44 protein-coding genes and 2 pseudogenes (1 of these 46 only partly in view) are annotated in these 51350 nt (G+C 42.5%); 30 read left to right on the forward strand and 16 right to left on the reverse strand.

Going from position 1 to position 51350, the window contains the following annotated elements:
- Together ACW6QF_RS10535 and ACW6QF_RS10540 are read left to right on the forward strand one after the other, a co-directional pair.
- Positions 1-1117, forward strand: partial view of a 6-bladed beta-propeller gene (locus ACW6QF_RS10535; protein WP_456087786.1) — the 3' portion only. Its footprint begins 203 nt before the window's first position; only the last 1117 of its 1320 coding nucleotides appear in the window; the start codon falls outside the window, past its left edge; its stop codon occupies positions 1115-1117.
- Between the two features lie 32 nt (positions 1118-1149).
- A complete protein-coding gene (locus ACW6QF_RS10540) occupies positions 1150-2463 on the forward strand; it encodes a DUF4933 domain-containing protein (RefSeq protein ID WP_456087787.1) in 1314 nt (437 codons plus the stop codon).
- A 7-nt stretch (positions 2464-2470) separates the two neighbouring features.
- Here the strand turns inward: ACW6QF_RS10540 and ACW6QF_RS10545 are convergent, their stop codons facing one another.
- Complete coding sequence (locus tag ACW6QF_RS10545; protein WP_456087788.1) at positions 2471-3079, reverse strand: response regulator; 609 nt, start codon at positions 3077-3079, stop codon at positions 2471-2473.
- A 317-nt stretch (positions 3080-3396) separates the two neighbouring features.
- Between ACW6QF_RS10545 and ACW6QF_RS10550 the strand changes: the two genes are divergently transcribed.
- Complete coding sequence (locus ACW6QF_RS10550) at positions 3397-5802, forward strand: ABC transporter permease (protein ID WP_456087789.1); 2406 nt, start codon at positions 3397-3399, stop codon at positions 5800-5802.
- A gap of 8 nt (positions 5803-5810) precedes the next feature.
- Here ACW6QF_RS10550 and fsa read toward each other — a convergent pair whose 3' ends face one another.
- The 3 genes from fsa to ACW6QF_RS10565 form a co-directional block, all read right to left on the reverse strand.
- Positions 5811-6467 carry a fructose-6-phosphate aldolase gene (gene fsa, locus ACW6QF_RS10555; protein ID WP_456087790.1) on the reverse strand — a complete coding sequence of 219 codons (657 nt, stop codon included), beginning with the start codon at positions 6465-6467 and terminating at the stop codon, positions 5811-5813.
- A gap of 76 nt (positions 6468-6543) precedes the next feature.
- A complete protein-coding gene (locus ACW6QF_RS10560) occupies positions 6544-7770 on the reverse strand; it encodes an outer membrane beta-barrel protein (RefSeq protein ID WP_456087791.1) in 1227 nt (408 codons plus the stop codon).
- Positions 7748-8308, reverse strand: coding sequence for an RNA polymerase sigma factor (locus ACW6QF_RS10565; protein ID WP_298551309.1), 561 nt, complete (start codon positions 8306-8308; stop codon positions 7748-7750). Before ACW6QF_RS10565 ends, ACW6QF_RS10560 begins: the two co-directional genes overlap by 23 nt.
- A gap of 124 nt (positions 8309-8432) precedes the next feature.
- Here ACW6QF_RS10565 and ACW6QF_RS10570 point away from each other — a divergent pair, with 124 nt between their 5' ends.
- Positions 8433-9263: a hypothetical protein gene (locus tag ACW6QF_RS10570; protein WP_456087792.1), complete on the forward strand. Its 831-nt coding sequence runs from the start codon at positions 8433-8435 to the stop codon at positions 9261-9263.
- Between the two features lie 73 nt (positions 9264-9336).
- Here the strand turns inward: ACW6QF_RS10570 and ACW6QF_RS10575 are convergent, their stop codons facing one another.
- The 9 genes from ACW6QF_RS10575 to ACW6QF_RS10615 all read right to left on the reverse strand — a co-directional run bounded on the left by ACW6QF_RS10575 (position 9337) and on the right by ACW6QF_RS10615 (position 21361).
- Entirely contained in the window at positions 9337-10395 is a 1059-nt protein-coding gene (locus ACW6QF_RS10575) for a DUF4249 domain-containing protein (RefSeq protein WP_456087793.1), read from the reverse strand.
- A gap of 6 nt (positions 10396-10401) precedes the next feature.
- Positions 10402-13125, reverse strand: a complete 2724-nt coding sequence (locus tag ACW6QF_RS10580; protein ID WP_456087794.1) for a TonB-dependent receptor domain-containing protein — start codon at positions 13123-13125, stop codon at positions 10402-10404.
- A 76-nt stretch (positions 13126-13201) separates the two neighbouring features.
- The gene (locus tag ACW6QF_RS10585) at positions 13202-14224 is read right to left on the reverse strand and encodes a DUF4249 domain-containing protein (protein WP_456087795.1); all 1023 of its coding nucleotides are present in this window, start codon (positions 14222-14224) and stop codon (positions 13202-13204) included.
- A 4-nt stretch (positions 14225-14228) separates the two neighbouring features.
- On the reverse strand, positions 14229-16889 hold the full coding sequence (locus ACW6QF_RS10590) for a TonB-dependent receptor domain-containing protein (RefSeq protein ID WP_456087796.1): 2661 nt from the start codon (positions 16887-16889) through the stop codon (positions 14229-14231).
- Between the two features lie 9 nt (positions 16890-16898).
- Positions 16899-17744, reverse strand: coding sequence for a FecR family protein (locus ACW6QF_RS10595; RefSeq protein ID WP_456087797.1), 846 nt, complete (start codon positions 17742-17744; stop codon positions 16899-16901).
- A 55-nt stretch (positions 17745-17799) separates the two neighbouring features.
- On the reverse strand, positions 17800-18561 hold the full coding sequence (locus ACW6QF_RS10600) for an outer membrane beta-barrel protein (protein WP_456087798.1): 762 nt from the start codon (positions 18559-18561) through the stop codon (positions 17800-17802).
- Between the two features lie 81 nt (positions 18562-18642).
- Entirely contained in the window at positions 18643-19158 is a 516-nt protein-coding gene (locus tag ACW6QF_RS10605) for an RNA polymerase sigma-70 factor (protein WP_298551321.1), read from the reverse strand.
- A 216-nt stretch (positions 19159-19374) separates the two neighbouring features.
- Positions 19375-20427 (reverse strand): tryptophan--tRNA ligase, encoded by a 1053-nt coding sequence (gene trpS, locus ACW6QF_RS10610; RefSeq protein ID WP_298551323.1) that lies wholly within the window; start codon positions 20425-20427, stop codon positions 19375-19377.
- Between the two features lie 67 nt (positions 20428-20494).
- A complete protein-coding gene (locus ACW6QF_RS10615) occupies positions 20495-21361 on the reverse strand; it encodes an ion transporter (protein ID WP_298551325.1) in 867 nt (288 codons plus the stop codon).
- A gap of 240 nt (positions 21362-21601) precedes the next feature.
- Between ACW6QF_RS10615 and ACW6QF_RS10620 the strand changes: the two genes are divergently transcribed.
- The 4 genes from ACW6QF_RS10620 to ACW6QF_RS10635 all read left to right on the forward strand — a co-directional run bounded on the left by ACW6QF_RS10620 (position 21602) and on the right by ACW6QF_RS10635 (position 26807).
- On the forward strand, positions 21602-23155 hold the full coding sequence (locus ACW6QF_RS10620; protein WP_456087799.1) for an ATP-binding protein: 1554 nt from the start codon (positions 21602-21604) through the stop codon (positions 23153-23155).
- 23 nt (positions 23156-23178) lie between these two features.
- The gene (locus ACW6QF_RS10625; protein ID WP_456087800.1) at positions 23179-24732 is read left to right on the forward strand and encodes an ATP-binding protein; all 1554 of its coding nucleotides are present in this window, start codon (positions 23179-23181) and stop codon (positions 24730-24732) included.
- 23 nt (positions 24733-24755) lie between these two features.
- Positions 24756-26309, forward strand: a complete 1554-nt coding sequence (locus ACW6QF_RS10630) for an ATP-binding protein (RefSeq protein ID WP_456087801.1) — start codon at positions 24756-24758, stop codon at positions 26307-26309.
- A 171-nt stretch (positions 26310-26480) separates the two neighbouring features.
- The gene (locus ACW6QF_RS10635) at positions 26481-26807 is read left to right on the forward strand and encodes a 6-bladed beta-propeller (RefSeq protein ID WP_456087825.1); all 327 of its coding nucleotides are present in this window, start codon (positions 26481-26483) and stop codon (positions 26805-26807) included.
- A 16-nt stretch (positions 26808-26823) separates the two neighbouring features.
- Here the strand turns inward: ACW6QF_RS10635 and ACW6QF_RS10640 are convergent.
- Positions 26824-27796, reverse strand: a pseudogene (locus ACW6QF_RS10640) (ATP-binding protein); the annotation flags it as partial.
- Between the two features lie 695 nt (positions 27797-28491).
- On the opposite strand from ACW6QF_RS10640, the gene ACW6QF_RS10645 reads away from it, so the two are divergent.
- From ACW6QF_RS10645 to ACW6QF_RS10665, 5 genes are all read left to right on the forward strand, one after another.
- On the forward strand, positions 28492-29088 hold the full coding sequence (locus ACW6QF_RS10645; RefSeq protein WP_456087802.1) for a hypothetical protein: 597 nt from the start codon (positions 28492-28494) through the stop codon (positions 29086-29088).
- 12 nt (positions 29089-29100) lie between these two features.
- Complete coding sequence (locus ACW6QF_RS10650) at positions 29101-30159, forward strand: BF3164 family lipoprotein (RefSeq protein WP_456087803.1); 1059 nt, start codon at positions 29101-29103, stop codon at positions 30157-30159.
- A 176-nt stretch (positions 30160-30335) separates the two neighbouring features.
- Complete coding sequence (locus ACW6QF_RS10655) at positions 30336-30572, forward strand: NVEALA domain-containing protein (protein ID WP_456087804.1); 237 nt, start codon at positions 30336-30338, stop codon at positions 30570-30572.
- Between the two features lie 57 nt (positions 30573-30629).
- Positions 30630-31685 carry a BF3164 family lipoprotein gene (locus ACW6QF_RS10660; protein WP_456087805.1) on the forward strand — a complete coding sequence of 352 codons (1056 nt, stop codon included), beginning with the start codon at positions 30630-30632 and terminating at the stop codon, positions 31683-31685.
- Positions 31686-31911: 226 nt separating this feature from the next.
- Positions 31912-32130: a hypothetical protein gene (locus ACW6QF_RS10665; protein ID WP_456087806.1), complete on the forward strand. Its 219-nt coding sequence runs from the start codon at positions 31912-31914 to the stop codon at positions 32128-32130.
- 128 nt (positions 32131-32258) lie between these two features.
- Here ACW6QF_RS10665 and ACW6QF_RS10670 read toward each other — a convergent pair whose 3' ends face one another.
- A complete protein-coding gene (locus ACW6QF_RS10670; protein ID WP_456087807.1) occupies positions 32259-33317 on the reverse strand; it encodes a hypothetical protein in 1059 nt (352 codons plus the stop codon).
- 194 nt (positions 33318-33511) lie between these two features.
- Between ACW6QF_RS10670 and ACW6QF_RS10675 the strand changes: the two genes are divergently transcribed.
- The 9 genes from ACW6QF_RS10675 to ACW6QF_RS10715 all read left to right on the forward strand — a co-directional run bounded on the left by ACW6QF_RS10675 (position 33512) and on the right by ACW6QF_RS10715 (position 41709).
- Positions 33512-33706, forward strand: a complete 195-nt coding sequence (locus ACW6QF_RS10675) for an NVEALA domain-containing protein (protein ID WP_456087808.1) — start codon at positions 33512-33514, stop codon at positions 33704-33706.
- Positions 33707-33844: 138 nt separating this feature from the next.
- Positions 33845-34432, forward strand: a complete 588-nt coding sequence (locus ACW6QF_RS10680) for a hypothetical protein (RefSeq protein WP_456087809.1) — start codon at positions 33845-33847, stop codon at positions 34430-34432.
- Complete coding sequence (locus tag ACW6QF_RS10685) at positions 34429-35613, forward strand: BF3164 family lipoprotein (protein ID WP_456087810.1); 1185 nt, start codon at positions 34429-34431, stop codon at positions 35611-35613. The genes ACW6QF_RS10680 and ACW6QF_RS10685 overlap by 4 nt, the downstream gene beginning before the upstream one ends.
- Positions 35614-35637: 24 nt before the next feature.
- Positions 35638-35889: an NVEALA domain-containing protein gene (locus ACW6QF_RS10690; RefSeq protein WP_456087811.1), complete on the forward strand. Its 252-nt coding sequence runs from the start codon at positions 35638-35640 to the stop codon at positions 35887-35889.
- Between the two features lie 245 nt (positions 35890-36134).
- On the forward strand, positions 36135-37019 hold the full coding sequence (locus tag ACW6QF_RS10695) for a 6-bladed beta-propeller (protein ID WP_456087812.1): 885 nt from the start codon (positions 36135-36137) through the stop codon (positions 37017-37019).
- A 3-nt stretch (positions 37020-37022) separates the two neighbouring features.
- Positions 37023-38114: a 6-bladed beta-propeller gene (locus tag ACW6QF_RS10700; protein WP_456087813.1), complete on the forward strand. Its 1092-nt coding sequence runs from the start codon at positions 37023-37025 to the stop codon at positions 38112-38114.
- A 40-nt stretch (positions 38115-38154) separates the two neighbouring features.
- Positions 38155-39351 (forward strand): transglutaminase domain-containing protein, encoded by a 1197-nt coding sequence (locus ACW6QF_RS10705; protein WP_456087814.1) that lies wholly within the window; start codon positions 38155-38157, stop codon positions 39349-39351.
- A complete protein-coding gene (locus ACW6QF_RS10710; protein WP_456087815.1) occupies positions 39314-40729 on the forward strand; it encodes a 6-bladed beta-propeller in 1416 nt (471 codons plus the stop codon). Before ACW6QF_RS10705 ends, ACW6QF_RS10710 begins: the two co-directional genes overlap by 38 nt.
- A 2-nt stretch (positions 40730-40731) precedes the next feature.
- A complete protein-coding gene (locus ACW6QF_RS10715) occupies positions 40732-41709 on the forward strand; it encodes a hypothetical protein (protein ID WP_456087816.1) in 978 nt (325 codons plus the stop codon).
- Positions 41710-41937: 228 nt separating this feature from the next.
- On the opposite strand, the gene ACW6QF_RS10720 is transcribed toward ACW6QF_RS10715, so the two are convergent.
- The gene (locus tag ACW6QF_RS10720; protein ID WP_456087817.1) at positions 41938-42303 is read right to left on the reverse strand and encodes a hypothetical protein; all 366 of its coding nucleotides are present in this window, start codon (positions 42301-42303) and stop codon (positions 41938-41940) included.
- Positions 42304-42487: 184 nt separating this feature from the next.
- Here ACW6QF_RS10720 and ACW6QF_RS10725 point away from each other — a divergent pair, with 184 nt between their 5' ends.
- The 8 genes and pseudogenes from ACW6QF_RS10725 to ACW6QF_RS10760 form a co-directional block, all read left to right on the forward strand.
- Complete coding sequence (locus tag ACW6QF_RS10725; RefSeq protein ID WP_456087818.1) at positions 42488-42718, forward strand: NVEALA domain-containing protein; 231 nt, start codon at positions 42488-42490, stop codon at positions 42716-42718.
- A 2-nt stretch (positions 42719-42720) separates the two neighbouring features.
- Positions 42721-43776, forward strand: coding sequence for a BF3164 family lipoprotein (locus ACW6QF_RS10730; RefSeq protein ID WP_456087819.1), 1056 nt, complete (start codon positions 42721-42723; stop codon positions 43774-43776).
- Between the two features lie 7 nt (positions 43777-43783).
- A pseudogene (locus ACW6QF_RS10735) lies at positions 43784-44311 on the forward strand (hypothetical protein); the annotation flags it as partial.
- Positions 44312-44432: 121 nt separating this feature from the next.
- Complete coding sequence (locus ACW6QF_RS10740) at positions 44433-45518, forward strand: 6-bladed beta-propeller (RefSeq protein WP_456087820.1); 1086 nt, start codon at positions 44433-44435, stop codon at positions 45516-45518.
- 24 nt (positions 45519-45542) lie between these two features.
- The gene (locus ACW6QF_RS10745; protein ID WP_456087821.1) at positions 45543-47573 is read left to right on the forward strand and encodes a discoidin domain-containing protein; all 2031 of its coding nucleotides are present in this window, start codon (positions 45543-45545) and stop codon (positions 47571-47573) included.
- A 21-nt stretch (positions 47574-47594) separates the two neighbouring features.
- Entirely contained in the window at positions 47595-49547 is a 1953-nt protein-coding gene (locus tag ACW6QF_RS10750) for a hypothetical protein (RefSeq protein ID WP_456087822.1), read from the forward strand.
- On the forward strand, positions 49531-50403 hold the full coding sequence (lepB, locus tag ACW6QF_RS10755) for a signal peptidase I (protein ID WP_456087823.1): 873 nt from the start codon (positions 49531-49533) through the stop codon (positions 50401-50403). The genes ACW6QF_RS10750 and lepB overlap by 17 nt, the downstream gene beginning before the upstream one ends.
- Before the next feature lie 13 nt (positions 50404-50416).
- The coding region (locus ACW6QF_RS10760) for an O-antigen ligase family protein (RefSeq protein ID WP_456087824.1) at positions 50417-51350 on the forward strand (934 nt) is incomplete at its 3' end.

The following is a 51350-nucleotide window of genomic DNA, read 5'->3' on the forward strand; positions in this document are numbered from 1 at the left end:
TTTTATCCGGAGGATCGAAGATATCAAAGTAACCGCCCATGATATTTTCGTTTTCGACATAAACGAAGGTGTATTCCGGTTTGACCGGCAAGGCAAGTTTCTGAACAAAGTCGGTAAAAAGGGAGAAGGGCCGGAAGAGATCCTTTCGATATGGCAAATGATGATTAAAGAAGCGGAACAGGAAGTTTATCTCTATTCCATAACCGATAAGAACTGCATCAAAGTCTATAATTTCGACGGTTCTTTCAATAGAGTTGCTCTTCAGGGTCGAATGGAAAATGTATTTTATGGGCCAAGCAATCAGATTTTCTCTTTTAAACATCATTTCTTCCTACAACAGGTACTCCCTGTCCTATTTTTAGAAAACAAACATGAAATATGGTCGTTTGCACTCACCGACAGTTATTTCAATATCCAAAAAAAATTCTATAATCCAAGTCTGGCAGGGAAAGATGAAGAAATTATCGAGAACTGTGCTCCTCACTACGGTTGGAAGAAATACTGGTCGGAAGGCAGGACTGCCATAGACACCTATAACCAGCAACTTGTCATGAAATATGCGGGAGTAGACACCCTCTATCGATACAACGAAAGCAATCAGAATTTCGAACCGCACTACACGCTTTTTTCAGGCGAACAACCTCCTTTCGATATGGCACATGTATGGGTTAAAGATGCGGCATTCTTTAAATATCTATGGGTCTATGACTTCTATGACACCCAAAAGTATTTATATCTCCTTGCCGGTAAGTCCAATGTCATCCACACGTTTCGATATGATAAGGAAAACGGGGAGGTTAGGGTTTCGAAAAAAGAAAGCGCCATCATTGAAAGGCCTTTCCCCGGCTCCCCCAACTTTGTCTTCCGCGAACTAAAGAAGCGGTTCGAATTGCAGAACGACCTTTCCGGCGGAATCGTTTTCACGGTTGACTACAAATCACAAGGCAAGTATTGGATCGATGAATGTAATCCTTCCGATTTGCTGGAGCAGATCGACCCGGACGAACTGAAAAAAGAAGAAGTAAAAGACAAACCGGCACGCGACAAGCTCGTCCAAATGCTAAGCAAAGTTACGGAAGAGGATAATCCGGTCCTCTTCATTGCCACTCTGAAATAAATCATTACATTCGCTACAAATACAGATTCAAGATGAAAAAGCACCTTTTTGCCATAGGCATCCTATCCGTTTTACTGATAACGACCGGATGCAAGCAGACGGAAGAAAAAGCACGGCACATCCCGGCCGCCCCACAGATGGAAGCCCGGATAGACCGTTCCGAACCCGTAAAAATCGTAGATGTGGAACAAGCCTACGAAAATCCCGCCCCGTTGAAGTTGAGCCAGATCGCCTCCTCGATCGAATACTATACCGTCGGAGATGCCCGGTTCACCGTCACCCAGGCGATCGAGTTGCCGGACAGCAATGCCTTTATCACTTTCAACAACCCGCGCATCTATTACCGCAAACAAGGCATTCCGAGCAAACGATACGGTTTCAAGGCGTTGGCCTATAAATGGAACAACGAGATGAACGGACAGAACATGTTCTACGACAAGAAAACCACCCGCATGTATGTCGCCCTCAGCGGGAAGACACAGGAGACGCGGAGAACCGGGACGGACAGCGTCCCCTGCATCAGCGTCTTGCCGCCATTGGACACGATGCTGACGATCCAAAGCTACATCTTCCCCGAAAGTCCCATCGAGAAATATCCGCTCGGCCGGCGCGACGACAAATTGTTGGGTTTCTCCTCCACCGGCTACACCCTGTGCCATTACAGAGATACGTTGGGGGAACCGGACGGGATCACGACGTTCAACCTCCAGGGCGATACGCTCTGCAAGTTCCGGTTGAAAGACGGGGAACCGGCCCCGCGCACGTTGACCGACAACATTCCGTTCTTCCATACGTCCTATTGGAACACCGGGCAGGACCGGATGACCTTCATGATGCCCTATTGCGACACCGTCTACCAGCTGCGTGACCCGCAAACCGTCGCCCCGCTCTACGCCATCCGTTACGGGAAGCAAGGACTTGACCTGAAAGAGATGAAGGAGGCTAACATCCCGAACGGCAAAATATGGTTGAAAACCTTTTATGAGAATCCCAAAGGGCTGTTCATGGGGCTTTACCAAAAAGGAGAACGGAAGATCGCGGATTGGATCGGTTGGGAATACACCTACAAGCCGACCTTGACCCACCAGGCGGTCTACCTGAAAGAAGAAGGACGGACGGTCATGCTTCCGGCCGACAAAAACAGGGGCTTCATCAACGACCTGGACGACGGGCTGCCTTTCTGGCCGGACGGACAGACGGATGATTGCCTGTACATGCTCCGCACCGTCACCGAGATGCGCGAACTGGTGAAACGCACCGGCTCGCCCAAGCAAAAGAAACTGCTCGAACTACTGGACAACCCGAAGGTGCCCGAACGCGATTATGTGATGATCATCGTACGATAGAGCATCGCTACAAACCGTATTTCCGCATCTTGTTATATAGCGTCTGCCGGCTGATATCCAACCGTTGGGCACAAAGAGTCAGGTTGCCGTTATTCTCGCGCAACACTTCCCGGATGAACTGCTTCTCCATCTCCTCCAACGTCACCGGCCGAGATGCGGAAGCCGTTTTTCCGATATGCGGATCGTCCGCCCCGGGCGAAGGCGAGCCGGCCGGCAAGACAGCCTGCCCCTTCCGCCTCCGCCGGAAAGCCTCTTGCAAAACCGCCACCAACTGATCGTTATCCCAAGGTTTGACAACAAAATCGGCCGCTCCCCTTTTCAAGGCGGAAACGGCCAGTTCGATATCCCCGAAAGCCGTGACCAAGACCACCTGAGGCGGGTCGGGGCGGTCGACGATACGCTCCAACCAGAACAACCCTTCGCTTCCATCCTGCCGTCCGATTCCGAAATTCATATCCAACAAGACGATATCGACATCATTTTCACGCAACAGAGCCGGCAAAAGCGTCGGGACGGAAACTCCCACCACCGTTTTGAACTCGCGTGCCAAAATCACCTTCAACGTTTTCAGCACCGCTTCGTTATCATCCACAAGGATTATTTTCCCATCCAGCATAGTTTCATTTTTTTTCTGATTACAAAATTATTATTTTCTGCCAAGAAATCCGCAATCAGATGCAAGTGTAATTTGTTTCCCACAATGTCGCATATCTTTTCGGCAATGCCGTATATATTCTTGACGTTGCCGTGTATATTCTCGACATTGTCGAAAACAAATTACACTTGCATAAAAACAAAAATGCCCTTTCATCCGATGACGATCCCATTGTCCAATAATTAGACAAATTTCCGGTTTCCCCGAAGAAAAAAGAACGATCTTTTGCGGCATCCACAGAAAGGGGATAGCTTTGATCCGTATTAAAAGCAAAAGTCATGAAAGCCGTAGCACTCAAACTGGTCCTCCGTAGTTGGTGGCGTAATAAAACGTTTTCCATCATTTCGATTGTCAGCCTGGCGATCGGGATTGCCTGCACGAATCTGTTGGCCGCCTTCGTCATCTATGAATTCAACATCGAGGCGGATAATCCGAACAAGAAGAAAATCGTCTATATGGCACAGGATTCGCCGTTGAAATCGGGAGAGATCGTTTCGTATGTGGACGGCTCTATCCCTGTCCAGCTAAAAGAAAAATACACGGAAGTGGAAGATTACCTGCGCTTCAGCTCGATCGATTGCAACTCCGTCACCATTGGTGACAAACAATACGAACCGGTTTTGATCACCACCGCAGATACCACTTTTGCCCATTTCTTCAGGTATGAAGTGCTATACGGCGACCTGCATGACGCCCTTTCCGCCCCTGGCAAAGCCGCATTAAGCGAATCGTGCGCCCGGAAACTGTTCGGAAAGACAAACCCCGTAGGAAAGATCGTCCAAATAGACCTGGCGGACGGTGGCATGCGGTATGAGGACGAAACGACACCCCTTTCCCGTCCTTTCCAAATTGCCGCCGTATTGAAAGAATATCCCCAGTCCTACCTCAAGTTCGACATGCTTACCGGTATCGGGCAGGATTATTACGGTGGAGGAGTCACCCTCCTGAAAGTCTCCCCCACGTTCGACAAAGAACAATTCGCCCAAAAGATAAAAGCGGACGGAGTCCCTACCCTGCAACAGGAGAAAGGGCGTTACTATTTCTACACCTTGCAGGAATCCTATTTCCAGCACTACACGCAGGAGTCGATTCCTTATGTCGCCCGTTCCCAACAAACGTTGCTGCTCATCGGGCTGATATCCGCCTTGCTGATCCTGCTGATCGCCTGCTCCAACTATATCAACCTCAGCTTTTCCCGGGTTCTTCAACAGATACGGATCATACACACGCAGAAGCTGATGGGAGCCACGCAAGCGGAGATGAACTACCAATTGTTCCTGGACACATTCCTCACGGTCGGCATCGCCTTCCTGCTCTCGTTGCTGATCGCCCACGACCTGATCCCCGTTTTCAACCGGATCATGTCCGGAAGGATCACCACCGGATTTTTCCTGAACAGGCAGGTGCTACCCGTTATCTGCGGACTGATCCTGATCCTGTCCGTTATCCCCGCTTGCTACATGAGCCGGAAAATCGCGAACCTGACGGATAGCAACTACCGCCTGTTCTTCACCGGAAACAAAAAAAGAAGGATCGTCACCGCCCTCTCCGTCATGCAGTATATCATCTCCATCGGACTGGTGATCGGAACACTCACCATCCATGCGCAATTGAAACTGACGCAAAAGAAAGGGGAATGCTACCGCAACCTGATCGAAATCGGAAGCTGGAAAGGGGGGAACCTGGATGCCAGCACATTCGCGGCAGAGCTGAAGAACAGACCGGAAATAGCTTCGGTCACACGTGCCGGCGGCTCCATCCTCTTCGCCTGGCTCCAACAGATCACGATCGAAAACAAGGACGGATCAGAGTCTTACTACTCGTCCGTCCAATATATGGGTGAAGAAAACCTCCTGCAAACCCTGGGCCTGCAAATACTCCAGGGGGTGACTCCTCAGGAAGCGATGCGGAAATATGACCGGCCGGTCTATATAAACCGGAGATATGCGGACATCCTGATCCCTGCCGGCGAAAACCCTGTCGGGCAACCGGTCAGCCGGTACGACAAGTTTTCCTACGGTGATCAGGCAAACGACCCGCAACAAGCCTGCACGATCTGCGGAATCGTCAGCGATCACTATATCAACACGCTGGAAGAGGAAACGATGCCGTCCCTGGTCTACCTCAACAATGCCGGTGCAAAGAATTACCGGATACTCTATGTCAAGCTGAATGAAAAACAGAAAAAGAAGGGGCTGGAAACGATACGGGAAGTGTGGGAAAAAGTAAATCCGGGCGAATACTTCACCTACATAGATGTATATGACGTATTCATGCAACGCAACCGGAGGACGACCGATATGGGTAACCTGCTCTTGATGTATTCGGTCATCAGCCTCTTACTGACCTGCTTCGGCCTGTTCGGAATGGCTTTGTACGCGACCGAGCAACGGACGAAAGAGATCGGCATCCGGAAGGTGAACGGGGCCAGTACCCGAAGCATCCTGTTCCTGCTGATCCGGCAATTCATCACATGGATAGCGGCAGCATTCGTGATCGCAACGCCGCTTGCCTGGGTGCTGCTGAACCGTTGGCTGGAAAGTTTCGCCAACCGGGTGAGCATCTCCCCGCTCTATTTCTTGCTGGGCGGCGTTATCGTCCTGGCCATCACATTGCTGACGGTAGGCTGGCATAGTTACCGGGCCGCCTCGAACAACCCGGTAAGGAGTCTAAGGAGTGAATAAAGGGGAAATTATCCGTTCACCCGCTTATAGTCGGCCAGGAAAGCCGCCAGGCCGCTATCGGTGAGCGGGTGTTTCAACAAGCCTTTGATGGCGGAGAGCGGGCAGGTCGCCACATCGGCGCCGGCTTCCACGCATTGCATGATATGTTGGGTGGAACGGATGGAAGCCGCCAGGACCTGCGTCTCGTAATCGTAGTAATCGTACATCTCGACGATCTTGCGCACCAGTTCGATCCCGTCACTCGCGATATCGTCCAAACGGCCGACAAAGGGAGAGACATAGGTCGCACCCGCTTTGGCCGCCAGCAATGCCTGTCCCGGAGAAAAGACGAGCGTACAATTCGTGCGGATGCCTTTGCCTGAAAAATACTTGATCGCCTTGATCCCGGCTTCGATGCAAGGGACCTTCACTACGATATGCGGGTTCAGTCCGGCCAGCTCCTCACCTTCCCGGATCATGCCTTCGTAGTCCGTGGCAATCACTTCGGCGCTCACATCGCCGTCTACCATTTCGCAGATCTCGATGTAATGCTTACGCTGGTTTTCCACTCCCTTAATGCCTTCCTTCGCCATCAAAGAGGGGTTGGTGGTAACGCCGTCGAGCACACCCAACTCGTTTGCTTCCCGGATCTGATCCAGATTAGCCGTGTCAATAAAGAATTTCATCGCCTGTTTTTATTTAAGTAATTATTATGGTATAACAAGCGGAACCGCATGATAGTTCAGGCATTTCCATTGACGTTCAGAACTCGAAGCGCACGCCGGCTCCGACGCCTATCAAGGTCGTGTTCTCGGTGCGATAGCTCACCGGCTGGTTGTTGTCGAAATAATAAGAATAACGGGGTTCCAGGTACAAGCTCCAATCCCGGTAGAAACGGTATGCAAGGCCGATAGAAAGGTTCAACGACCATTGCAGGCCGCCAATGCCGGAACGGCAGGTAGCCGATTCAGATCCGTGCAAGCCATACGCTTCCACATGATAAACGGAACGCAGGCCTTTTTCCACCATAAAGCCGCCGGAGAGATACACGTTCCAATCCGGATGGTCCCATAGCTTGACCACCAGGTTGACCGGAATACCCAAATAGTGAAGCCCCAATGTTGCACGGCGGCCGGCCATCCGCCCCTCGTTCATCTTCGAGTACAAATAGGTATAGACCAGACCGCTTTCCAAGCCGATACGGTCGTTCAGATTCTTGCGGACCATTAACCCGAACGACAAGGGCGGCGCACAATCCACATGCGAGAAAGTCTCCGGGCCGCCATTCACATCCGGATCCGGCTTCTCATCTACAGACGGTCCGGGAGGAAGAGGCAAGCCGGGTTGAGGATCATTGACCACTTCGTCTTGAGGACTGTTATCCAACTCCATACCCAACGAAAAATGTCCGCCCGTTCCCATACTGGCCCCGATCTGCCATTTGCCGTCTTTTGCTTTTGGCCGGTCCGCCCTCGCAATCAGATTGCCGGCACGGTGTTTTTCCGGTTCCGGCCCTCGATGCCGTACGCCGGGAGTTTCCACCTCCGGTTGTGCGACCTCCGCCTTATCCGGGAGTTCGACTTCTTCCACCTCGACCCGGATTTCCTCGTAGGCAACCATCCGTCCCCGCGCTTGAGGCGGGATCGCAAAGGAGTTGCCTTTTTCCGGTTGTTGCTTTTCAATATCCTTTTTCTCAGGATTCGTCCTTTCGGCCACCTGTTCGTTCTTTTGCGATCCCGCGTCAAACGCGGGAACAGGATCGGAGTCGGGTTGGTACAAGCGTATCACGAGCAACAAGGCAAGTACCGCGGCAACGGCGCTTATCCAGCCCCCGATCCGCCAGGCGGAAGGACGCGGACGTCCGGCCACCTCCGCCTCGATCCGCTCCCAGCATCCCGCATCGACGGGCAACCGGTGATCTTCCAGCTTCTGCTTGACCTTCAAACTGAACAGGTCTAATTGCTTATTATGTTCTGTTTCTGCTGACATTGTCCTGCGCTATTAAAGATTGAACCATTTCCTGTAATGCTTTCCTTGCCCGCGTAAACTGGGAGCGGGAAGTGATCTCCTGGATATGAAGCATAGCCGCTATTTCCTTATGCGTATATCCTTCGATGGCATACAGGTTGAAGACGGTCCGGTAGCCGTTGGGCAACCGGGAGATGCACTCCAACAGCTCGTCGGCCGACAAGCGGTCCAGCACGGAAGCATCCACATCTTCAACCTGTTCTCCATATTCATCAATCGGGGCACTCGACCGGAGAGCATCGTATTTACGGAGGTATTCGAGCGCCGTCGTCACAAAAATCCTTCGGACCCAGGCACCGAACGGGCCTGTCGCCGAATAGGTCTGTATCTTGGTGAATACTTTGATAAATCCATCCTGGAGCAAGTCGCGGGCCACCTCTCTGTCGCGGACGTAACGGGCGCATACGCTCATCATGGCAGGTGCGTACAACTCGTATAATTCCTTACGAGCCGATGCTTCGCCACGCTTACATCCGTCGATTAACAGTTGTTCTTCCATAAATACTTGCTACTCTCTGATTATATGATGAAACAGGTTTCCGGATAGTTGCACCTATCTTCATTATTTATACACAAATATCTAAATTTATTTTTATCTTCGCAGAAATTAAATGAGTTGTTGTATGAAGCGGGGAATAAGTTTAATCATCTTGTTGTTGTGCGCATTATGTATGCAGGCACAATCCGACCTGACCTGGATCAGAACCAGAGAAGGCAAAATGGTGGCAGTGCCCAAACGGGCGGTTTTCGACTTGAACCTGCCCAAACTCGCATACAAAAGTTACACGCCATCGGACAGGCAACTGATCGAAGCCAAGCTGCGTGAATTCATACCCGACTTTCCGGTCCGATCCGCCTATAAACAGGAGCGCCCGATGGACATGATTATTTCATCCGCCGCCTATCAGCCATTTTTCAATCCGTACACACCGATGCTGAGACGCGTTTCGCCTATGGCATTGGACTTCCACGAAGTCTCGGTCGTTCCCGTCAGCGAACAAGTGGACTTTATCACAAGCGGGCAACAATACACATGGCCCGGCGTCGGCGGCCTTACCCGGATCAATACGGAACTGCTATGGACACACGGCCGGTTCTCCCTGTCGGGAGGCGCTTTCGGCGGACGCTACTTCACTCCGTTCAATCCTTCCCCCCAATTCATGGGCGGGTTCAATGCGATGGCCGGCTACGATGTGACCGATTGGATGACGGTCAAAGGCTGGGGACAATATACGTTTTACGACCACAACGAAAGAAACAACCCGCATATGCTGATGAACCCGTTCTACAACCATACAAACGTAGGCGGAGCATTCGAATTCAAGGTGAACGATAGCGGCTTCAGGGTCGGGGTAGGGATCAACTACGAATACAATCCGATCCGTGGAAAGATGGAACGCCAGTTTATGTTCTACCCGGCAGGCAAGATCGGGACGTTCCGGATCGGTAACTGAACGTAAGGGGTTCGAGGAAGCCGAAAAAGCGGGCATTCCCGTCCGGCTGACAAAAATAAGCGATACGGAAACATTACGGGAACGATCCGATAATCTCTCTTTCGTCCCACTCATAGATACATTCGGTCGCGCTTCCCAGCACTCCCGCTCCCCCTTCTACGTTGGAAGGGAGGCGGATCGGTTCGGCAAAGCCGGATGACGCGAGATCGCCTGTAAAAGAGCCGGTCCGAAGTTCCTGCAATGTCTTCAGATAGTCATAGTAATCCTTCGAGATGGCTTGTAGATAAAAACGGAACGTTTTAGGATAAAGGATCGACAGGTCTTCCTTATTCAGATAAAGAGTATGGCCATACGATCCGAGAGGAAGGTGTATGGTATAAGTCCTTCCGTCTATCAACTCGTCGGAAAAAGCCCCCCAATAGTCGTCCGAAGTAGCTCCCGTACCGAAAATATAATCGAAAGCGGTCACCTCGTTCTTGAACAACGGCTCTTCGGAAAAACGGATGTATGAAGAAGTCCAATAAACGGTATCACCCTCATTTATTTCGATGCCGTCACATCCGCCTCCATATCCATATCTGCCATGCCAGAATTCTTTTCCATAAATCAGATAATAATTGCCGACATCCGGCACATCTTCAATCGTCAGTTCAAACGTATAATCGACATCATACAAACGGACCGAATCATCCTCCATTATAAATGATTTCTGCGCCAGCAACCGACAATTGGCAACCGGCATAGGCGGCGGAAGTTCCGAAACTACGGCTATGTCAGGATAGCCGGGGGCCGAAGCCGTGATACGGATACGGTCACCTGCAGAAGGAGAATAGCCCGCCTCATAAGAACCGGACTGATCCTTTCCGGCAGGAGCGACAAATGCCAACTGTTCATGCAAAACGTCGTTCACATATAATTTCACATCTGCACCCGGGATCGTCAGGTTCGGTTTTCCATCCGTATAAAACCAGGTACGGGAAAGATTTGCACGTACCGGTTCACCGGCTTTTACGACTCCGTTCAGCACTAACTTCGGATCGGGCTTGAGAGAATCGAGGTCAACGATTTGTTCGCAGCCCTGAAAGAAAGCTGCCCCCAAAAGCAGGAACGGGAATATCTTGTTCGTCTTCATCTTCATTTAAAATTTATAGGTATAACTGACAGACGGGATTATCGGTAAAAAACTATATTGCTTAAACACGGGATACGACTTCATTTCAACCGGATCATACTCGTCCGTCTTTTCTATCATAAAAGGGTTCATCCGGCAATAAGCATTGTAGAGGCTGACATTCCAGATCCCCATACGTCCCTTTTTCTTCGGGCGATAAATATTGATTCCCAAATCAAGACGGTGATAGGCCGGAAGCTGGTAATTGTTGCGATCGCCATAAAGGTCGAACTCCTCTTGCCCCGAACTGCTATAATACGGGTCTTTGGACGGCGGGTTCAGCCCCTCGTAGTTTTCGGTCGAGAGCGTGGTATAGTTACCGGACGTAAAGGTCCAGGCGGCCGAAAGTTCCACGCGCTCCGAGAGTTTATGCATGACGACAATATTCAACTTATGCCGGTTGTCGTAGCGGGAAGGGAACCGGCGTCCTTCGTTCAGCTCGTCAAACCGGCGGTCCGACCAGGCAAGGGAATATCCGATCCAGCCGGTCGTACGTCCAGCAGGCTTCCTCACCATCCATTCCACCCCATAGGAACGTCCTTTTCCGGCAGCCAACTTCCGGTCCCAGGCGATCGACGAGGGGACCAGGCTGTGCCCGTCCTTATATTCGAGCAGATTGCGGCTGTCCTTATAATATCCTTCCATCGAAAAATCCAGTTCCTTCCAATTGTAATAGGCGCCCAACGAATACTGGTCGCTGATCAACGGCTTCAGGTTGCGGGTGACAGGCATCCACGAATCGGTCGGCAAATTGAGGAAACTATTGCTGATAAGATGCACATATTGATTCATCCTCGAATAGGAAGCCTTCAAACTAAGGTCTTTGCCAAGCAGCCAGCGCAGAGAGACACGCGGCTCCACACCGGTATAGGTCTTCCGGTCGATATTGAAAAGGCTCAAACGGACTCCGGCGTTCAGGCGGAGCGCAGGCGTCAATGTCCAATCGTCTTCTGCAAACGCCGACAACTCGTGCGCCAGCAATTTCTCGTTGCTGAACACTTTGCCGATCTGCATGGAATCAGGTTGATCGCTCTCCTCCGTCAGGAAACGGTTATATTCGGGACGGAAATCATGCCGGACATAATCGCCTCCGAAACGGATATGATGGTTGGACACCGGCTGATAGTCGAACGACGTGCGGACACCGAAATCATTGATGCCGGAAGCGCTGACCGTTTCATCGAAACTCAAGGAGTAGGCTTCGTTATTATAATCCCACTCCTTCTCTTCTTCGCGGTAGGATATTTTCGCATTATAACGGGTATAGAAACCGGCAATCTTACCGAACAGGCGGTTATTGAACGCATACGTCCAACCGGCGGAAGCGACGAGATTCCCCCAGCGCATGGAAACATGCGTTTTATCCAGATAGCTACTGATAGAACCATCCTTTCCCGGCTTGTCTTCACTTGTGGCCTTCAACACATCGTTACCATTGTAAATGCTGACGAAGAGACGGCTCCGGTCGTTGACACGGTGGTCCACGCGGGCATTCAAATCATGAAAGGCGTAACGAAAATTGATGTCGTAACTCTTATCTTTTTTCACGGCATTGAAGATCGCCAGTGCCGGCGCGGTAATCACATCGAACCAAGTACGGCGCAGAGCGATCGAGAAAGAAGTACGGTCTTTGACGATCGGGCCTTCCAAGCTCAGGTTCCCCGCAATCAACCCGAGCGACGCGCTACCATGATATTCCTTCATATTCCCCTCCTTCGTCTGCACATCGACAACTGACGAAAGGCGGCCGCCGTAACGGGCGGGAAAGCCCGCCTTATAAAAATCCATACTTTTGACCGCTTCGCCGTTAAAAGCGGAAAATATTCCTCCCAAATGATTAAGCTGGTAAACCGGGTTGCCGTCTATCAGAAACAGGTTCTCATCGGCATTTCCCCCGCGCACGTATAAGCCGGAGACGCCTTCTGTCCCCATCGACACACCCGGCGTCAACTGCAATGTCCGGATAATATCCGCCTCGCCCAGCAAGGCGGGAGTGGCGCGGATCGTTGCCTGGTTTACCTCCAAAGCCCCCATCTGCACATTGTGGACGGGCGAACGCAACGAACGCTCATTGCCGGTCACCACCACTTCGCCGATCGAAGCATTCGTCTGTAAGAACAAGGTGAGCATCGTATCGCGTTCCAACGCGGGAAAGCCGAGTTTGCGGTTTTCATACCCGATATAGGATACCGAGATCCGGAGCGAATCATCGGAGGCAGGTATCGTAAGACTGAAAAAACCGAAAGCATTCGTTGCGATCCCTAACCGGCTGCCGATATCATACACAGAAGCCCCGACCAGGGATTCTGCGGAAGTCTTATCCCGCACAAAACCGCTGATCGTGACCTGCCTGGGTTTGCGTTTCAGAACGACGATGTTTCCTGTCCTCTTGTACACGAGCGGATAACCGGCAAAAAGTCGTGCCAGGCAATCGTCCAATGCTGCATCTTCCACTTTGAAACTCGTCTTCCGAAACTCTTTCAACAAAGATGATTCATACGAAAAAGTCACTCCGGCCTGTTTCTCGATCTCTGCCAGGATCTCTTTCAAAGAAACGTCCCGCATGTTCAATGTAACCGTTCGAACCTCATCTCCACCGTTTACCTCTGCCGACAACTTCTCCGATATCAAAAAACAACTCAAACACACAAAAGCACAGGCAAACCATCCTCTCAAAATTAACTTCTTCATCTTATCTTCATTGACTTTTCATCCTTAAGACAGGAAAAACGGAAAAACCCCTATCCTATCCGGGAAAATTTTAAAATCAATCATAAACGACAAACGGATTCCAGTAAGGTTCCTCCTCCCGGCAAGGCATCGTGAAGCGGCGGTGATAAAGCTGGTAACCGGCAACGATACCGAAGCCGTCTTTCACATTCGTATAGGTGGCCGAGGGTTCGACCAGCCCATCCAGATAAGCATCGCCCAACGAGATGGAAAAGTTCTGTACAACCGTCAGGTAATGGTAATAATCTTCCGAAACAGCCAGCAACCGGACATCATAATGTACGGTCGTCACAACCGAATCGCCCGCATACGAATAGTCGACGGGATAAAAAGACGAACGGACGGTATATTCGTTTCCGTCAAACATGTCATCGGTAAACGTGCCCCGGCAGGTCTTCCCGTTCAACTGGTCTATAGCCGGATTCGTAACGGTTGTGCGGAACACCGGGTCTTCATAGACCAAGCCCAGGGAAGAATATAAATCATAATCCGTATGATACATGGAACTGACGACTATCACACTGTCCCCTTTCTGATATTCCGTAATCTTCTCCACCATCAAACGATAATAATTCCGTTTATCCGGCTCATCCCGGAAGCGAATGTATAAACGAAGAGAAGGATATTCATATCCCTGGTAGCCGAACTTGAAAAAGCGGACCGTATCGACCGAAAGTACTTCTATCGGATCAGGAATAAGCGTTTCCCCTTCTATAGGATCGAATCCCGGTGCAGCCGCTTCCAGCCGCAGGCGGTCTCCGGAAGCGACACGGCATCCGGGTAAAGCATATTGCCCCGTATACCGGTCATTTTCTATGGGTTGCATCGTTCCTTGCAGACGGTCGTTCACATAGACCCGGATTGTCCCGTCCGTAATACCGTCGTCCGTAATCGTGTCCAATATAAACCAGCTTTTCGACAGGAAAGCCGTCACATCCTCATCCGGCGAGACAGATGAATTAAGCACCAGGAGCGGAGGCACAGACGGCAGTTCCAACACCACATCGCGGGTACAGGCGGCAAGCAAAAGCAAGTATAACAAAAACAGGCAATTCTTCATGACTTCAGAATTTAAAGGTATAAGAGACGGAAGGGACGAAGAGGAACAACAAGGTCTGCTCCAATACGACCTCACGCCCGCTTTCATTTTGATAAGTCCGGGGACGGACGGTAAACGGATTCGGCTTAAAATAAGCATTGCACAGGCTCAGGTTCCAGATCCCCATACGCCCGTTCTTTTTGTAACGATAGAAATTAGCTCCCAAGTCCAAGCGATGGTAAGGTGACAACTGGTAGTTATTCCGGGAACTGGCACTCGCACCTCCCGTCCATTCGAAAGCCTGTCCGTGCCTGTCATCCGTCAAATCCGGCGATGGACGGTAATTCACATCCTGTATGGTGATATGGTTACCCGATTTATACATCCAGGCGGCCGTCAGCTCTACCTTTTTGGATAAGCGGTAGGAGGCCACAACATCGATCTTATGCCGGTTGTCGTACCTGGAAGGGAAACGTTGCCCTTTATTGACCGTTCCGTCCGGGAACCAGCGGTCGGACCAGGAAAGCGTATAACCGATCCAGCCGTTGAAACGTCCGGCTTTCTTCCGAACCATCAGTTCCATCCCATAGGAACGTCCTTTTCCCACTCCTACCCGGTCTTCCCAACCGGCAAAAGCAGACAAGGCGGGACCGTTATCCTTATATTCCACCAGATTATTCATCCGTTTATAATAACCTTCCGCCGAGAAATCCAAACCTTGATAGTGCCAGGCCAGGCCGCCCGTCACCTGATGGGCATTCATCGGGCGGATATTTCCCGTCACCGGAACCCAGATGTCCGTCGGCTGGCTGATATAACTGTTGGACAACCGGTGGATATACTGGTTCATCTTCGTGTAGGATATTTTAGCCGACACCCTCCGTCCCAACAAATAACGCGCAGAGAAACGGGGTTGAAGGGACTGGTAAGTCTTCCCCTCCACATGGAAAAGCGTAAAACGCAGGCCGGCATTCACCCGGAGCCGGTCGGTGAGCGACATCTCGTCTTCCGCATACGCCGAAACCTCATGTCCATGGATCAGTGAATGCGAAAAGACGGTGTTGTTCATCTGCGTAATGACCGAATCCTTATACCAGGAACTCATATTGCTCTGTTCAGGACGAAAAATATGAAACAGATAATCCCCTCCCATCCGGATACGGTGGTCCACATTCGGACGATAGTCAAAAGAGGCCCGCAGGCTTACATCTTCCATCGCCGAACGGTAATGCCCCTCCTGGAAGTAGAGCTGTCCGCCCAAATCCTGGGATGAGACAAACGTATTCTGTTTCTGGATAATATGAGAGCGATACCGGGTATAGCCGGCCGTAAAAGTGGCAAACATTTTTTTATTGATCAGGTAGTTCCAGCCGGCAGAACCGATCAGGTTCCCCCAACGCCAGCAAAAATCCCAGTCTTGTCCATGCATGTCTTTCGCTTCTTCCCCATTCCGGTAGCTGTCGCTTCCCATATAAAAACTGAGATACGCACGGCTCCGGTCTGTAAAAGAATAATCGACTTTTGCATTCATATCGTAAAAATGATATCCTCCTTTTACCTTCGTATCGGATTTCTTATTGAAAGCAGTCATTATCGGCCAGGTTATCAACTCCATCCAGGTACGGCGCACAGAGACGTTAAACGACGACCGGTCCTTGATGATCGGCCCTTCCAGATTAGCACGTGCTGCCAGCAGACCGACCGAAATATTCCCATGATACTCTTTCCGGTTTCCTTCGTTCGTACGAACGTCTATAACGGAAGAAAGTCTCCCGCCGTACTCCGCCGGAAAACTTCCTTTATAAAAAGTGGCATTCTTTATCGCATCCGGATTGAAAGCCGAAAAGAAGCCTAAGACATGATCCGTATGGTAAATCGGGTTTCCGTCCAGCAGGAACAAGTTATCGTCGCCATCCCCTCCCCGCACGAACAGGCCGCTCATCCCCTCCGTACCGACTGTCGTACCCGGCAGGCGTTGCAAAGTCTTGACAACATCCGCTTCTCCTAATAAAGCCGGCAAGGACTTCACCCGGCTCGCCGAAATATCCGATACGCCGATCCGGCTTTTCAGGACTTCCGACCGGGGAGAAATTCCCCTGACCACCACCTCTCCCAGTGTGCCGGCTTGTTTCAGGGACAGGTCGATCATCGTGTCCCGTGTCAACTCGAAGGTGACGGTACAACGTTCATACCCGACATAAGAGGAAGTCAGCACCACTTTCCCCGGCGGCAACGTTATGCTGTAAAACCCGTAATTGTTGGAAACAGACCCTTTCTTAGAAACCCGGTCTATGACTGTCGCCGAAATCAAGCTCTCGTAGGAAGCGGAATCGCGCACAAAGCCGCTGATCGTATACAACTTGGGCTTTCGTTTCAGGATCACATACTGCCCTGTCATCCGATAGACAACCGACAGAGGATCGAATAACCGTTTGAGGCAATAGGAAAGAGATTCGTCATGCACTTTCAGAGACACTTTTTGGTACTCTTTCAACATAGACGATTCATAAGAAAAAAATATCCCGGTCTGCCTCTCTATTTCCAGCAGGATATCCTGCAACGGAACCTGCCGCATATCCAACGTAACAGTCGGAGTCGGATCAGCCGGAAGAGGCAAAGGCTCTTTTGCACGGATCAGCGGGCAACACAAGCAAATCCCGAAGACAAACAGGTAAACACGATACATATATTATTCTTATTTTTCAGCCTGAGACACCAGCCGGATGTCCAATGTCTGATTGATAACCATCAGTACTTCATCAAGAGGCAGGTCATTGAATGTGGCTGTCAACCGGGAATCCGGCGAACCCGTCTTATTCGTGATCTTCACATGATAATAATCCCCCAGGTCTTCGATCACCTTTTCCAAAGGCGTATCATTGAAACGCAGTTGTTTCGTTTTCCACGAAAGATCATTCGGTTTTTCTTCCGTTCCGATATTTATTTCTTTCTTCTCATCCGAATAAGAAGCAGACATTCCGGCTGTCAGGATAGCCGGTTCCAAAGCTTCTCCAGCAGCAAAACGGACTTTCCCGGTTACGACATTGACCTGCGTAACGCCCGGTTGCTCGTTTACTTGGAAACTGGTTCCCAACACCGTCACTTCCGTCAGAGCCGTATGAACGGAAAAGGGGCGTGCCTCATTCCTCTTCACTTGGAAAAAAACTTTCCCTGTCATTTCCACAACACGCCTTTCCTTTCCATATTTCTTCACATCATACCGGAGTGTCGAATTTCCGGCCATCGAGACCAGCGTACTATCCGGCAGATAAACATCTTTCAACTGTCCCGATGCAGTAACGACAGATACCCATTCGGGATTATTCCGATCTTTCATATAAAAAGTACCGAATCCAATAAGCAAGAGCACAACAGAAGCTGCCGCCATCCAGTAACGGCGGAAAGCGACCTGGCGGCGGATTCCTTGCCGGGCGGCAAACCGCTCCCAGGCCTTATCCTCATCCAGGCTTCCCTCTTTGTAGCGCCGGGCTACAAAACGAAGGCGTTTTTCAAATCTATCATCTTGCTCGTTATTCATCATTCTAATTGACAATTGATAATCGACAACGGACAATCGCTATAAAACCCTCCATTGTCTATTTTCCTAATTTAAATTTATACCCGACAGACAAGCTGAAGGTATGGTATTTCAAGTCGACCGAATCATACTGATACTCTTTGCCCAAAGAGGCATCGTATCCGACGTTCATCACACAGGAACCTATTTCCAATCCTACCTGAAACGATAGTCCCCAGTCGAAAGTGTTATCGTGTGTCCAACTTTCATGGCTAAAGCCTTGCCCCAACCATCCGCCGCCATACACGTTACCACCATAATAATAGGAGCCAGAACCATAACTTCCATAACCATAACCGTCACTATCACCCGGCGTATATTCGTTATACTTGCCTATATTTTTATCCCCCAACGAATAAGCGACATAAGGACCGGCAGCCAGATTCAACCGTACATTATCCGCTAAACGGAATGATAAATTCGCCATCAACGGAACCTGCAAAAAATGCCGATTCGTCTTATAATAACTCTCATTAAAAGTGGGCTTCGATTGATTGTCTGTCATCGGGTAAATACTCCCAAACGAAATCGTATGTCTCGAATATCCCCGCTGGGTGTAATACAAACCCGATTTCAATGAAAAACGATCCGGTTTGACGGCAAACTCCACACCAACTCCCATTTTCCAACGAGCATTCCAAGCCGGTTTCTGTTCGTTGACATAGAAATTTCCACCTCTCTTGACAGCCGTCATCCCAATTTCCGGCGTCAGCGACCATTGCTGCGCACTCACCGATGCCACACTCATCATCAACATCACAAATAATACGAATTTCTTCATTTCCCTTTTTGCATTAGTGATACATAAACATTTTAACCTTTCTATCACTAAGACAGGAAATTTGAAAAAACCCCTATTCACTCAAGAAAAAAAGAAACAATAAATCCGCACGGCAGTTTCCCGCAAAGTCTTTAACGCTTTTCCGATCTGGTTTTCAACTGTTTTAATAGAAATATGCAACTCCTCCGCGATCTCCTGATATTTCAATCCGTCCCGCTTGGAAAGCAGAAATATCTTCTTCCGTTCGGCTGGCAGCTCGTCGATAGCCGCCCAAAGGCGTGCATCCCGTTCCGATTGATATATCTGTTCCTCTTCCGACAGGTCCTCCATATCGGCAATGCATTCTGTCGTTTGTAACGTATCGGAAGATTGGGCGATAAGCGTAAGGGAACGGTTCCGTACCGCCTGATAAAGATAGGATTTAAAGTTCGCAATTACCAGATTATGGCTGTTTTTATCCCACACATCGGCGAAGGCCTGCTGCACGACATCCTCGGCATCTTCCGTTTTTTCGGTAAAACGGAGTGCAAACAGGCACAGGGGTCTATAAAGCTCCTTGAAAATACGTTCAAACTCTCCCGCAGATATTGCCGCCATACATTTGTTACTTGTCTCTATTCACTGCAAAGTAAAGTAGTTTTCCATTTAATAATCCGATTTTCAGGTTCTTTATTATGTTTTTAATAAATTATATCGCACAATATCATCCTCATAGACACATAAAAAAGACACGAATTACACCGACTTCACGATTTTCATTCATCCGTGAGTTCCGTGTAATCCGTGCCCCAAATATAGAAAGCCGGAATATGCTTATCCTCTGAATCCGATAATCTCGCGCACTTCCCGCAATGTTTTTGCAGCGCTCTCGCTTGCTTTTTCGGCACCCATGCGGGCTACTTTCGCCAAATAGTCTTCGTTGGAACGGATATCCAGGATACGTTCGCGAATCGGGGCGCAGAAAGTATTGATGTCTTCCGCCAATTGCTTTTTCAAATCTCCGTAACGGATCTCGCAATTGTTATATTTCTCATTGAAAAAATCGAAAGTATCTTTTGATGATACGATTTCCATCATAGTGAACAAGTTGGCAATCGGTTCGGGCTTCACGCTGTTCGGTTCCGTCGGACCGGCATCCGTCACGGCTTTCATCACCTTCTTCTTGATTGTCTTTTCATCGTCGATCAGGTAGATCGCATTTCCTTCGCTCTTCCCCATCTTGCCGGACCCGTCCAGTCCGGGCACTTTGATCGCCTTACTGGAATAATAGAAAGAAGCGGGTTCCGGGAAACATTCGACTCCGTAAGTGGCATTGAAACGGCGGGCAAAACGGCGGGCCATCTCCATATTCTGTTCCTGGTCTTTTCCTACCGGCACCTTCACCGCCTTATGGATAATGATATCGGCTGCCATCAAGGTCGGATAGGTCAGCAAACCGGCGCTTACGCTATGTTTGTTGCTTTCGTTGAAGATTTCCCTTTCCACATCACCTTCCGTGGTGTTGACACGGTCGATGTGCAACTGCTGACGAGCCTTGTCCTTGAAAGAAGTAGTACGCATCAACTCGCCGATTCCCGCATTCATATTCAGATACAGATACAGTTCGGGAATTTCGCGCACATCACTCTGCAGGTAGATGGTCGCTTTTTCCGGATCGATGCCGCAAGCCAGATATTCGGCCAGGATTGTCTTTACACTGTTACGGATGTTATCGGGATGCGGATGCGTAGTCAACGAGTGCCAGTCTGCAATAAAGAAAAAGCAATTATACTCATTTTGCATTTGCAAAAATCCTTTGACTGCTCCGAAGTAATTCCCCAGATGCAAATTACCCGTTGGGCGAATGCCGCTTACTACTGTTTCCATTTTCTTTCTTAATTATTTATATCAAATGGCGACAAAGATAATAATTATTTTGACAGATTCCGAATCTTTATGTCTCCGGCGAATCCAATTTCGAACCGCAATATTTACAATATCCTGCTTCCTCTTCATGTCCGGTCCGATGGCAATGCGGACATTCCAGCCTGCTTCTTTTACGTTGTTCCCCAACCATTGTGGCAGACACAATGCCCGTCGGGACCGCGATAATCGTATAACCGATCAACATCACGATCGCCGACAGGAAACGTCCGACGGGTGTCACCGGCGTTATGTCTCCGTAGCCGACAGTCGTCATCGTCACGATCGCCCAATAGATGCTGTTCGGAATATTATCGAACTGCGTACCGGGCCGGTTTCCTTCCACCATATACATAACCGTACCGATCGAAGTCACCAGGATCAAGACAAAAAAGAAAAACACGAATATCTTCGGAGCACTGATCCGGAGCGACTTCAATAGCATATTACCTTCTTTCAGGAAGTTAAACAGTTTAAAGACACGGAAAACACGGATCAGCCGGAACGCACGGATCACAAGCAGGTAACGCGTTCCGGCAAAGAAAAAGCCCAGATAGACCGGCAATGTCGACAACAGATCCACAATCCCGAAAAAGCTGAAAATATACTTTTTGGGCTTTGGCGAGCAATAAATACGAACCAGGTACTCAAAAGTAAAGAAAGCCGTAAACACATACTCCAATATCCGTAGCCCCAACGTATAATGGTATGAAAAAGACCGTATGCTCTCCAATACCACCACCAACACGCTTGCGATAATAAACCCGATCAGGCAGGTGTCGAACAGTTTACCCATCGGAGTATCCGATTCGAATATAATGATATACAGCTTCTTCTTCAACTTCTCATCATGAAGAAAAGCATCCACACGCTCCCGTATTTTCGAAAAAAATGCCATAATCCGAATCTTTACTCTACTAAAACAGTAGAAGTTTATTAATGTTACAAAAATAGTAAAAACAAAAATCAATAAAAGGGAGGAACACTCAAAACGAAGCGTCGTCCACATGCCGCAGGCTCTCTATTTAGCGGGCATTCAGTCATTTCAATCGGGCAGGCTTGGCTATACGAAGAAACATTACTATCTTTGTTGTATTACGAACTGAATACACAGTTCAGATAGATAAAAAGAATAGTTATGAGCAATAAAATTTATCCCATAGGCATACAAAACTTCGAAAAACTTCGTACCGGCGGTTATTTCTATATCGATAAAACCGAACTTATCTATCGCATCATTAAAACCGGCAGCTACTATTTCCTGAGCCGCCCGCGCCGCTTCGGGAAAAGCCTGCTCATATCTACCATCGAAGCCTATTTCCAAGGCAAGAAAGAATTGTTCGAAGGACTTGCCATGGAAAAACTGGAAAAAGACTGGATCGAGCACCCGATCCTGCATTTAGACCTGAATGCAAAAAAATTCGATACGGAAGACGACTTGCTCCGGCTGATAGACCGCCAGTTTCTCATCTATGAACAGAAATACGGTTCTGCCCAATCAGACGAAACGATAGATGACCGCTTTGTCACACTCATCCGGAAAGCCTATGAAAAGACAGGCCGCAAAGTGGTAATCCTGATAGACGAATATGATAAACCTTTACTGCAAACCATAGAGGATGACGTTTTACAAAAAGAGTATCGTGAAACCTTAAAAGCATTCTATGGAGTAATGAAATCGATGGACGGCTATATTCAGTTCGCCATGCTGACAGGAGTGACAAAATTTGGAAAAATCAGCGTATTCAGCGATCTGAACAACCTGGACGACATTTCCATGCGCGAACCCTACGTAAACATCTGCGGAATTTCCGAGCAAGAGATACACGACAACTTGGAAGAAGAACTTCATGAGCTGGCAGACATACAGGGCATGACATACGAAGAAACCTGCGCCAAACTCAAAGAGTATTATGACGGTTATCATTTTGCAGAAAATACCATCGGCATATACAACCCGTTCAGCCTGCTCAACACATTTAAATACAACAAGTTCAGCAATTATTGGTTCGAGACCGGAACTCCTTCCTATCTGGTTGAGCTATTAAAGCGAAGCCATTATGATCTGGAGCGCATGGCAAACGAAGAGACCAGTTCGGATGTACTGAATAGCATTTATGCAGATTCGTCAAGCCCCATTCCGGTAATCTATCAAAGCGGGTATCTGACTATCAAAAGTTATGATGAAAGATTCGGGATTTATCAGTTAGGCTTCCCTAACTACGAAGTGGAAGAAGGGTTTGTACGATACCTGATGCCTTTTTATACGAATGTCAATAAGGTAGAATCTCCTTTTGAAATTCAAAAATTTGTCCGTGAAATAGAGTTAGGACAACCCGATGCGTTTCTCCGGCGCCTGCAAAGTTTCTTTGCAGATACGCCATACGAATTGGCTCGCCAACTGGAATTGCATTACCAGAATGTTCTCTTTATCGTTTTCAAACTGGTCGGTTTTTATACGCAAGTCGAATATCATACAAGTATGGGACGTGTCGACTTGGTTTTGAAAACGAAGGATTACATCTACGTGATGGAATTCAAATTGGAAGGCACTGCCGAAGAAGCGCTGAAGCAGATCAACGAAAAGCAGTATGCACTTCCATTCGCTACCGACCCACGAAAATTATTCAAGATCGGAATAAATTTCAGTAACAGGTTGAGGAATATTGAAGAGTGGATTATTGAAGAGTGATTTTTTAATAAAAAAGAATAGTTATGAGCAATAAAATTTATCCGATAGGAGTACAGAACTTCGAAAAGCTTCGGACCGGCGGTTATTTCTATATCGATAAAACCGAACTTATCTATCGTATCATTAAAACCGGTAGCTACTATTTCCTGAGCCGTCCACGCCGCTTCGGGAAAAGCCTGCTCATATCTACTATCGAAGCCTATTTTCAAGGCAAGAAAGAACTGTTTGAAGGACTTGCCATGGAAAAATTGGAAAAGGACTGGATCGAGCACCCGATCCTGCACATGGACCTGAATATCGAGAAATACGATTGCCAGGAAAGTCTCGATAATATGCTTGAAAAAACATTGGCCGGTTGGGAAAGCCTTTATGGGGCCAATCCATCCGAACGTTCTTTTTCTCTCCGTTTTGCAGGAGTCATCGAACGAGCCAACAAGCAGACAGGACAACGCGTCGTTATCCTTGTGGACGAATACGACAAACCGATGTTACAAGCTATTGGCAATGAAGAGCTCCAACAATCATTCCGCAACACCCTGAAACCTTTCTACGGAGTTTTGAAAACGATGGACGGCAACATCAAATTCGGTATGCTGACCGGCGTAACCAAATTCGGAAAGGTAAGCGTGTTCAGCGACTTGAACAACCTGGACGATATTTCCATGCGCGAACCTTATGTCGATCTATGCGGGCTTTCCGAACAAGAGATACATGACAATCTGGAAGAAGAACTTCATGAACTCGCAAAGGCGCAAAAAATAACTTATCAAGAAGCATGCGACAAACTTAAAGATTATTACGATGGCTATCACTTTGTCGAAAACACCATCGGGATTTATAATCCCTTCAGCCTGCTCCACACATTCAAATATAATAAATTCGGAAACTATTGGTTCGAAACCGGCACGCCGTCTTATTTGGTTGAACTGCTGAAGCGAAGCCATTACGATCTGGAGCGCATGGCAAACGAAGAAACCAATGCGGATGTACTGAACAGCATTTATGCAGACTCATTGAACCCTATTCCGGTAATCTATCAAAGCGGGTATCTGACTATCAAAAGTTATGATGAAAGATTCGGGATTTATCAGTTAGGCTTCCCTAACCACGAAGTGGAAGAAGGGTTTGTACGATACCTGATGCCTTTTTATACGAATGTCAATAAGGTAGAATCTCCTTTTGAAATTCAAAAATTTGTCCGTGAAATAGAGTTAGGACAACCCGATGCGTTTCTCCGGCGCCTGCAAAGTTTCTTTGCAGATACGCCATACGAATTGGCTCGCCAACTGGAATTGCATTACCAGAATGTTCTCTTTATCGTTTTCAAACTGGTCGGTTTTTATACGCAAGTCGAATATCATACAAGTATGGGACGTGTCGACTTGGTTTTGAAAACGAAGGATTACATCTACGTGATGGAATTCAAATTGGAAGGCACTGCCGAAGAAGCGCTGAAGCAGATCAACGAAAAGCAGTATGCACTTCCATTCGCTACCGACCCACGAAAATTATTCAAGATCGGAATAAATTTCAGTAACAGGTTGAGGAATATTGAAGAGTGGATTATTGAAGAGTGATTTTTTAATAAAAAAGAATAGTTATGAGCAATAAAATTTATCCGATAGGAGTACAGAACTTCGAAAAGCTTCGGACCGGCGGTTATTTCTATATCGATAAAACCGAACTTATCTATCGTATCATTAAAACCGGTAGCTACTATTTCCTGAGCCGTCCACGCCGCTTCGGGAAAAGCCTGCTCATATCTACTATCGAAGCCTATTTTCAAGGCAAGAAAGAACTGTTTGAAGGACTTGCCATGGAAAAATTGGAAAAGGACTGGATCGAGCACCCGATCCTGCACATGGACCTGAATATCGAGAAATACGATTGCCAGGAAAGTCTCGATAATATGCTTGAAAAAACATTGGCCGGTTGGGAAAGCCTTTATGGGGCCAATCCATCCGAACGTTCTTTTTCTCTCCGTTTTGCAGGAGTCATCGAACGAGCCAACAAGCAGACAGGACAACGCGTCGTTATCCTTGTGGACGAATACGACAAACCGATGTTACAAGCTATTGGCAATGAAGAGCTCCAACAATCATTCCGCAACACCCTGAAACCTTTCTACGGAGTTTTGAAAACGATGGACGGCAACATCAAATTCGGTATGCTGACCGGCGTAACCAAATTCGGAAAGGTAAGCGTGTTCAGCGACTTGAACAACCTGGACGATATTTCCATGCGCGAACCTTATGTCGATCTATGCGGGCTTTCCGAACAAGAGATACATGACAATCTGGAAGAAGAACTTCATGAACTCGCAAAGGCGCAAAAAATAACTTATCAAGAAGCATGCGACAAACTTAAAGATTATTACGATGGCTATCACTTTGTCGAAAACACCATCGGGATTTATAATCCCTTCAGCCTGCTCCACACATTCAAATATAATAAATTCGGAAACTATTGGTTCGAAACCGGCACGCCGTCTTATTTGGTTGAACTGCTGAAGCGAAGCCATTACGATCTGGAGCGCATGGCAAACGAAGAAACCAATGCGGATGTACTGAACAGCATTTATGCAGACTCATTGAACCCTATTCCGGTAATCTATCAAAGCGGGTATCTGACTATCAAAAGTTATGATGAAGAATTCGGTATCTACCGGTTAGGTTTCCCTAATCGGGAAGTGGAAGAAGGATTTGTACGATACCTGATGCCATTCTATACAAGTATAAACAAGATAGAATCTCCCTTCGAAATACAGAAATTCGTCAGTGAAATCCGCAAAGGACAATCCGATGCGTTCCTCAGGCGCCTGCAAAGCTTCTTTGCCGATACGCCATACGAATTGGCTCGCCAACTGGAATTACATTATCAGAATGTCCTCTTTATCGTTTTCAAACTGGCCGGTTTTTATACGCAAGTCGAATATCATACAAGTATGGGACGTGTCGACTTGGTTTTGAAAACGAATGACTACATCTACGTGATGGAATTCAAATTGGAAGGCACCGCTCAGGAAGCATTAAAACAGATCAACGAAAAGCAGTATGCCCTTCCATTCGCTACCGACCCACGGAAATTATTCAAGATCGGAATAAATTTCAGTAACAGGTTGCGGAATATAGAGGAGTGGATTATTGAAGAATAATACGAAACTCCTCGACTACCTCCATTTAATAACAAACAAAAAAGGCTGGAAATCACCTGATGTCAAAGGAAAAGCATCCTACTCAAGGACACGCTGACTAATAAGAATTAAAATACAGACAACAGGATTTCCTCCCTTATTATAAAATAATTGGACTATGAATACTAAAATATTCTCCATTTCGATAACAACGGTAAATTCGTATCAGCTCTAAACAAGCAAGGACAAGGGCCGGAAGAATATCCACGAATCGAAGATTTCGACGTATATAAAACAGACTACCTGACAAAGGTACAAGGCAGGCAACATATTTCAACCGAATTTTCGTATGGAACAACTCTTTCCTGTATTTCTGATACAGAAAGTGATAACAGCCTGTTGCTTTACATTACCCCTGACCGGCTTTCTGAATATGGTAAAGAGGTCAGCGACAAATTCGGCAATACAATCACAGGGGATATGGAAGACAATCCATACATCCTGGAGTTTTTCGAATAAGATTATTTTACAATAAGGCATCGGGTTGTCCCAACTCTATTTCACGGACAAATTTTTGAATTTCAAAAGGAGATTCTACCTTATTGACATTCGTATAAAAAGGCATCAGGTATCGTACAAACCCTTCTTCCACTTCCCGATTGGGGAAGCCTAACTGATAAATCCCGAATCTTTCGTCATAACCTTTGATCGTCAGGTAGCCGCTCTGGTAAATAATACTCTTTGAGCTTGGCGCAAGTTGCCTCGTATGTCATGTTTTGGAGTTTTGCCAATTCATGAAGCTCTTCTTCCAAATTATCATGTATCTCCTGCTCGGACACGCCGCATAGATCAACATAAGGTTCACGCATGGAGATATCATCCAGGTTGTTCAAGTCGCTGAATACGCTTATTTTTCCAAATTTGGTCACACCCGTCAGCATGGCAAACTGGATATAGCCATCCATTGATTTCAAAACCCCATAGAAAGCTTTTAGGATATTACGGTAAGCCTCCTGCAATTCCGCACTCCCGATTGCCCGAAGCAGCGGTTTGTCATATTCGTCCACAAGGACCACTACCCGCCGGCCGGTTTTTTTATACGCATAGCGAATCACTTGGTAAAAGCGTTCTTCCGGTTTACGGTCACTATACGGACTGCCATACGTTTGTTCCCAAATTTCAAGATGTTTGTTCAATTCTTCGACAAGAGACTCCGGCCTGTCGTATTGGCGGGCATTCAAATCCAAATGCAGGATCGGATATTGCGACCATTCTTTCTCTAACCGCTCTATCGCCAAACCTTCGAACAACTCTTTCTTGCCTTGAAAATAGGCTTCGAGCGTTGACATGAGCAGGCTTTTCCCGAAGCGGCGCGGACGGCTCAGGAAATAGTAACGTCCCGACTTGACAAGACGATAGATAAACTCGGTTTTATCGATATAAAAATAACCGTCTTGGCGGAGACTCTCAAAGTTTTGTACACCTATCGGATAAATTTTATTGCTCATGGCTGTCCTTTCATGATTATTGGAGCCGTACATTCAACTCGCAATACAACAAAGATAGTAATTTCCTGTTTTTCCGGCTATGTTTCTCATAAAAACAAAAAGATTACGATTCCATCCCTTATTGTATAGTTTGTCTTACTACCCATTAGTCCAAATCGAAACTCTACCGCATCTATTTTGATTTTCTACCCCATATTTTTCAATTTACCCGCAGGGGTAATATTTTTTAAGAAACATAGTATTCTATAAGACACTGGAATACAAGCCAATATCAAAAAGTCCTGTTTAACCGGGGGATATTGTATGCTTTAACATATATCTAAATATAAAAAATCCTGTTTCCCAGGCCTTTTCAGGATGGCGTCTCGGATAAGGAGAATGAATTTTTAATATTCAGCCGATAACACAAACCTGAAATATTTTCCTAACACATCTTTACAAAAAACGAAGTAACCGACAAGACAAAAACACAACCAACACTGTTAAAATCAGCATTACTAAAAGAATAATAATTGGCCTGTTCTTTTTCATCTCCGCTTCATTTATAAAACAAAAATAGTAAAAATAAGCAATCAGAATCAGTACCCCGGAAACATTTCGGAAATATTTAGCGGAAACATTAAAGTGTTTCCAAATTCATGAGCTGTTTTTAAACTTTATGGATTACTTTTGTAGAAAGTAGAAAAAATACAGTCATGAAATTAATTATCATATTATTGTTGTTTCCCTTCGTCACATGGGGACAAAATTTATTTCCATCTAAAGGTGTTCGCCGTACAACAACCCCTAACAATGGAAAGTTCGTAGATAGTCCGTCTTTCAATAGTGAAAGTAGAACTATCAGTAATAAAGCGACTAAAGAAAAAACCAACTACAAAATCTACACAAAGGAATACGTTGATCAAAAACACATACCGGATGAATTTGAACTGACTGAATTTGCTAATCCGGCAAAAGGAAGCACTGTGTCTTGGATATTAACTCCGGATACATCAAATTGTCGACATGTGAAAATTTTCTCTTTTTATAGATCCGGTTCCATGTCTCTTCGAGAAAAAGTAACAGCTGATTTGAACAAATATTTCGACTATAAGTTTTTCGACTATACCAAAGAGATGATTTACAATAAAGAGATTCCGTTATTGATTATATATGAAGCAGATATAAAAGACAGGATCAAACAAAAAACATTAAAATCCTTTTTGCATGACGGGAAATTGGATCCGAATGAAAAAGATCTCATCACGTCAAAGTTAAATCGTTACATAATAGTATATTATATAGCCAATTAAAAAATAAAGGTCATGAAAATTGTAAAATTTATCAGTATATGTGTCTTTATTGCGTTTTGTTCTTGTAACAACAAAAAGGTTTATGAGAATTGCATATCTTTCAAATTAACGGATTTCTTGGATAAAGGCGAGATTAAAGGTATTGATCTTCAATTTTCTAAAGAGGTAATGCGTCCAACAGCACTGCACATAGAAGATTCAATCCTTATTCTAAAAGAAGATATGGACGAACATATATTGCACATGTATAATGTTAATACAGGAGAGAAAGTTAACACATCTATTTCTTTTGGAAATGGCCCTGGAGAATTTCTTCATATACAACAAATACAATCATTTGACAGCCTATTATGGTTATCTGATACACAAAGACCATTCATATCTGCTTATCGTAAAAAAGACATCTTATTTTCAGATACTATATCCCCAACAGCAATAAAAGAAGTTATGCTGCCTGATCTTTTTGGGAATATCGTTATTTTACCCAATCACCATTTTATGACAACAGCTTATAATAATGCTCAAAAGCGTTTATCATTCTACGACTCAGAAGGCAAATTTATAGAAACAAAGGGTGAATACCCTGAATATGGAGAAAAATTGACTCCTTTTGAAAAAATAGAAGGGCTTTCCTGCTATGCTACCCTGTCTCCAGATAAAAATGGAATCTTCCTTTTCTATAAACAAACAGATTTAATAGAGCTATATGATATATATGGAAATTTGAAAAAAAGAATACAAGGTCCTGATTTGTTTTTTCCTGTAATCAAACAGACTACTCAAGATGAATCAGTTCATGTTAATTCTGTTTCAGGGCAATCACGAGATGCATATTTTTCACCTTTATCCATAAATGGGAGAGTGTATGTTTTATACTCTGGGATCTATTTTAATCGTGAAAACCACAAATATCTAAAAGATCAACTTTTTGTATTTGACGATAAAGGAAATCCTCTACAACGATATACATTGGATTCGCCTATTTTTACCTTTACAATCAACCCTATGACAAATAAATTGTATGGGCTAAGTGATAATCCAGAATTTCATGTGATAGAATATCAATTATAGTTAAAGAGAAATACGGGAATGTATATTTTTTTTCAATCGATCAATAATACTATTTACAAGTCTGTTGAAGGTGGAAATATGAAAACGTTAAAGATTTTTTCGACAATTTGCATAAGAGATCTTATGCCTATGGTATTTCGTTTTATAAGGGTTAATAACTAATAAAGAAGGAGGTGATGACAAAAGTAGTAAATTTGGAGAAAATAACAAAAGGGTTGGGAATCGCCGCAGCAGCAGGCTGGAACTACCAGCAAAACAAACAGAGTGTAGAACTGTCTGACTTGGCGTTGGAGAATATCGAGGCACTGGCAGATCCTGAAATAGAAGTTGGTGTACCTTGCATCATGACTTCTCAAACATGTTACGAAATTAATGATGACTTAGGTCACACAGTCATTCCAGGTTACAAATAATTCATTATTAACTTTACAAGGAGTTCTTAGAACTCCTTGCTTCTAATTATCTGACACATGAAAACGATAAGTACTAAAATATTCATATTGGCAATTATATTCACTATTTCTTGTAGTCATAAAGAAAAAGATCCTAAAGAACACTTCAAGAAGGTGTTTAATATAGAATCAAACAAATTAAATGTAGATACTTATAAAATAAACTCATTTGGCAGAATAATTCCATTCGAAGACCAGCAAATTCTCATTAAAGAAAATTACATGGGAGAATCCTTATTAGACCAAATATATTATACAAAAGACAGTATTCGTTCTTTTGCCCAAATTGGTTCAGGTCCAGATGAATATATTATGCTTCGCTTAATGCAAAAAACAAATAGTAAAAGCATTAAGATGTTAGATATCCAAAAAAAACAGATCATAACAAAAGATTTAAACGGAAATACATCTAATATACTGAATTTACAACAGATGCCATTAGCTGCCATACAGATAAATGACAAATATATTATATCCGGACTTATGAACAGAAACGAAAATGACGATAAAAGATACGCCATACTGAATAGTAAAGGAGAATATATAAAATCATTCGGAAATTTTCCAAACGACAAAAATGAATCTGAAATAAAAAGTAAAGTGCTTGCATACCAGGATTATATGGTTTGCAACCCAAGTCTGAATAGATTTGCAACCGTTTGTTCATCCGGAGCTATATTCGAATTGTATCAAATAGATACGACTCCCCAACTGATAAAAAGTTATCATGACATATACCCTGTATATACAAATGATAGTCGCCCAGGATATAGTAGCATCAGGCATGGGAAGGAGAATATCATTGGATACACGGATATTTATGCGACCGACAAATACATTTACGCATTATACTCTGGAAAAAAATTAGAGACACATAGTAATGAAGGAATGATGAATGCTAAACTTACAAATGATATTTTCATCTACAATTGGGATGGAGAACGTATTTGTCACCTAATTTCCGATGTAAAGCTATTCAACCTTTGCGTAACCGATGATGATCAGAAGTTGATCGCTTTAGGATGGAAAGATGACTTCAATCTATATTCATTTGATTTATCAATAGAACAATAACCCTATTTTCACCTCTTTTCTATTTCGATTGAAATTCGGGGTTGTTTTGAATCGACACTTTGTGCGCTTAAACAGGTTTACGGTGACGGCGAATGCTACGAGGTCGGCGGTTCGTCCATCTTCAGGTTTCGTTTGGTAGCTTTGAGCCGTTGGACGGTGACAATGTGGAAAAGCTCAACTCCCGGAGAATCGAATATTTCCGAACAAAGTCGATGCCCGCTCTTTTATGACAAACGTATTTTTCGGGGTTTCTTCCGTGAGGTGCGCAGTTCATTTCGCCGACGACCGTCTTCATTGTCGTGAGGTGCCGGAATCACCGGTAATGACGACCGTCTTCATGGCGATAAAGTCCCTTCTCGTGGCGATGAAGACGGTCGTTGGCGAGAAAAAGAACGGTAAATGGGGAAAAGTGCTGCTTTTCCATCGGGAGACAAAGAAAGTGTAACACAAACGCACAAATGTGAAATAATCTGTTTTTTACAATAAGGGGCACCTCTCTTAAGAAAAGGAGCGCGGTAAATTCCGATTTTATGTTCACCAAATGCGAACCGACATAATCCGTACTAAGTCGTTTCAATTAAGCATTACTATATGCAGATAATATGCGCCGGGAATATTTTCGATTGAGAATTCCGGAAAGGCATTCAGGTCCTCTCGAAGACGCTTTATAGTTTGTATCATAGATTTCTTTATTGCTCGGTTTAGCATCTTTTTTTCCTCTGTCAATTCATCTTCTTCGTTCAGAGGCCGCTTCAACACCTCTTTACAAAAATTGAGATAACTGACAGTATGATCCGGTGCTTCTAAAAAGCAGATAAAAGCGAGTAAACGATTTTTTGTCAAGCAGATTTCACAATTCGGGCCTTTTAATACTCCCGTTTTCTTATTGAAAAAAACATTTGGTGCTATCTCTATCCCCTCCGAAGCGTCCGAAGAGATCATTACCGGTATCGGTGTAGCAGGATTAACGGATTCCTTATGATCCATCTTTTTGCGCCGTTGCCATATATACATTGCAACAAGAATACACCACAACAAAATCAACCCCCAGATCAAAGGCATCCGGCTAATCAAGTAGGAAGAAGAAAACAAAACATACGCCTGCAGCTCTATTCGTTTCGCATCATGTTTCGGCCCAAACACGACAGGGTACAAGGCAATTCCTCTCCGGCATACCGCTTCATTTGAGCAACCGGCCAGGCTATCACCTTGTGAAAAACACACAGCAGTCCGGGCAATTATCCCTTCACCCCTTAATTGCTCTTGATAAATACTGTCGAGGGTAAAGGCACGATTAGGATTTTTGAAAGTCATGAATAGTTGGAAGCTCCATTCTCTTTTATCAATCAAAGCAAGACTGTCCGCCTGCTCATTTCTTTCATACGGAACTCTTCCTTTTTCAGTTTCTATAATGACAGAGTCCGACCGGAGCTCGGCTTTTGAATCTCCCAAAAACATTTGTTCGGGTTGCATAAGCGTCTCTTCTTCTTTCACAGACTGTTTAAACAGATAAAAAGCTCTTTGAACTTCTTCTTTTTTTACGTGTACGGCATATCGGTAAGACAAGAACATAATCAATATTGTCAAAAAAACGACAACCGAAAATATTGTGTCCAATTTATTGATTTTCATTTTGTTTTATTTAATGAAGCAAATATAATCAAAGGACTCATTACGAACAATAGGTTAAGGGAATTTTTCAACAGTTCAGAATTTGTTGCCAATTGTTGCCAACTGTTGCCAACTGTTGCCAAATTTGTTGCCAAAATCAGTTGCATGGCTTAACACAAAGAACGACCTTTGTCCAAACAAAAACAGATACGAAAATGAAAAAGCGTATATTGGGTGCAGCACTTTTAGTAGCAATAGCAGTGGCTGCCGGCTGGAATTTCAATCAGAGTAGAAATGAAGTTTCTAACACTTGCTTTTGGAATTGTACATTTGATTATAATTATCAATGCCATGTATTTGGCCCAGGAACAATGGGACCAACCTATTGTTTCTATTACCGAGCAAGATAACCATCTGGATAGTTGATATTTTTATAAAAGGGTATGTCAAAATCAAGAAGTTTGAAACGAGTTATAAAAATCTACAAGTTTGGATAATATAACTTTTGACATACCCTCTTTAACATATAACACAAAATAGATGCAGCCATGAAGATAAAATATTTACTATTAACATTACTTTTTACATCAAGTTCCGTATGTTCTCAAGATTCTAAATTATTTGAGAATAACAAGGGAAAAACACGTGCTTATTCATATCCTATAGGATCTGTAAAGATAATAAGCAATAAGGCTCATGAGTCAAAAATAAAGTTTCCATTATCTGAAAAAGACACAGAAATTGATATTTTCTTGAATGAATATAATAAAGATAAAAAGAATTATATCAATAAAAAAGTATGTGATCTAAAATTCAGTAAGGGAGAATCACGTTTCTTTTCAATTATTGTAGATACGGTGAAAGATAGGACCAAAATGTTACTTTCTACTCCTCTATTCATGAGTGAATTTAAAATCAAAAAAGAAAAGTTTAAATTTGTATTTGTAGATTCTGAAGTTAGAGAAAAAGACACTCCTATTGTCATATTATATTATGATACACCAGAAAATAAGTTGGAAACTAAACTAAAATCGAAGGGATTGATCGATGATAATTTTCACACCAAAGATTTAAAAAGCATATACAACATATTACAACCATACTATACAGTAACTATCAAAGAAAGAACAATATGAAAATACTAAATTGTATCATCTTTGTAATGGCTATGCTAAATTTTTCTTGTATAGATAAATTAGAATATAGCAATTGCTCCACATTTGATATTTCAAATATGCAAGATCAGACCTATCGACTTACAGGTAGACCCTTGAATTTTGATATTGACATAAAAAGACCTGTAGGCCTTTATTCTTTTGATTCATTATTAATTCTGAACAATATGAATACAGATGTGCTACTCGATGTCTATAATTTAAACAATAATAAGAAAATATGTTCCAATATATCTTACGGGAATGGCCCCGAAGAATTGTTGATTATAGACAGAATTCAGCGTATTGGCAGCCAGATCTCTATTTTTGATCAAATGAAAAGTAAAATATTCACATACGATATATGCGACTTATTAACTGAACAAGCCAAGCCTTTGAATATAATAAATTTATCAAAACCGGCAACAAACGCAATCCATTTACCCTCAGGGAATATTCTGGCAATTTCATTTAATGAAGAAGGAAAACGATTCTCTTTATTTAGTGAAAAAGGGGATTTTATAAAATACATAGGCGACTACCCTGATTATGGAGAAGATTTATCAATATATGAAAAAATAGAATCGTTCACATGTCAAATGATAATGAATAAAAATGATATTGTGGTAACAAACAAACGAACAGACTTGATAGAGATATACGATTTCGAAGGGAATTTAAAAAAAAGGGAACAAGGTCCCGACCATTTTTTCCCGGCAATCAAACAAAGATCCAGTGGCGAAGAAATCAGATTCAAAGAGACAAAAGGAAAATCTCGTGATGCTTATTTTCATCCCAATAAATATAATAATGAAATATGGGTATTATATTCAGGGAAATATTTCGATTCTAACAATTCCCCTATATACCTAAATGATAAAATCATAGTATTTGACTCCAATGGCATGCCATTAAAACAATATAAGCTAAACATCCCTATATTTTCTTTTACGATTAATCAAGAGAAAGGTGTATTATATGGAATCACGGATAATCCAGAAATGCAGATCATTGAATTTCAATTAAAAAACAGTTCGCAGGATATGGTCTTCACCCGTTTCGTAACCGAACCTATGGAATGCCGGAAACTGAAACGCGACAACTTCGACCGTTCGGTCCGCATCAATCGGGACAGTAGAATAAAGCAATTAACGGGAAAATGATAAATCCCTAAATATAATACAAAGATGGGAAAGAAATTTTTTGGCGTAATCACTGTTGTTGCGATCGCCGCAGCAGGCTGGAACTACCAGCAAAATAAACAAGAGGTTGAACTTTCTGATTTGGCATTGGAAAATGTCGAGGCACTGGCCAGTGGCGAAGGGAGTGGTGTCTGTAAATGGAGAACTGGACATAGCTCCGTAACCGGTTGGATTGCAATTTGTGACTCATACGGTGTTGGATATCCATGCACCTGCGGAGATATAAAATATTATTAATTATTAGAGAGACAAGAATGCGACTCCTGCTTTTTATATACTTGTTCTGTACAAATAGTATTAACGGTATTTCATCTCCTTCCCGTGGAGAAGATATTATTCAAATGGACATGAATCACTATCAGAAAATCACATTTGATAGTTTGATTACAGACATTTCTTGTACAAAACTAAGTAATACTGTATTTGATTTTTGTACAAATATGGTTCAATATAAAGACTTCCTATACTTTATGGGGAGTACTATGGCTGGAAAAAATGTATATATATACAATAAGTCCGGAAACTTCATAAAGGAAATTATATTTCCAGATGCCTTAATAGTCAATTCCATGTGTATTGTTCCGGAATTGGAGGAGTTGTGGGTCGTAAGTAGATTCAAAATTATCAACAAGTTCAAACTGGATGGCACACCGGTCAAAAAAGTGTCTTTGCCTTTTCCATGTGCCGCCATCATACCGATCGCAAAACAAGATTTTTTGGTTTATTCGGGAGGAGCCAATACTGAAAGAGGGCACATTGAAGGACACTTTATGGCTCTCACCGATTTCAAGTCTATCCACAAATTATATCTGCCCAAATGGGGGAAAAAAGAATGGTTGTTCGCACCTTATAATCTATATACGACAGATGCTGACGACATTTTGATTCTCCCGGATAACACAGACACAATCTACAGATATGACACATCCAGAGAAGAAGTACTTCCTTATTATAGTCTTGATTTCCGTGGGGATTTTCTAACCAGAAACAAGTATCCCAAAGAAGATTCGGAGATGGCTGAAATAATCGATAAGAAAAAATACATTCACAACTGCTATAGTTTTTATTCCGCTTCGGGATACCTTTTTTTTAAGCTAACGGGGAAAAGAGATGATTTTTGTGCCATCCGCGGTAAAGATAATACACTCTTTTCTTTCGATCGTCTTTTTGACAATTTCAGATCAAAATATGTAAATCCTTTTATCGGTTCAGATAAAAACAATCTTTATTTGCTTGTTCGCGAGAATGACCTTGCCTGTCATTACTTAAATATTAAATGCACATACCCGGCTATCCGGAAAATGTTACCCGGATTATCAACCACTGGGAACGATTGGATTTTACTAACGATTAAAATAAAAGAATAAGAGATGAAAAATATCGCCCAACAGTTCTTTCTTATATGCTTAGTTTACCTGCTTTTGAGTTCGTGCTCAAATCAAAAAGTAACCGAAATTGTTTTGATAGCGGATTTATCCCCTGAAGAATCCCAGCCGAAATGGACAGAGTTGTTTTCTGATCACTACGAAATTACTCCGTTGGAAACGACTTCCTGCAGTTTGATCGGGCAGATTGATAAGATCAGGAAGTTTCGGAATCATTATTATATTTTATCCTCTAATGGCAAAACAATCCACCATTTCGACAAGGACGGAAAATTCGTATCGTCTTTAAACAAACAGGGGCAAGGGCCGGAAGAATACCCACGGATAGAAGATTTCGATGTCTATGATATAAATGGCAAAACCGAAGTGTGGATATCCGACAACAAAAGCCTGAAAATCTACGATGCTACCGATTTTTCTTTCAAAAGAAAAATCTCCTATCCATTTGTAATCCATAAATTTAAAAAGATGGAGAACTCTCATGTCCTGCTTGTCACCGGACAGAACGAAAACATTTTGACGTTGGTAGACAAAGAGGGGAAAATCATTGCCGAATATTTGAAAAAAGAAATACCCTACATCATGTTCCGACCGGTACAATTTGTGGCTTATGAATCCTGTTATCTTTTCCAGTTAGGTATCTCAAACACATTCGTTTCATTCAACCCGCAAACTGAGCAATTCCAAATGGGACACTATGTCGGAGGAAAGGAATTCCTCACCGAAAAGCAGTTGTTGGAAATGTTTCAAGCGCACGGTGTCGACTTTATCCTTGAAGCCAATAAATGCTCTTACATCAACAACATGATTTCTTTAGGGAATATAATCTGGCTACAAACGCATCAAGGCGGGAAAAACTACCTGACAAAAGTAGAAGGAGGACAAAAGGTCTCAACCCAATTCTCATACGGGACGACTCTTTCCACTATTTCCGACACAGAGAGCGATGACAGCATATTATTATATATCACACCCGATCGTCTTTCGGAATATCCCGAAGATGTGATCGACAAATTTGGCAATAAGATTATCTGCAATATGGAAGATAATCCTTATATATTAGAGTTTTTTGAATAAACAATTCCCTTAAATAAAAGGAGAAATAATCAGAAAAAAGATGAAACGTATCATTTTGCTATATTTATTATTGTCTGTATTATCTTCTTGTTCCTTTTCCAAAGACAAACAACCGGAGTTGTCTTTTGCGATGGAATATGCGGATAGTAATAAAAAAGAATTAGAGCAGGTTTTGAAGCATTATGCAAATGATTCTTTGAAATTAGAAGCCGCCAAATTCCTAATACGCAACATGCCGGCACATTTCTTTTACCAACAAGGAAGAGAAATGGACAGTATCAAGCACGTCTTGACATTTACAGACTCACATCATTACCTTGATCCAAAGCACATCCAAAAATGGGGAAATTATTCCTATGTGGATTTACCGAAAATCCATGATGTCCAAATAATAACAGCCGAGTATTTGATAGAAAACATTGATTTAGCATTCGAACAATGGCATAAACGCCCTTGGGGAAAATATCTTTCCTTTCATGATTTCTGTGAATACTTGTTACCCTACAGGGTCGGGAATGAACCGTTGGAAAATTGGAGAAAATTATATTCCGACACTTTCAGTCCATTGCTTGACTCGATGTATACGAGTAGTGATGTTCTTGAAGCAGCCAACTTGGTGAAAAACATATTAAAAGAGCCTCAATTTCGACATTGTACAGCTTTTTCATTGCCAAATCTTGGAGCTCTCTACCTAATCGACAATCGATTCGGAAACTGTAGAGATTTTGCCGACCTTTTTACTTATGTATGTCGCTCTATCGGAATCCCTTGTATGGAAGAGACTAACGTACGACATTACCATACATGGAACGTTATAAAAGATACAACAGGTATGGACATTCCTTTCTGGTATGACACTTGGACAACATTCCGAGGAGATACTCGGATCGGAGACTTCAGATGTGGCAAAATATACCGCAAAATGTATGCCTTACAAATAGAAGAAGCACGCAAATACACAGCTAAAAGAAGAAAGTTACTATATCCCTACTATAAAAATGCTTACCTCAAAGATGTAAGTGCTGCTTATTACAAAGATACATTGTCCATTAACCTGAGAAAAAAGAGAAAAGGGAGTTTTGTCTATCTCAGTTTTTTCGATTCCAGACAATGGTGGAGTTGTGGCGTAACCATATCTCAAAATGGGGTAATACAGTTTAATAACGTAGAATCCAATATGATGTATGCTTTACACGAATATGAAAGGCAAGGTTACAGACAAATTCCAAATTCATGAGCTGTTTTTAAACTTTATGGATTACTTTTGTAGAAACTCCCGGACTTTTCCTCATTCAATAACAAATAAAGAAGGAGGTAACGACAAAAGTAGTAAATTGGAGAAAAGAACAAAAGGATTGGGAATCACCTGTTGCGGAAAAATCATTAATAACATAAATCTCCGCAACAGTCTTTTAAGACACAACTACAGTTTATTTGACAACATGAAAGGAACGGCATTATTTTTTATATTTGTATTCATACTATCTTGCTCTGCTGACAAAAGCTCTGTAGAACAAGACGAAACAATAGAGATCATCGATTGCAAAGATGAATATATTTCTTTGGCAGATTCTTTAAGCATTCAATTCATACCATTGGAAACAACGGAAGAGTGTTTGATCGGTTCCATTTCGGATATCCAAATTAAAAATAATCTGATCTATATTCTGGAAGGTAAAAAGTCAGAAGATCTTTTTATCTTTGATATGAATGGGAAATTCATTACGAAAGTAGGTGAAAAAGGAAACGGACCGGAACAATATGTAAAAATAAGCAGTTTTGACATTGACTCTGTAAACAATCAGATCCTTATTTCTGACAAACATCGAGGAAGAATCCTTTTTTTCGATTTAAAAACGTATCGCTTCAACTATGCCATAAACACTGATTTCTATTATACCGATTTCATCAGTATGTCCAATCGACAAATTTTATTTTTCGGCTGCAATGGGTTTCGAAATCCACAAAAACGTAATGATTCAAATTCATATTACATACAAATGACAGATTCTTTACTTAACCCCGAATCTGTTTTCCTTAAAGCCGTTTTTACCACTCCTTATGTAACTTTGGTGAAACCTGGTAAATCTCATTTCTATAGAAAAGGAAATAATGAAATTTATATCTATCATCATCTGTTCCCTGATGTATGGCGATATACAAATAGGAATTTTGAACAGAAATACCTTATCAAATTTGAGAATTACGTATTCCCTGATTTAAATTACCTAAAAGGTGAGGCTTCTTCGTCCGGTACAGATAAAGATTATTCAAAAGCATTGTATGATTCGAATTATATCACGAGTTACAGGATGGACGAATGTTCAAATTTGATTTGTTTTTCTATACAGAAAAACTTGATGCCCATTCAGGCGATCTATAGTAAAAAACACAAAAAAGGATATTTGTTTACATTGAAAGACTATTACCGGTCAATGAATATGGGGATGTTGATGTTTCCGGCGGGAGCGACAGACGATTGTATTATCGGTGTCATACCAATAAATGAAGATATGGAGCGCGTAAAAGAAGACATGTTGCTTTATCCGATTGTGAATAATAAAACATTGGATGATAATCCTATTATTTGTCTATACAGATGGAAAAAATTCTAACAATGAGGTTATTCTATTTTATAAGCTATTTCCTGCTATCGGTATGTATCTCCTCTTGCCGGCAGGATTTTGTCGATGGAAAAACATATACGAGTACCATCGTGAATCATTTGGGTGACGAGAGTTATATTCATGCCCTCAAAATAAAAAACGGATATTCCTTTTTTTTAGATGACAAGAATGACAGCATATTGCGGATTTACCGGAATGAACAGTTGCGATGTCCTGTCGGATACCTATTGAAAGGAACCGGAGAAAAAGATTTGAAAAAACCTTCTTTCTGCAAGGAGATTGCTGAAGTTCCTTATAAAGGCATCCGGGTGCTGGACAACGATTCTTATTTGAAAAGCATCGATCCTGATACGGATTCTTTGATTTCATCAGTTCGCATCATCAACGGATTGTGGAATAACACGGACTATAACTTCATATCCGATGAAATATGCGCTTTGCCTTTTTCTCCTCACAAAAACTATCCATTCTTCTTTTATAATGAGACAAACGGGTACTATTGGGTCGATCCAGACAAAGACGTAGCGAAAAGTCTTCAGCGAAAGCCTGTGGCATATTCGGCCTGCCTGGTTTTGAATGAAAAGAAAAAACGTATAGTTGTGGCCTATCGGTACACCAACCATATCTCTTTTTATAATCTTGACGGAATAGTGGAAAAAACTTTTTTTACAGATAAAAAGATCGTCGTACCTGTCGCCGTTCATGATGGTATCGATATAGAGGCTACCCGAAAATGTTTTATTGAAACATACGGGACAGAGAAATACGTCTATTGCCTGTACGATGGTTCAACCGATTTCAGCAACAACTCCCGATTGTATATTTACACTTGGGATGGAAAGTCTCAAGGAACGATATCATTGGATCGGAACATACGAACCTTTGCCGTAAGCGAAGACGATAGTTTTATTATAGCCATTTCAAGATCAAAACAAGGTGGACAAGATATATTGAAATATAGAATGTAAATTAAGAAAAAGGTCCTAAAGAACATTTGATTTATCAATAGAACAATAACCCTATTTTCACCTCTTTTCTATTTCGATTGAGAATTCCGGAAAGGCATTCAGGTCCTCTCGAAAGCGCTTTATAGTTTGTATCATAGATTTCTTTATTGCTCGGTTTAGCATCTATTTTCCTTTGTCAATTCATCTTCTTCATTCAGAGGCCGCTTCAACGCCTCTTTACAAAAATTGCTAAATACAGTCGAGGGTAAAGGCACGATTAGGATTTTTGAAAGTCATGAATAGTTGGAAGCTCCATTCTCTTTTATCAATCAAAGCAAGACTGTCCGCCTGCTCATTTCTTTCATACGGAACTCTTCCTTTTTCAGTTTCTATAATGACAGAGTCCGACCGGAGCTCGACTTTTGAATCTCCCCAAAATATTTGTTCGGGTTGCATAAGCGTCTCTTCTTCTTTCACAGACTGCTTAAACAGATAAAAAGCTCTTTGAACTTCTTCTTTTTTTACGTGTACGGCATATCGGTAAGACAAGAACATAATCAATATTGTCAAAAAAACGACAACTGAAAATATTGTGTCCAATTTATTGATTTTCATTTTGTTTTATTTAATGAAGCAAATATAATCAAAGGACTCATTACGAACAATAGGTTAAGGGAATTTTTCAACAGTTCTGAATTTGTTGCCAATTGTTGCCAACTGTTGCCAAATTTGTTACCAAAATCAGTTGCATGGCTTAACACAAAGAACGACCTTTGTCCAAACAAAAACAGATACGAAAATGAAAAAGAAAACACTTGTAAAACTTATCTTAGCAGCAGGCTGCTTAATGGCAGCATACTGTTTTTCCGGCAACAGGGAAACAACAGATTTAAACAAACTGGCATTCCAGAATATTGAAGCTTTGGCCCAAGGCGAAAATGATGCGGATGCCAATTGCTTTGGTTGCGGTTCGGTTGATTGCCGAGGTCACAAAGTAGAATACAAAATATCAGGTTTAAGTTTAGAATAACCGTGAAACGTTTTGCATACATATTATTAATAGGTATCAGTGCGATAATCTCCTGTACCGATTCCCCCGGTACTTACTATCCCCGATATTCGACTTTTCCCAATGAAAAGGCAATAAGTGCGCGAGTTATCGAACTGGATACTGCTCTTTTCCGCTACCCATTCCGGGTAGCGGTCAAAGACAGTATGGCTATTGTAATGGATTTGCACAACGCCGATTACTATTTTCATGCCTTTACATACCCTGCTTGGAAACATATCGTTTCTTTCGGGAAACGAGGGGAAGGACCTGAAGAAATGCTCTCTGCCGAAACATTTCAATTTAATTCCCCAGATTCGATATATGCCCTCGATGCAAATAAAATGCAAATATCATGCTGGGTTGTCTCTGCTGAAAATCGGTCGGCTATAAGACGAGATGTGATACAACTGGATAAAAGTTTGGTTCGTTCTTTGGACTTTTATGCCACAGATTCCTGTTTCCTCATCCCCGATTATTTAGGTGAACACCGCTACTGGCAAGTCGACTACAGTGGTAAACCTATCAAAAGCATCGGTAAAATCCCCTCTGAAAAAGATTTTGCATCGGAAAATCGTCCGGCATTGGCCCAGGCATGGCGTAGCTTTATTGATTACAACCCTCATAATGGTATATTGGCAATGGTCACTCAATTAGGAGAATCCATCGAAATATACAACACCAAAGAAAATACCCATACCGTATTATACGGTCCAAACGGTGAACCCCAATTTAAAAATGTAAAAGGCGAAGGCTTCCCTACCGGAATTATGGGATTCAGCGATATTGTTGTCACAGACCGACACATTTACAGTGTATTCCAAGGTGTACATTTCAAGGATAAATTAGCTTCTCACCAACGAGGTGAAAAGCCGGAAGATGGAGGACGTTATATATATGTATTCGACCTGAAAGGAAATCCCATACAAAAATACACCTTAGATAAACCCATATACGGAATCGATATAAACGAAAAAACAAAGACCATCATCGCCACATGTGTAGAAAGCGACGAGCCGATCATGGAATTTAAAATATAACAAGAAAATGAAACAACGACTCTACATATTGTCCCTATTATTTTTGTTAGCCGCTTGCCGGGAAAACAAGAAAGAGCAATTCGCCCGTCTGGTTCAGGAATGGCAAGGGAAAGAGATCGTCTTTCCGCAGGATATGGTTTTCACCCGTTTTGTCACAGACACAGTCGACTACGATATTCCACAATCAGAGCATAAAATTTTGATTTATGTTGACTCCGTCGGTTGCACCAGTTGTAAACTGCAATTGCATAAATGGAAAGAATTGATTGAATATACAGATTCTATTACTAATGGCAGTATACCTTATCTTTTTTTCTTCCAGTCTAAAGATGATAAAGAATTACGCTACCTCTTGAAACAAGATAATTTCGATCGACCAGTTTGCATCGATTATGCCAATCTATTGGACAATTCAAATAAATTTCCTACAGATATGACATTTCAGACATTTTTATTGGATAGGGATAATAAAGTGATTGCAATAGGGAATCCTGTACATAACTTAGCAGTAAAAGATCTTTATCTAAAGCTAATCCAATAAAAAAACAAATATATCCTTGCATATTAGAATTAAAAAACGGAGAAATAACAAACATATATTATCAAAGCGTAAAAGAGAATGGTTTATCAATAGTTAACAACAATATCAAAAACAAATGAGATACATTTATTATATTACAATATTATTTGCATTATTATCATGCGATAATAACAAATCCACATATAACAAAACAATCCCGCTATTCAAGTCATTAGAATTATCAGAGTATAATCGGACAAAAGATATTAGATATAATCACAAAATAATACAATTAGAAACATCAGACTCTATATTATTAGATTGGCCAGTTATATGTGACATTAAAGATTCTACCATGTGGATCAAGAGCGAAAATATAATATACAGTTTTAATATTAAAAATGGCAAACATCTTTTTACTATAGATAAAAGAGGAAATGGTCCTTATGAATATAGTCGTATTGGAGATCTTCAATACTCACCTGTAAATCAATGTTTATATTTGTATGACTATATAACGGACAAGATTATAACATACTCTAAAACAGGGGAAAATATTAATCAGATAAAAAACGACACTATCAATTCAATGGGGATAACTTCAGAAGGTGATATTATCGTAGCTTATAATCAGTTCAAATCGTCTTCATACCTCGTAGGAGCATACAACATGCATTTTAATCACATAAACTCTTTTATTAAGAATAACACAAAAATATCAAATGTTAGCTTATCAAGAACGAATCCCATATACAAATTCAATAAAAAAAATTGCATTTATATACCAGATACATTTTACACAATTACGACAGATAATGTTTTTCCTTTTTTAATTATAGACAAAGGTCGTTATAAAATACCTATAGAAATAGAATCAGATGCATCAAAAAAAGATATAAGAGAACACTATATATGGAATGATTATGGCTTTATTGTTGATCAATACCTATTTTTATCATTCAATTATAATAAGCGTAATTATTTTGATTTATGGAATATCAAAGATAAGACACTTATATCCAGAAGATGTACCAAAAACACACAACAACCTGGGCTTCCTTTTGAAATTAATGGCCAAACTATTTATGCATGGCCAAACTATGTTTGCAATAACAAGATCTACTGCATTTTAGACAATGAACAATCATTGACTTTACTTCCTGATTTTGATATTGAAAACAATCCTGCAATTTTAGAAATAGTGTTAGAGCAACAACTGTAATAATTAACAGATATATAAAAATACATGTCTATAAAAGTTCTTATATATTCTATATTTTTATTCTCATCCTGCTCGTCTTTTGAAGACCAGCCTTTAAGACTTGCGCTCAAACTTGCAAATAAGAATGCACAAGAATTAGATAATGTATTAAAACACTATCAAGACAATCAAGAAGAACTTGTAGCGTCTTATTTTCTTATCAGCAACATGATCGGAAAACAAACAGTAGACTACAACTCTATAAGAGCATCTCAATTTTATTTTGATGCTCTTACTGTCTACTTTGAAAGATATGGTCGATATGAAAACAACGTACAATATATTATTTGCGATAGCATTAAACAGTTATATCTAAATACAATATCATATCCCAGATATATCCCAGATATCCAACATATATCTGCAAGTTTCTTAATCAAACATATCAATTATTGTTTTCATACCTGGCAGCAATATCCGTGGTGTAAAGACATCAACTTTGATACCTTTTGTAAATATATCCTTCCCTACACAACCAGCAACTGTTATTGGGAACAAGCTTCAGACTTCTTTGAACAAAAGTATGCAATATTAAGAGATACAGTCTCTCATAAATCATACAAAGAGATCGGTAAAATCATTTCCGAAGATATAGATAAGACATTCGTTCAAAACTGGGTACTCTTTTCCCAAAAACATAAAGGACTGCTCCCTACAACTTTTGAAAATCTCGCAAAAGCACAAATCGGGACCTGCTTAGAAGCGAACATTTATAAAATTGCTGCACTGCGGGCAAACGGCATTCCGGCAGCTTTAAATACTTTCCCTAATTGGGGAAATGCCAATTCTTCCCACTTCTGGACAGAAATAATCGGAGATGAACGCATAGAGAAATTATACGATAATACTCAAAGACCATACATTTCCGATAATGATATATTGGTCGACAATATATTTTGGAAAAACACCTACAGTCCGACAGTAAAAGATACACTTCCCTATGCTTCTATACAATACTGTAGAACGATTCCGAAAGTGTACAGGATCAATTATGAGATACAACAAAACAGTTTGGCACTCAGAGCAAAAGAGGAAATTCCCGATTTCTTCAGGAATCCGGGGATAGAGGACATTACAGATAAATATATCGTATGCAAAGACATCGAGGTTCCTCTATGGGACAACAAACACAAAAAAGAATATGTCTATTTATGCTGTTATGACGATAATAATTGGATTCCGGTTTGTTGGAGCATTCCAAGAAAAAAACAGGCCTTATTTACAAAAGTCGGTGTGAATGTGCTTTACCTGCCGGCTTACTACGAGAACGGAACAATCATACCGGCAGGAGATGCTTTTATTCTCAAAGAGAATGGAGAATTAAAATGCTTTTCACAAGAAGCGGACAAAAAGGAAACATCTGCAACATTCTACTCGAAAATGCCATACCGTCAGCATACGGCGTTACAGGCCGCAGGAACAATCGGAACCCGTTTTTCCGTTTGCAATAATAAAGATTTATCTGACAGTCTAAACGTATATACAATTGAGAAACTGCCTTTCTATGAAGACAGTTTCAAAATTCCGACAAACAAGAAATATCGCTATTTGGTTTGCGAATTTCAACACACGCCAGATTTTCAGGATTCCTATTCCATTGCAGAAATAAAAATTTTCTCCGAAAACCGGCAACAGTTGGAAGGTAAACTGACAGGAACAAAAGGAATAAGTGACAACAAACTCGAAAACGTAATAGATGGAGACAGAGTCTCGTTTTATCAACCCGACAGATCTGAGAAACGACAATATATCGTTTTCGACTTCGGCAAACCTTGTAAAATCGAAAAAGTCGAGTTTTACCCAAGAAGCGACGACAATAGAATTGTTACAGGAGAATTATATGAATTATTCTATTGGGACAAGAAATGGATTTCATTAGGTCAACAATATGGCAAAGAGAATAAACTGACATTTCATGATATACCCCTAAATGCCCTATTCCGTATTCATAACCATACACGGGGAAAAGAGCATAGGCCGTTTACTTATGAGGATGGGAAACAGGTGTGGTGGTAATAAATATAAAAGAGCTATACAATGAAGATAAAATCTGCCATATTATATTTGATAATACTATTCTCTGCTTGTTCTTTTCACCAGAACAAACAATTAGAATACGCCCTTGAATTTGCCGGAAAAAACAGACAAGAACTTGAAAAGACACTGGAACATTATCAAAATGATCCTCAAAAATATAACGCAGCCATATTCTTAATTTCCAATATGATTGGTAAATATGGTTTACAAAGTCCATATCAAGATTCCATAAAAAACATATTAGTTTATGCATCAAATAATAATCAAGTAATAAACAACACGCTAATAATTGAAAGTAAAGTCAAGAAAAAGTGGCAATCTCTTAATACAATCCCTTTAAAAAGATATGACCTCCAACATATAAAGGCTGATTATTTAATTAGTAATATAGATATGGCTTTCCATGTTTGGAAAAAATACCCTTGGAACAAATCCCTGTCATTTGAAGACTTTTGTGAATATCTTCTACCATACAGAGTAGGAGATGAAGAGCTTACTGATTGGAGAGACATATTTTACGAAAAATATTCGCCGATATTAGATACCTATAAGGGTAACGATGTTGTTGAAGCATGTAACCTGTTAATCAGAGAACTTAAAAAAGATAAATTTTTCCATAATACAGATTTCTCCATTCCACACATGGGAGGTGAATTTCTTTTTAACTACCGTTTAGGTGCTTGTCGTGAAGGATGCGACATCGGAATTTATGCAATGAGGGCATGTGGTATACCTACTGCGATAGATAGATATATCCATTCAACTGTTTATCAAGGAAGTCACACTTGGAATGTTGTACGAGACACTACCGGACATTTCTTACCTTTCTGGTATACAGTGTTTGAAGCAAGTAGAGACATGAAGGACGATGGACGAAGAAAGGGCAAAGTTTATCGAAGTTTTTTTGGTATACAGAATCATTATACGGCAAATGAAATACAAAATAAAGCTATCCCGACTTTGTTCCGTGATCCATTTATAAAAGATGTGTCAGCAAATTATTTTGGGGAAAATAATGTTCAAATCCCGATACAAAGTGAATGCGACTTAGCCATGTTAGGTGTATTCAGTCCTAAAGGTTGGATTGCAATTGATAAAACTATTGTAGAAAAAGGAGTTGCAACTTTTCACAATTTAGAAACCAACATCGTATTCCAACCATTGGTTCTGCAAAAAGGACATATACACCCCGAAGGCTTTCCATTTGTTTATGACGGGAAAAAGATGTATTATTTTATTCCAGACACAACACAATGGGACACAGTTCCTATTACTCGCAAATTTCCGCTTCAACCATACCTGATCAATTATATGAACCAAAATCTACATGGAGCAATAATCGAAGGGGATAAAGACATTGCTTTCAAACATTCCACAACACTTGCGATCACCCCTGACACTATAATAGGGAATCGTCATTCTGTGTTATTAAATAATCCGGTAAAATGTCGCTATATACGCTTAAAAGCACCTAAAGGAAAACAAATCGAATTAGCAGAACTATCTTTATACGATAGTAACAACCAATATATTCCTATGAAAATATCGTATAGTCCAAATCCTTTATTGCCTTTGCCAGAATATAAAGTGACTAATCTATGCGATCAAAATCCTTTATCTTATTTCATTTCAAAAGACACATCTGCAATGGTTGTCTTTGATTTGGAAAAGGAAATCGAAATTGCAGAAGTAAAATATATTCCTCATAATGATGAGAACTTCGTCATACCGGACGATTTGTACGAATTATATTTTCAAAACGGAAATAAAGGATGGGAATCTTTAGGTATTCAATCTCCTGATGAAGGGACATTATATTATAGAGTTCCCAAAGGGGCTTTATTTTGGCTTAAAAACAAATCAAAAGGAAAAGAAGAACAGGTATTCTTCTTCAAGCAAAAAAAACAGTTCTTTTCATTTGAAATCAATAAAGACAATGAAATTTATAAATAACATACTAAATTGGGGAATAAACTTATTACTATTAAGTTTTATATTCATCGCTCTATGGTTCTTTTGCCAGGTTTTCTTATTCACGTCTTTCCGTATCCCCAGCGACTCTATGGAGCCTGAACTGATTGAAGGGGATGCTATCCTTATCTGGAAACCGACGTTAGGAGCAAGGCTTTTCAACCTCAATGCAACACTGCGGTTGGAGCAAGTCAAGATTTACAGGACTCCCGGACTTCGAAAAATCAAAAGGAATGATGTGCTGGTTTTCAATTTTCCACATCCGAACAACTGGGACAGGATCGAGATGCACATTTTAAAGTACTATGTCAAACGATGCATCGGACTGCCGGGAGACACGCTTTCCATCAAGAATGGTCGATTTCGAGTAGAAGGAATAGATGAGCCACTCGGAAACATCGAGTCACAACAAAAGATCGGACAAACGTTGCTGGAAGAGTTTCCGTGCGGTGTATATCACTGTTTCCCATTTGATTCTAATATAAATTGGAATATCCGGAATTTCGGACCACTCTATATACCCAAAGCTGGTGACCAATTACCAATGGACCGAAAGAACTATCAGTTATATCATAAACTAATCTCTTGGGAACAGAAAGCTAAATTAGAGTATAATGATTCCACCGTTTTCCTGAACGGCGAACCGATACGGGAATACCGCTTCTTGAAAAACTATTATTTCATGGCGGGTGACAAAGGCCTGAACTCGCAGGACTCGCGCTATTGGGGCTTGTTGCCGGAAGAATATATCGTCGGCAAGGCGGCATTTGTCTGGAAATCGGTCGATCCGTACACCGGGCAGTTCCGATGGGATCGGTTCATGAAGAAAATCGAATAAAAAACGGATAAGCATGGAACTCAAATTGCATAGGCATGGAATCCGGACTGCACTGGCATCCGTTTTCGGGGCGATGCTGATCGCCACGCCGCTCGTCGGCGACAGCGGATTGGCGAACGGCATTATGATGGGAAAAGTCTTCTGGTTCCACCTGTCGATGGCGCTGATGGCGATCGGGACGGTGGTGACGGCATGGTTCGGCGGGAGGAAAAGCATCCCGTTTGCATTGCCGGACGGATTGTTGCTCCTCTTTGCCGGGATCACGCTCGCGACATACGACCGGCAGCTCGATCCCGAACCCGCGAAACTGCTTTTCGGCGGACAGCTGGTCGTGTTGTGGTTCCTGTTGCGCTATTGTCTGGCAGAGGCTCCTTTCTTGAAATTTTTCTTTCTGTTCGTCGGGATGCTCACCGGACTGGTCGAAGCCGTCCGGGGAATGCAGCAATTGCATGGCTATGCCTATTCCAACCATTCGCTTTTCCGGCTGACAGGTTCTTTCTTTAATCCGGGGCCTTACTGCGGATATCTGGCGGTCATCCTGCCGGTTTGCCTGTGGACGGCGTTGCGGTTTCAAAAGTGGATGCACTATTTCGGCTGGGTATGCGTCGGAGCTATCCTGATTGTCCTGCCTGCCGGAATGAGCCGGTCGGCGTGGATGGCGGCGGTCGTGGCTTGCGGATGGGTGTACTGGGCGGAACGGATCGGATGGGAGAAGACGAAAGCTGCATATATAAGGTATAAGAATGCGACAATTCCTTTTATTGCAATTGTGGCGATATTAGTGGGATGTACCATTGCCGGGGTTTACGGGATGAAACGGGATTCGGCGGACGGGCGGTTGCTGATGTGGAAAGTGACGGGGAAAGCGATTGCCGGACAGCCGCTTGCAGGGACGGGGTTAGGCGGATTCCCGGCGGCATACGCGGAGGCGCAAGGCGGGTATTTCG

The sequence above is a fragment of the Parabacteroides sp. genome, assembly GCF_977054455.1.

Bases quoted from the DNA above. Each gene is read 5' to 3' on its own strand.
- ACW6QF_RS10540 (WP_456087787.1), top strand. From the start codon at position 1,150: ATGAAAAAGCACCTTTTTGCCATAGGCATCCTATCCGTTTTACTGATA.
- ACW6QF_RS10545 (WP_456087788.1), bottom strand. From the start codon at position 3,079: ATGCTGGATGGGAAAATAATCCTTGTGGATGATAACGAAGCGGTGCTG.
- ACW6QF_RS10550 (WP_456087789.1), top strand. From the start codon at position 3,397: ATGAAAGCCGTAGCACTCAAACTGGTCCTCCGTAGTTGGTGGCGTAAT.
- fsa (WP_456087790.1), bottom strand. From the start codon at position 6,467: ATGAAATTCTTTATTGACACGGCTAATCTGGATCAGATCCGGGAAGCA.
- ACW6QF_RS10560 (WP_456087791.1), bottom strand. From the start codon at position 7,770: ATGTCAGCAGAAACAGAACATAATAAGCAATTAGACCTGTTCAGTTTG.
- ACW6QF_RS10565 (WP_298551309.1), bottom strand. From the start codon at position 8,308: ATGGAAGAACAACTGTTAATCGACGGATGTAAGCGTGGCGAAGCATCG.
- ACW6QF_RS10570 (WP_456087792.1), top strand. From the start codon at position 8,433: ATGAAGCGGGGAATAAGTTTAATCATCTTGTTGTTGTGCGCATTATGT.
- ACW6QF_RS10575 (WP_456087793.1), bottom strand. From the start codon at position 10,395: ATGAAGACGAACAAGATATTCCCGTTCCTGCTTTTGGGGGCAGCTTTC.
- ACW6QF_RS10580 (WP_456087794.1), bottom strand. From the start codon at position 13,125: ATGAAGAAGTTAATTTTGAGAGGATGGTTTGCCTGTGCTTTTGTGTGT.
- ACW6QF_RS10585 (WP_456087795.1), bottom strand. From the start codon at position 14,224: ATGAAGAATTGCCTGTTTTTGTTATACTTGCTTTTGCTTGCCGCCTGT.
- ACW6QF_RS10590 (WP_456087796.1), bottom strand. From the start codon at position 16,889: ATGTATCGTGTTTACCTGTTTGTCTTCGGGATTTGCTTGTGTTGCCCG.
- ACW6QF_RS10595 (WP_456087797.1), bottom strand. From the start codon at position 17,744: ATGATGAATAACGAGCAAGATGATAGATTTGAAAAACGCCTTCGTTTT.
- ACW6QF_RS10600 (WP_456087798.1), bottom strand. From the start codon at position 18,561: ATGAAGAAATTCGTATTATTTGTGATGTTGATGATGAGTGTGGCATCG.
- ACW6QF_RS10605 (WP_298551321.1), bottom strand. From the start codon at position 19,158: ATGGCGGCAATATCTGCGGGAGAGTTTGAACGTATTTTCAAGGAGCTT.
- trpS (WP_298551323.1), bottom strand. From the start codon at position 20,427: ATGGAAACAGTAGTAAGCGGCATTCGCCCAACGGGTAATTTGCATCTG.
- ACW6QF_RS10615 (WP_298551325.1), bottom strand. From the start codon at position 21,361: ATGGCATTTTTTTCGAAAATACGGGAGCGTGTGGATGCTTTTCTTCAT.
- ACW6QF_RS10620 (WP_456087799.1), top strand. From the start codon at position 21,602: ATGAGCAATAAAATTTATCCCATAGGCATACAAAACTTCGAAAAACTT.
- ACW6QF_RS10625 (WP_456087800.1), top strand. From the start codon at position 23,179: ATGAGCAATAAAATTTATCCGATAGGAGTACAGAACTTCGAAAAGCTT.
- ACW6QF_RS10630 (WP_456087801.1), top strand. From the start codon at position 24,756: ATGAGCAATAAAATTTATCCGATAGGAGTACAGAACTTCGAAAAGCTT.
- ACW6QF_RS10645 (WP_456087802.1), top strand. From the start codon at position 28,492: ATGAAATTAATTATCATATTATTGTTGTTTCCCTTCGTCACATGGGGA.
- ACW6QF_RS10650 (WP_456087803.1), top strand. From the start codon at position 29,101: ATGAAAATTGTAAAATTTATCAGTATATGTGTCTTTATTGCGTTTTGT.
- ACW6QF_RS10655 (WP_456087804.1), top strand. From the start codon at position 30,336: ATGACAAAAGTAGTAAATTTGGAGAAAATAACAAAAGGGTTGGGAATC.
- ACW6QF_RS10660 (WP_456087805.1), top strand. From the start codon at position 30,630: ATGAAAACGATAAGTACTAAAATATTCATATTGGCAATTATATTCACT.
- ACW6QF_RS10665 (WP_456087806.1), top strand. From the start codon at position 31,912: ATGACAAACGTATTTTTCGGGGTTTCTTCCGTGAGGTGCGCAGTTCAT.
- ACW6QF_RS10670 (WP_456087807.1), bottom strand. From the start codon at position 33,317: ATGAAAATCAATAAATTGGACACAATATTTTCGGTTGTCGTTTTTTTG.
- ACW6QF_RS10675 (WP_456087808.1), top strand. From the start codon at position 33,512: ATGAAAAAGCGTATATTGGGTGCAGCACTTTTAGTAGCAATAGCAGTG.
- ACW6QF_RS10680 (WP_456087809.1), top strand. From the start codon at position 33,845: ATGAAGATAAAATATTTACTATTAACATTACTTTTTACATCAAGTTCC.
- ACW6QF_RS10685 (WP_456087810.1), top strand. From the start codon at position 34,429: ATGAAAATACTAAATTGTATCATCTTTGTAATGGCTATGCTAAATTTT.
- ACW6QF_RS10690 (WP_456087811.1), top strand. From the start codon at position 35,638: ATGGGAAAGAAATTTTTTGGCGTAATCACTGTTGTTGCGATCGCCGCA.
- ACW6QF_RS10695 (WP_456087812.1), top strand. From the start codon at position 36,135: ATGGCTGGAAAAAATGTATATATATACAATAAGTCCGGAAACTTCATA.
- ACW6QF_RS10700 (WP_456087813.1), top strand. From the start codon at position 37,023: ATGAAAAATATCGCCCAACAGTTCTTTCTTATATGCTTAGTTTACCTG.
- ACW6QF_RS10705 (WP_456087814.1), top strand. From the start codon at position 38,155: ATGAAACGTATCATTTTGCTATATTTATTATTGTCTGTATTATCTTCT.
- ACW6QF_RS10710 (WP_456087815.1), top strand. From the start codon at position 39,314: ATGAAAGGCAAGGTTACAGACAAATTCCAAATTCATGAGCTGTTTTTA.
- ACW6QF_RS10715 (WP_456087816.1), top strand. From the start codon at position 40,732: ATGAGGTTATTCTATTTTATAAGCTATTTCCTGCTATCGGTATGTATC.
- ACW6QF_RS10720 (WP_456087817.1), bottom strand. From the start codon at position 42,303: ATGAAAATCAATAAATTGGACACAATATTTTCAGTTGTCGTTTTTTTG.
- ACW6QF_RS10725 (WP_456087818.1), top strand. From the start codon at position 42,488: ATGAAAAAGAAAACACTTGTAAAACTTATCTTAGCAGCAGGCTGCTTA.
- ACW6QF_RS10740 (WP_456087820.1), top strand. From the start codon at position 44,433: ATGAGATACATTTATTATATTACAATATTATTTGCATTATTATCATGC.
- ACW6QF_RS10745 (WP_456087821.1), top strand. From the start codon at position 45,543: ATGTCTATAAAAGTTCTTATATATTCTATATTTTTATTCTCATCCTGC.
- ACW6QF_RS10750 (WP_456087822.1), top strand. From the start codon at position 47,595: ATGAAGATAAAATCTGCCATATTATATTTGATAATACTATTCTCTGCT.
- lepB (WP_456087823.1), top strand. From the start codon at position 49,531: ATGAAATTTATAAATAACATACTAAATTGGGGAATAAACTTATTACTA.